Source organism: Klebsiella sp. BIGb0149 (assembly GCF_004362605.1).
In the GTDB taxonomy this organism is placed as follows: Bacteria; Pseudomonadota; Gammaproteobacteria; order Enterobacterales; family Enterobacteriaceae; genus Klebsiella; species Klebsiella terrigena.
The window spans coordinates 1,197,677-1,255,347 of sequence record NZ_SNYG01000001.1 but is presented as its reverse complement, the minus strand read 5'-3'; the positions used below and the strand labels follow the sequence as shown (position 1 = coordinate 1,255,347).

At 59.0% G+C, this 57,671-nt stretch carries 50 protein-coding genes (2 of these 50 running past the window's edge); 26 read left to right on the top strand and 24 right to left on the bottom strand.

Annotated elements, in window-relative coordinates; translation table 11 throughout:
• A protein-coding gene (locus EDF75_RS06005) for an L-cystine transporter (protein ID WP_133597761.1) crosses the window boundary here: on the top strand, positions 1-150 show its 3' end. Its footprint begins 1,242 nt before the window's first position; only the last 150 of its 1,392 coding nucleotides appear in the window; the start codon falls outside the window, past its left edge; its stop codon occupies positions 148-150.
• Positions 151-222: 72 nt separating this feature from the next.
• Here the strand turns inward: EDF75_RS06005 and cedA are convergent, their stop codons facing one another.
• The gene (cedA, locus tag EDF75_RS06000; RefSeq protein WP_041145143.1) at positions 223-462 is read right to left on the bottom strand and encodes a cell division activator CedA; all 240 of its coding nucleotides are present in this window, start codon (positions 460-462) and stop codon (positions 223-225) included.
• Between the two features lie 185 nt (positions 463-647).
• On the opposite strand from cedA, the gene katE reads away from it, so the two are divergent.
• On the top strand, positions 648-2,906 hold the full coding sequence (gene katE / locus EDF75_RS05995) for a catalase HPII (RefSeq protein WP_133597759.1): 2,259 nt from the start codon (positions 648-650) through the stop codon (positions 2,904-2,906).
• A 55-nt stretch (positions 2,907-2,961) separates the two neighbouring features.
• On the opposite strand, the gene chbG is transcribed toward katE, so the two are convergent.
• The 7 genes from chbG to osmE form a co-directional block, all read right to left on the bottom strand.
• Positions 2,962-3,720: a chitin disaccharide deacetylase gene (chbG, locus tag EDF75_RS05990; protein ID WP_133597757.1), complete on the bottom strand. Its 759-nt coding sequence runs from the start codon at positions 3,718-3,720 to the stop codon at positions 2,962-2,964.
• 12 nt (positions 3,721-3,732) lie between these two features.
• Positions 3,733-5,079 carry a 6-phospho-beta-glucosidase gene (locus tag EDF75_RS05985; RefSeq protein ID WP_133597755.1) on the bottom strand — a complete coding sequence of 449 codons (1,347 nt, stop codon included), beginning with the start codon at positions 5,077-5,079 and terminating at the stop codon, positions 3,733-3,735.
• A gap of 102 nt (positions 5,080-5,181) precedes the next feature.
• Positions 5,182-6,021: a transcriptional regulator ChbR gene (gene chbR / locus EDF75_RS05980; protein ID WP_259274773.1), complete on the bottom strand. Its 840-nt coding sequence runs from the start codon at positions 6,019-6,021 to the stop codon at positions 5,182-5,184.
• 12 nt (positions 6,022-6,033) lie between these two features.
• A complete protein-coding gene (chbA, locus tag EDF75_RS05975; RefSeq protein ID WP_041145138.1) occupies positions 6,034-6,381 on the bottom strand; it encodes a PTS N,N'-diacetylchitobiose transporter subunit IIA in 348 nt (115 codons plus the stop codon).
• Positions 6,382-6,433: 52 nt separating this feature from the next.
• Entirely contained in the window at positions 6,434-7,792 is a 1,359-nt protein-coding gene (gene chbC, locus EDF75_RS05970; protein WP_132510810.1) for a PTS N,N'-diacetylchitobiose transporter subunit IIC, read from the bottom strand.
• Positions 7,793-7,959: 167 nt separating this feature from the next.
• The gene (gene chbB, locus EDF75_RS05965; protein ID WP_041145136.1) at positions 7,960-8,280 is read right to left on the bottom strand and encodes a PTS N,N'-diacetylchitobiose transporter subunit IIB; all 321 of its coding nucleotides are present in this window, start codon (positions 8,278-8,280) and stop codon (positions 7,960-7,962) included.
• A gap of 283 nt (positions 8,281-8,563) precedes the next feature.
• Entirely contained in the window at positions 8,564-8,902 is a 339-nt protein-coding gene (gene osmE / locus EDF75_RS05960; RefSeq protein ID WP_041145135.1) for an osmotically-inducible lipoprotein OsmE, read from the bottom strand.
• A 277-nt stretch (positions 8,903-9,179) separates the two neighbouring features.
• Between osmE and nadE the strand changes: the two genes are divergently transcribed.
• Both nadE and cho read left to right on the top strand, forming a co-directional pair.
• On the top strand, positions 9,180-10,004 hold the full coding sequence (gene nadE, locus EDF75_RS05955) for an ammonia-dependent NAD(+) synthetase (RefSeq protein WP_045855467.1): 825 nt from the start codon (positions 9,180-9,182) through the stop codon (positions 10,002-10,004).
• 101 nt (positions 10,005-10,105) lie between these two features.
• Positions 10,106-10,978 carry an excinuclease Cho gene (gene cho / locus EDF75_RS05950; RefSeq protein WP_133597751.1) on the top strand — a complete coding sequence of 291 codons (873 nt, stop codon included), beginning with the start codon at positions 10,106-10,108 and terminating at the stop codon, positions 10,976-10,978.
• 82 nt (positions 10,979-11,060) lie between these two features.
• On the opposite strand, the gene spy is transcribed toward cho, so the two are convergent.
• The 6 genes from spy to astC form a co-directional block, all read right to left on the bottom strand.
• The gene (gene spy, locus EDF75_RS05945) at positions 11,061-11,543 is read right to left on the bottom strand and encodes an ATP-independent periplasmic protein-refolding chaperone Spy (protein ID WP_133597749.1); all 483 of its coding nucleotides are present in this window, start codon (positions 11,541-11,543) and stop codon (positions 11,061-11,063) included.
• A 356-nt stretch (positions 11,544-11,899) separates the two neighbouring features.
• Positions 11,900-12,865 (bottom strand): succinylglutamate desuccinylase, encoded by a 966-nt coding sequence (astE, locus tag EDF75_RS05940; RefSeq protein WP_133597747.1) that lies wholly within the window; start codon positions 12,863-12,865, stop codon positions 11,900-11,902.
• A 10-nt stretch (positions 12,866-12,875) separates the two neighbouring features.
• The gene (gene astB / locus EDF75_RS05935; RefSeq protein WP_133597745.1) at positions 12,876-14,201 is read right to left on the bottom strand and encodes an N-succinylarginine dihydrolase; all 1,326 of its coding nucleotides are present in this window, start codon (positions 14,199-14,201) and stop codon (positions 12,876-12,878) included.
• Entirely contained in the window at positions 14,198-15,676 is a 1,479-nt protein-coding gene (gene astD, locus EDF75_RS05930; protein WP_133597743.1) for a succinylglutamate-semialdehyde dehydrogenase, read from the bottom strand. The genes astB and astD overlap by 4 nt, the downstream gene beginning before the upstream one ends.
• Positions 15,676-16,707: an arginine N-succinyltransferase gene (gene astA / locus EDF75_RS05925; RefSeq protein ID WP_133597741.1), complete on the bottom strand. Its 1,032-nt coding sequence runs from the start codon at positions 16,705-16,707 to the stop codon at positions 15,676-15,678. Before astA ends, astD begins: the two co-directional genes overlap by 1 nt.
• Positions 16,704-17,924 (bottom strand): succinylornithine/acetylornithine transaminase, encoded by a 1,221-nt coding sequence (astC, locus tag EDF75_RS05920; protein ID WP_133597739.1) that lies wholly within the window; start codon positions 17,922-17,924, stop codon positions 16,704-16,706. The genes astA and astC overlap by 4 nt, the downstream gene beginning before the upstream one ends.
• Before the next feature lie 446 nt (positions 17,925-18,370).
• Between astC and xthA the strand changes: the two genes are divergently transcribed.
• The 8 genes from xthA (at position 18,371) to EDF75_RS05880 (ending at position 26,033) form a co-directional block, all read left to right on the top strand.
• Positions 18,371-19,177, top strand: a complete 807-nt coding sequence (gene xthA, locus EDF75_RS05915; RefSeq protein WP_133597737.1) for an exodeoxyribonuclease III — start codon at positions 18,371-18,373, stop codon at positions 19,175-19,177.
• A 225-nt stretch (positions 19,178-19,402) separates the two neighbouring features.
• Positions 19,403-20,062 (top strand): TVP38/TMEM64 family protein, encoded by a 660-nt coding sequence (locus EDF75_RS05910; protein ID WP_133597735.1) that lies wholly within the window; start codon positions 19,403-19,405, stop codon positions 20,060-20,062.
• Positions 20,049-20,759, top strand: a complete 711-nt coding sequence (locus EDF75_RS05905) for a TVP38/TMEM64 family protein (protein WP_133597733.1) — start codon at positions 20,049-20,051, stop codon at positions 20,757-20,759. The genes EDF75_RS05910 and EDF75_RS05905 overlap by 14 nt, the downstream gene beginning before the upstream one ends.
• Complete coding sequence (locus EDF75_RS05900; RefSeq protein WP_133597731.1) at positions 20,756-21,319, top strand: carboxymuconolactone decarboxylase family protein; 564 nt, start codon at positions 20,756-20,758, stop codon at positions 21,317-21,319. The genes EDF75_RS05905 and EDF75_RS05900 overlap by 4 nt, the downstream gene beginning before the upstream one ends.
• Before the next feature lie 9 nt (positions 21,320-21,328).
• Positions 21,329-22,498, top strand: coding sequence for an ABC transporter substrate-binding protein (locus EDF75_RS05895; RefSeq protein ID WP_133597729.1), 1,170 nt, complete (start codon positions 21,329-21,331; stop codon positions 22,496-22,498).
• Positions 22,471-24,006 carry an ABC transporter permease family protein gene (locus tag EDF75_RS05890; RefSeq protein WP_133597727.1) on the top strand — a complete coding sequence of 512 codons (1,536 nt, stop codon included), beginning with the start codon at positions 22,471-22,473 and terminating at the stop codon, positions 24,004-24,006. The genes EDF75_RS05895 and EDF75_RS05890 overlap by 28 nt, the downstream gene beginning before the upstream one ends.
• A complete protein-coding gene (locus tag EDF75_RS05885) occupies positions 24,006-24,638 on the top strand; it encodes an ATP-binding cassette domain-containing protein (RefSeq protein WP_133597725.1) in 633 nt (210 codons plus the stop codon). The genes EDF75_RS05890 and EDF75_RS05885 overlap by 1 nt, the downstream gene beginning before the upstream one ends.
• An 87-nt stretch (positions 24,639-24,725) precedes the next feature.
• Positions 24,726-26,033, top strand: a complete 1,308-nt coding sequence (locus EDF75_RS05880) for a sulfurtransferase (protein ID WP_133597723.1) — start codon at positions 24,726-24,728, stop codon at positions 26,031-26,033.
• A 5-nt stretch (positions 26,034-26,038) separates the two neighbouring features.
• Here the strand turns inward: EDF75_RS05880 and EDF75_RS05875 are convergent, their stop codons facing one another.
• Positions 26,039-26,662: a CDP-alcohol phosphatidyltransferase family protein gene (locus EDF75_RS05875; protein ID WP_133597721.1), complete on the bottom strand. Its 624-nt coding sequence runs from the start codon at positions 26,660-26,662 to the stop codon at positions 26,039-26,041.
• A gap of 87 nt (positions 26,663-26,749) precedes the next feature.
• On the opposite strand from EDF75_RS05875, the gene EDF75_RS05870 reads away from it, so the two are divergent.
• Positions 26,750-27,160 (top strand): pyrimidine (deoxy)nucleoside triphosphate diphosphatase, encoded by a 411-nt coding sequence (locus EDF75_RS05870; protein WP_133597720.1) that lies wholly within the window; start codon positions 26,750-26,752, stop codon positions 27,158-27,160.
• A gap of 296 nt (positions 27,161-27,456) precedes the next feature.
• Complete coding sequence (gdhA, locus tag EDF75_RS05865) at positions 27,457-28,800, top strand: NADP-specific glutamate dehydrogenase (protein ID WP_123551298.1); 1,344 nt, start codon at positions 27,457-27,459, stop codon at positions 28,798-28,800.
• An 85-nt stretch (positions 28,801-28,885) separates the two neighbouring features.
• Here the strand turns inward: gdhA and EDF75_RS05860 are convergent, their stop codons facing one another.
• Positions 28,886-30,838, bottom strand: coding sequence for a DNA topoisomerase III (locus tag EDF75_RS05860; protein WP_133597718.1), 1,953 nt, complete (start codon positions 30,836-30,838; stop codon positions 28,886-28,888).
• 4 nt (positions 30,839-30,842) lie between these two features.
• A complete protein-coding gene (gene selD, locus EDF75_RS05855; RefSeq protein ID WP_132510840.1) occupies positions 30,843-31,886 on the bottom strand; it encodes a selenide, water dikinase SelD in 1,044 nt (347 codons plus the stop codon).
• 227 nt (positions 31,887-32,113) lie between these two features.
• Between selD and phoC the strand changes: the two genes are divergently transcribed.
• Entirely contained in the window at positions 32,114-32,860 is a 747-nt protein-coding gene (gene phoC, locus EDF75_RS05850; protein WP_133597716.1) for an acid phosphatase PhoC, read from the top strand.
• A gap of 44 nt (positions 32,861-32,904) precedes the next feature.
• Here the strand turns inward: phoC and EDF75_RS05845 are convergent, their stop codons facing one another.
• Entirely contained in the window at positions 32,905-33,456 is a 552-nt protein-coding gene (locus EDF75_RS05845) for an NAD(P)H nitroreductase (protein ID WP_133597714.1), read from the bottom strand.
• 165 nt (positions 33,457-33,621) lie between these two features.
• On the opposite strand from EDF75_RS05845, the gene sppA reads away from it, so the two are divergent.
• From sppA to yajD, 5 genes are all read left to right on the top strand, one after another.
• A complete protein-coding gene (gene sppA, locus EDF75_RS05840) occupies positions 33,622-35,475 on the top strand; it encodes a signal peptide peptidase SppA (protein ID WP_133597712.1) in 1,854 nt (617 codons plus the stop codon).
• A gap of 461 nt (positions 35,476-35,936) precedes the next feature.
• Positions 35,937-36,953: an asparaginase gene (gene ansA / locus EDF75_RS05835; protein WP_133597710.1), complete on the top strand. Its 1,017-nt coding sequence runs from the start codon at positions 35,937-35,939 to the stop codon at positions 36,951-36,953.
• Between the two features lie 10 nt (positions 36,954-36,963).
• Positions 36,964-37,605 (top strand): bifunctional nicotinamidase/pyrazinamidase, encoded by a 642-nt coding sequence (gene pncA, locus EDF75_RS05830; RefSeq protein ID WP_133597708.1) that lies wholly within the window; start codon positions 36,964-36,966, stop codon positions 37,603-37,605.
• A gap of 169 nt (positions 37,606-37,774) precedes the next feature.
• Positions 37,775-39,028 (top strand): chitinase ChiD, encoded by a 1,254-nt coding sequence (chiD, locus tag EDF75_RS05825; protein WP_133597706.1) that lies wholly within the window; start codon positions 37,775-37,777, stop codon positions 39,026-39,028.
• A 148-nt stretch (positions 39,029-39,176) separates the two neighbouring features.
• Complete coding sequence (gene yajD / locus EDF75_RS05820) at positions 39,177-39,521, top strand: HNH nuclease YajD (protein WP_133597704.1); 345 nt, start codon at positions 39,177-39,179, stop codon at positions 39,519-39,521.
• A gap of 72 nt (positions 39,522-39,593) precedes the next feature.
• Here yajD and EDF75_RS05815 read toward each other — a convergent pair whose 3' ends face one another.
• Both EDF75_RS05815 and msrB read right to left on the bottom strand, forming a co-directional pair.
• Complete coding sequence (locus tag EDF75_RS05815) at positions 39,594-39,869, bottom strand: YeaC family protein (protein ID WP_133597702.1); 276 nt, start codon at positions 39,867-39,869, stop codon at positions 39,594-39,596.
• A gap of 44 nt (positions 39,870-39,913) precedes the next feature.
• Positions 39,914-40,327: a peptide-methionine (R)-S-oxide reductase MsrB gene (msrB, locus tag EDF75_RS05810; RefSeq protein ID WP_095096848.1), complete on the bottom strand. Its 414-nt coding sequence runs from the start codon at positions 40,325-40,327 to the stop codon at positions 39,914-39,916.
• A gap of 339 nt (positions 40,328-40,666) precedes the next feature.
• Here msrB and gapA point away from each other — a divergent pair, with 339 nt between their 5' ends.
• Together gapA and EDF75_RS05800 are read left to right on the top strand one after the other, a co-directional pair.
• Complete coding sequence (gapA, locus tag EDF75_RS05805; protein ID WP_133597700.1) at positions 40,667-41,662, top strand: glyceraldehyde-3-phosphate dehydrogenase; 996 nt, start codon at positions 40,667-40,669, stop codon at positions 41,660-41,662.
• A gap of 87 nt (positions 41,663-41,749) precedes the next feature.
• Entirely contained in the window at positions 41,750-42,634 is an 885-nt protein-coding gene (locus EDF75_RS05800) for a D-hexose-6-phosphate mutarotase (protein ID WP_133597698.1), read from the top strand.
• A 78-nt stretch (positions 42,635-42,712) separates the two neighbouring features.
• Here EDF75_RS05800 and EDF75_RS05795 read toward each other — a convergent pair whose 3' ends face one another.
• The 3 genes from EDF75_RS05795 to EDF75_RS05785 all read right to left on the bottom strand — a co-directional run bounded on the left by EDF75_RS05795 (position 42,713) and on the right by EDF75_RS05785 (position 45,962).
• Positions 42,713-44,170, bottom strand: coding sequence for a DASS family sodium-coupled anion symporter (locus tag EDF75_RS05795; RefSeq protein ID WP_045855006.1), 1,458 nt, complete (start codon positions 44,168-44,170; stop codon positions 42,713-42,715).
• Between the two features lie 98 nt (positions 44,171-44,268).
• A complete protein-coding gene (locus EDF75_RS05790) occupies positions 44,269-45,123 on the bottom strand; it encodes an aldo/keto reductase (protein ID WP_133597697.1) in 855 nt (284 codons plus the stop codon).
• Between the two features lie 92 nt (positions 45,124-45,215).
• The gene (locus EDF75_RS05785) at positions 45,216-45,962 is read right to left on the bottom strand and encodes a MipA/OmpV family protein (protein WP_133597695.1); all 747 of its coding nucleotides are present in this window, start codon (positions 45,960-45,962) and stop codon (positions 45,216-45,218) included.
• A 429-nt stretch (positions 45,963-46,391) separates the two neighbouring features.
• Between EDF75_RS05785 and yeaG the strand changes: the two genes are divergently transcribed.
• Positions 46,392-48,326 (top strand): protein kinase YeaG, encoded by a 1,935-nt coding sequence (gene yeaG / locus EDF75_RS05780; protein ID WP_045855003.1) that lies wholly within the window; start codon positions 46,392-46,394, stop codon positions 48,324-48,326.
• A gap of 157 nt (positions 48,327-48,483) precedes the next feature.
• A complete protein-coding gene (locus EDF75_RS05775; RefSeq protein ID WP_133597693.1) occupies positions 48,484-49,761 on the top strand; it encodes a YeaH/YhbH family protein in 1,278 nt (425 codons plus the stop codon).
• 213 nt (positions 49,762-49,974) lie between these two features.
• Here the strand turns inward: EDF75_RS05775 and EDF75_RS05770 are convergent, their stop codons facing one another.
• Complete coding sequence (locus EDF75_RS05770; protein WP_133597691.1) at positions 49,975-50,277, bottom strand: putative quinol monooxygenase; 303 nt, start codon at positions 50,275-50,277, stop codon at positions 49,975-49,977.
• A gap of 333 nt (positions 50,278-50,610) precedes the next feature.
• Between EDF75_RS05770 and EDF75_RS27245 the strand changes: the two genes are divergently transcribed.
• Both EDF75_RS27245 and EDF75_RS05765 read left to right on the top strand, forming a co-directional pair.
• Complete coding sequence (locus EDF75_RS27245; RefSeq protein WP_220432773.1) at positions 50,611-50,769, top strand: YnfU family zinc-binding protein; 159 nt, start codon at positions 50,611-50,613, stop codon at positions 50,767-50,769.
• Between the two features lie 155 nt (positions 50,770-50,924).
• Positions 50,925-57,671: the 5' portion of a glycoside hydrolase family 94 protein gene (locus EDF75_RS05765; protein ID WP_133597689.1), read on the top strand. 1,836 nt of this gene lie beyond the right edge of the window; the window shows 6,747 of its 8,583 coding nt (coding positions 1-6,747); the start codon lies at positions 50,925-50,927; its stop codon lies beyond the right edge, outside the window.

Genomic DNA, 57,671 nt, shown 5'->3' with positions numbered 1-57,671 from the left:
ATTTCGGTTGAGCCGCTGATCGATATGGGCCGCACCGCGCTGAACGTCAACGGCTCAATGACCGCCGGTACCCTGACCAGCCAGTGGCTGCGCCAGACGGATAAAACCATTCTTGAGAGCGAAGACGACGCCGAACTGGCGCACCGTTAACCTCAGGTCGGGATAAAAAAAACCGCAGATAGCGTACGCTACCTGCGGTTTTTTTATTGCTCAATTCTGCGCTCAGGGAGCCAGTTCGTTTTCCTGCCGGGTTTGCATCGCCCAGCGCTGCGCCGATTCCGGCACGCTAAACGGCGGAGAACGACGAAAGTGCTCTCCGAGTAAAATAAAGGCAACGTACTTCCCCCGCAGCAGCCACACGTCGCGAAAACCGTCCATTTTGACGGCGTGTTCCGGCGGCGCTGGCTCCGCTCGAGGCACGTAGCTAATGACAGGGCGATTTTGTTGGCGAAGTGTTTTCATAGCTCATGGATTCACTAAACAAAGCGGGAACAGAACCGCCATCATAGCCGAAAATCCCCCTTTGCGTCGCCCCCTGCTTGCCGCTCGTTTTGCTCCGGCAAGGCACGATGGCCGTAATGTTCTATAGTTAGAAGGGTTTTGGTTCAGCAACGACCATTTTCAGTAATGGAAACAGGAGACGAGCAATGTCCGATAAACACCATAACCCACAGTACCACCCGCCGTCGGTAGACGATGACCGCGAAGCGAAGCCCGGTCTTGATTCGCTGGCCCCTGATGACCAGCAGTGGCGCCCAACCCCGCACCCCACCGCCCCTGGCGAAGAGCCAACCGCCCCCGGCAGCCTGAAAGCGCCCGATACGCACAGCGACAAGCTTGACGCCCTGCAGAGCCAGCGTAAAGGCGGGGAAGATTTCCCGCTCACCACCAACCAGGGCGTCCGCATCGCCGACGATCAGAACTCCCTGCGCGCGGGAAACCGCGGCCCGACGCTGCTGGAAGATTTTATCCTGCGCGAAAAAATCACCCACTTTGACCACGAACGTATTCCGGAGAGGATCGTCCACGCCCGCGGGTCGGCCGCACACGGATATTTTCAGGCCTATCGCAGCATGAGCGACGTCACCAAAGCCGATTTTCTCGCCGACCCGGAGAAGAAAACGCCGGTATTTGTCCGCTTCTCTACCGTGCAGGGCGGCGCCGGCTCCGCCGATACGGTGCGCGATATCCGCGGATTCGCCACCAAGTTCTACACCGACGAGGGAATTTTCGACCTCGTGGGCAACAATACGCCCATCTTCTTTATCCAGGACGCGCTGAAATTTCCTGACTTCGTCCACGCCGTGAAGCCCGAGCCGCACTGCGCCATGCCGCAGGGGCAAAGCGCTCACGACACCTTCTGGGACTACGTCTCCCTGCAGCCCGAAACGCTGCATAACGTCATGTGGGCGATGTCCGATCGCGGGCTGCCGCGCAGCTACCGGACGATGGAGGGCTTTGGGATCCATACCTTCCGCCTGATAAACGCTCAGGGTAAGGCCACCTTCGTCCGCTTCCACTGGAAGCCGGTGGCGGGCAAAGCCTCGCTGATTTGGGACGAGTCGCAAAAGCTGACCGGGCGCGATCCCGACTTTCACCGCCGCGATCTGTGGGAAGCCATTGAAGCCGGTGATTTTCCCGAGTATGAGCTCGGCCTGCAGCTGATCCCCGAAGAGGATGAGTTTGCCTTCGACTTCGATCTGCTGGACCCAACCAAGCTGATCCCCGAGGCGCTGGTGCCGGTGCAGCGGGTGGGGAAAATGGTTCTCAACCGCAACCCGGATAACTTCTTTGCCGAAAACGAACAGGCGGCGTTCCATCCCGGACATATCGTGCCGGGGATCGATTTCAGCAACGACCCGCTCCTGCAGGGGCGGCTGTTCTCCTATACCGACACGCAAATCAGCCGCCTCGGCGGGCCCAATTTCCATGAAATTCCGGTCAACAAGCCCACCTGCCCGTACCACAACTTCCAGCGGGACGGCATGCACCGGATGGATATCGACACCAATCCCGCCAACTATGAGCCGAATTCGATCGGCGATAACTGGCCGCGCGAAACGCCGCCCGCTCCCCGGCGCGGCGGCTTTGAATCCTACGCCGAGCGCGTGGATGGCGAAAAGATTCGCCAGCGCAGCCCCTCCTTCGGCGAATACTACTCGCATCCGCTGCTGTTCTGGCGCAGCCAGACTCCGTTTGAGCAGCAGCACATTATCGACGGCTTCAGCTTTGAGCTGAGTAAGGTGGTCAGGACCTGGATCCGCGAGCGGATGGTCGATCAGCTGGCCCATATCGATATCCGGCTGGCCGAGGCGGTAGGGAAAAATCTCGGTATTGCGCTTAGCGACGCCCAGCGCGGCATTACGCCGCCGGCGGACGTCAACGGCCTGAAAAAAGATCCTTCTCTGAGCCTGTACGCCATTCCCGACGGGGAGGTCAAAGGCCGCGTGGTGGCGGTATTGCTCAACGACCGTCCGCTTGCCCAGGAGATGCTCACTCTCCTGCAGGCCCTGCAGGCAAAAGGCGTCCATACGAAGCTGCTTTTCTCGCGAATGGGGGACGTCAGCGCCGATGACGGGACCCTGCTCCCCGTAGCCGGAACCTATGCCGGCTCGCCTTCGCTAACGGTGGATGCGGTGATTGTTCCCGGCGGCAACGCGGCCAGCCTCGGCGCCAGCGGCGACGCGCAGTACTACCTGCTGGAGGCCTACAAGCACCTGAAGCCCATTCTGCTGGCCGGCGATGCGCGACGGTTCAAGTCGCTGCTGCAGGTTGCCAGCCAGGGCGAGGAAGGAATTGTCGAGACCGACGCCGTCGACTCACCGGCGATGGATAATCTGTTAACCCTGATGAAGGCGCATCGGGTGTGGTCCAGAAGCGGGAAAACGGCGACGATCCCGGCATAGTAAAAGGCCCGCCGACGTCACCGCCGCCGGGCCATTATCACCGACGAACCCTTCTTTAGACGTCGCGGTAGGTACCGAGACGATAGCCGCGCTCGGCAACCGCATATTTCAGCGCCTCGGAGGTCAGCACCTCCAGCTCCGCCAGCCGCGGGTGGCAGTAGGCGCTGCTCATAATGGCGTGGTCAATAAACGCCGGATGGCACATCACCTCCAGCGACGCCTCTTCCCGCCGGATTGAATCATCCAGGATCTGCAGCAGCAGCGCTTCAGAAATCGCCTCCCCGTAGAACTCGCTGGCAAAACCCTCGCTGCTGCGCGCCGCATCCTGATCCAGGCCGTCGCGCTGCGCCAGCTGGCGGTCAATACGCAGCGCCACGCCCTTCTCGCGGGCAAACGCCGCCACGATGGGGTAGACAGGCGCGATCATATGCACATGGTGATGGCTGTCGATATGCGTCGGTTCACAGCCAAACAGCGTGATAAACCGGCGATACTGACACTCCAGCTCGTGCGCGATCTCATCCAGCGGCAGGCTACCCTCTTCCGCCATCTGCCAGATCCACTTCCCCAGGCGCCCTTCGCGGGCGAGGCCCGGCATCGGGGAGAGCGGCTCGCCCAGCGTCAGGACAAAGTGCATCCCGACGCCCAGCTCCGGCACGCAGCGGCTGAGCTGGGCCGCGTGGCCGATCGCCGCGCCGTTAACCAGCGCCGTGGTGGAGGTCACCAGCCCGTTTTTGCAGGCTTCAATAATGCCGTAGTTCTGCCCCTTGCTGAGGCCAAAATCGTCGGCATTAACGATTAACACGCGTTCCATCAGCCGCTCCCGTTACTGTTTCAGTTTCGCAATCGTCGCCGCAAAGTTGGGCAGCCACTTTTCATGCGCGAGGATCATTTCACGCGCCAGCATTTCGGCATCGCGGTCGGAGTGAATCAGCGGACTCAGATTAAGCGCCAGCAGAACATCGTTCAGCTCGCCGCTTATCGCCGCCTGGCTCGCCGCCACTTCAAAGCCCTTGATGGTGTAAATCAGCCCCTGGACTTTTTCATCGAAATGGGTGATGCGCGGCGTCGGCTTCGCCCCGTCGCGGCCGAGCGTACAGGTCATCTCCACCGCCCAGTCGGCCGGAATATTATCGATGTGGCCATGGTGCGGGATATTCACGTAGTGCTCGGTCTGCTTGTCGTTGTAGATAGCGTTGATCACTTCGCAGGCCGCGTCGGAGTAATAGGCTCCGCCGCGCAGCTCCAGCTCCTTCGGCTTAACGTTCAGATCCGGGTTTTTATACAGCTCGAAGAGCTGTTTTTCCACCTTCTGCACCACCTGAGCGCGGGCGCCGCCCTTATAGTACTCGCCCATTTCAATCGCCAGCATCTCTTTTGGCTTGAAGTAGTACAGCAGATAGGAGCACGGAATCAGGCGCAGGGAGCGGATCAGCCCTTCGCTGAACGGCAAGTCGAAGATGTTTTTCACCGAGTTGGCGCTCAGGCTGCCGGAGGCGACGCCGTCCAGCAGTTCGTCAAAGCGCGATACGCCGTTCACCAGCACGTCGCGGACAAACACGAGGTGGTTGAGGCCAAACAGGTCGATATTCAGCTCGTCGCTCGGGCTCAGGCGCAGCACGTCGGTGATAAACATTTTCATGCCGATCGGAATGTTGCACACGCCGATAAAGCGCCGGAAGTTCGTGTGGCGATACACGGCTTCGGTCACCATTCCCGCCGGGTTGGTAAAGTTAATCACCCACGCGTCCGGGCAGATCTCCTGCACGTCTTTGACGATATCAAAAATCACCGGAATGGTGCGCAGGCCTTTAAACAGGCCGCCGGCGCCGTTAGTTTCCTGGCCAAGATAGCCGTGGCTAAGCGGGATACGCTCGTCTTTCTCACGCGCCTTCAGCTGGCCAACGCGCAGCTGAGTGGTGACGAAGTCCGCGCCTTCCAGCGCCGCGCGGCGATCCAGGGTTTTGTAGACTTTCAGCGGAACGCCGGCTTTTTCCACCATCCGCTCGCAGAGAGCGTGGATAATATCGAGCTTCTCCTGCCCTTCCGCCACGTCCACCAGCCACAGCTCCGTAACCGGCAGCTCATGATAACGCTTGAGAAATCCTTCGAGGAGTTCAGGGGTATAGCTGCTGCCGCCGCCGATAGTAACGATTTTTAATTTCTGGCTCATCATATTCTCCCTTGTGGCGCCACGAATTGCGCGTAGCCCACTCGCCGTATCAATACGGAGAGTTAACTTGAATATTTTCCAGCGCGGAAGGTTCCGCTCCGGTTAATTAAGGATGGTAAGCTTCTTACGATAATTGCTTGGCGTAAATGAGGTCAGCCTTTTGAATGTTTTAATAAACAAACTGGGGCTGCTGTAGCCTGATTCGTAAGCAATATCGGTTACCGAGTAGTTGGTAATTTCCAGCTGTTTCTTAGCGAAGTTGATGCGAATGTCATTAATAATCTGCATCGGCGTTTTACCATAATAGCGTTGGGTCGCCCGGGTTAAATATTCCTGAGTTTTCCCGGAGAGCTCAACCATCTGTTCCAGCGCCCCTTCGCCAAATTTATGTTTATCGTGCATATCCTCGACGGTATTTTTTAGCCACTGCGGAATAACATCCTGCACCGGCTCCTCGCGGTAGTGCCGTAAACGGTTAATGGTATAAAACGAGACCAGCTCAATAAATTCGTCAAATTCAGTTTCGCGAAAGTTCAGCGAAGCAATCACCGATTCGATGTAGCTGAGAAAGGTGCTTTTGACCGCGTAGACCTGAGAAGCAACCAGACCAAACGGCAGCAGCGGCAGATAGTGTTTCTCAAAGAAACTGCGGCTGATGCCGACGTTAAGAATGCGCGTCGCGCCAAACTCGTAAAAGCTTTGATGGTGCGACCCCATTGGGATGAAGACAAAATCCCCGCGCTCCAGCAGCACCCGTTTGCCGTTAATCTCCTGATAATAGCGCCCGGTCAAAACGATGGTGTATTCGTAATAGTCATGCTGGTGAAGCCCGCTCACGCTCTCGGTCTTGTTGTAGATGACCACATGAAAATTATTCCCGTTGAAGAGCTGCTGTTCGCGGGCGGTACTAATTTCTGCGGTCATCATCTTTGGCTGCCTCATCGTGTAGATGGCCTATTGTACCTTCTCATGGAGCTCAATCAATTCGGCAACCAGTTCGCGGGCCAGCATTGAGGTCATCAGATGATCCTGCGCATGAACCAGAACCAGGCTGACCTTCATTTTGCCTTCGCCCTCATCGCTCTCAATCAGCTGAGTCTGTACGCGGTGGGCTTCGCTCAGCGCCATCCGCGACTGCTCCATCATCGCTTTCGCGGCGGCGAAGTCGCCCTGTTTCGCCTGCTTCAGCGCGGCATAGGCCAGGCTGCGGGCCTGTCCGGAGTTGATAATCAGCCCCATCACCACCTCTTCGAGGTCATTCTCGGGCATCTCTGTTGCTTCAATATGGTCCAGATCAAACATAGCATTCCCTCATTTCTCAGGCGGTACGGGAAGCCTCCCGTACCGCTCGACATCAGAATTTCAGTGCGTTAGCGATATCTTCTTCGCTCTCTTCCTGCTCGATGGTGCTTTGCGCTTTGTTAGAAATCGCGACAAACGGCAGGTAGACCAGGGTCGAGACACCCAGGTTGAACAGCGCCACGAGCAGAGCAGCGACGCTGCCGTTACTGTTAAAGAAGGCGCCGAGGCCGGTCGGCATGGTCCACGGAGCCAGGTTGGTCACCGGCGGAATAATCCCCATGCTGTAGGCCGCCAGGGTGATGGCCGCCAGAATTGGCTGCACCAGTACGAACGGGATAAACATCACCGGGTTCATGATAATCGGCAGGCCGAACAGGATCGGTTCGTTAATCTGGAAGATGCCTGACGGCAGCGCCAGCTTAGCAACCTGACGATGGTCAGCGCGGCGTGAGCCGATAAAGATGGCGATAATCAGGCCCAGAGTCGCGCCGGAGCCGCCCAGCAGGATGTAGGAGTCGAGCATCGGCTTGGCCCAGAAGTGGAACTGTTTGCCCGCTTCGATAGCCGCTTCAACGGAGCCATACTGGTTATACAGCGCAATGTTTTCCAACGCCCACGGGGTCATGATGCCGTTATCCAGCGCGGTCAGCGCCAGCGAACCGTGTACGCCAAAGAACCACAGCAGGGAGTTGAAAATAACGTACGCCCAGCCGACAACGCTGCCCATCGCCGCCAGCGGCGTGGAGATGGAGTCCATAATAATCTGGTGGAAGTTGCTGCCATACGAGGCCAGCAGCCAGGAGACGATGCCGAAGATCGACAGGATCAGAAAGCCCGGGATCAGCGCCGAGAACGAACGCGATACTGATGACGGCACGCTGTCCGGCAGCGTAATGACCCAGTTGCGGCGAATAACGAAGGTGAACAGTTCCGCCACCACCAGACCAATGATCATCCCCGATATAATGTTTTGCCCGCCCAGCCAGTTGGCGCCCACGGCGTAGGCGTCGCCGACGCTATAGGGGGTGACGGTCATAAATGCCGCGACGGCTAACAGCCCGGCGGCCATCGGGTCAACCTTGCGCTCTTCCGCCAGCGCCGCGCCGATGAAGAACGGCGCCATCAGCGACATAATGCCGAGCGTACCGTTATAAACGTTGCCGCCGATGGCCTTAAAGCTGTTTAAGGTTTCAATGGTTGAAGCATCCAGGCGGATCCCCATTGAATAGAAGAAAGAGCCTTCACCAAAGCTAAGAAATACGTTGTTAATTAATACGAACATGGCCCCGGCGAGGGTCAGCGGCATTAATTTAATAAAGCCGTTTTTAATCGCATTAATATGCGGTTGCTTTCCTATTTTAACAGCAAAAGGAAGGAGTACCTTTTCAAGCGAGTCAATCACTTTACTCATAGTCAATACCCTTTAAAAGCCGTAATAGTGCGATTACGGCATAATGATGAAATTACTCTTTGACGGGAAAATAAACTCTTTAATATTCGGGCAGCCGGCAGCGTACATATTTCGTGAAAGCGAAATTGACTTTACCCGTTGCCCGAAAGATGAGTTTTAAAATTAAATTATTGTGCAGCAGCTTTCTTAATGGCCGCAACGGCCGCTTTCAGTACACCTAAACCATCAACCTTGCCGTACAGCGCAGAGTCGATCACTTCCACCGGCTTATTGGACAGCAGCCGCTGAATCTCGGGAAGCATATATGCAATCTGTGGGCCTAACAAAATCACGTCGGCTTCCGGCCCCTTCTCCCCGGCGAGGGTCTCAGGAAATGCTTCAATAATGACCGGCACCTCATATTTTTCAGCCTGGGCACGCATTTTGGATACCAGCAGCGAAGTGGACATTCCAGCCGAGCAGAACAGATAGATATGTTTCTTTTCCATGAACGCTTCCTCAATTTGTAGAACCTGGCGGCCTCCTGGCAGAATATTATGCCGAAGAACCGGGTAAGGCCTGTCACTGTTCAATTGATATTGTTTATGCATTGAGTATACGGCATCCCCCGGCACCTGGATAATTCCTGGTTAAACAAAATTGTCTCTCATTGACCTCGCGTTTTGACTACCTTCACATTTCCCTCAAATAATTCGCGCAATTAAATAAGCATCCGCACGCATAAAAAAGCCCGGCCAGGGGTCGGGCATTCGTAGAGCTCAGTATCACGTACTACTTGCTGTTGCGCGGGTCCGTATCGTACTCCGAGCAGGTCTGGTAGCCGGAGTTCATCACGTGACCGGTCTCGTCAAGAGCGACAAAGTAGGTTTCCATTTTACCATCCCGTTGACCCAGGATGTAGGTCTGGCAGGTGCCGCGGGCGTGGATCATCGTCACTTCAGATGACGGTTTGCCCGCCACCTGCAGTACCTGGGAGCGCGACATCCCTTTTTTGACATCTTTAACAACCGGCTGTGTGAACTGGTCTGCAGTCCGATCGTAGGCTGTACAACCAGCCAGCATGGTCAGTACTGCCGCTGCGCCCATAAGTCCTGCTAAATTCTTATTCATATTCCGTCCTCTTTTATTTGGCGTGTGAATAAGCCTGGAATAAATATCGTTATTTTTCAAGCCGAAGGTCGATTTAAGCGAAATTTCGGTGCGATATGCCGGATTAGCCCGCCGCAGCGTGCCGCCAGCGGGCCGCCGCACATACCATAAAAAAATCGTATGTCATTGATTGCCTTCTTTTGCAGCACTCAAAACGTCGATCCTTGTCGTTTCAACGGCAAAGAGGTAGCTTTAAGCCATGCTGGTTGCCAAACAGATTCACTTTCCGGAGGGCGCGATGACGCTACAACAAGAAATTATTCAGGCTCTGGGTGCCAGTCCCCAGATCGATACAGACGGCGAGATCCGCCGCAGCGTAGATTTTTTGAAGTCCTATTTGCAGACCTATCCCTTTATTAAGGCGCTGGTTCTCGGCATCAGCGGCGGCCAGGATTCAACCCTGACCGGTAAACTGTGCCAGCAGGCTATTAATGAGCTGCGGGCAGAGGGTGACGACAGCCGCCAGTTTATCGCCGTGCGCCTGCCTTACGGCGTGCAGGCGGATGAGCAGGATTGCCAGGATGCCATCGCCTTCATTCAGCCGGATCGCGTGCTGACGGTCAATATTAAGGGCGCGGTGCTGGCCAGCGAACAGGCGCTGCGGGAAGCCGGGATTGAGCTCAGCGACTTTGTTCGCGGCAATGAAAAAGCGCGCGAGCGCATGAAGGCGCAGTACAGCATCGCCGGCATGACCCACGGCGTGGTGGTCGGCACCGACCATGCGGCGGAAGCGATCACCGGATTCTTTACCAAATACGGCGACGGCGGCACCGATATCAACCCGATTTTCCGCCTCAACAAGCGTCAGGGTAAACAGCTGCTGGCGCGGCTGGGCTGTCCGGAGCATCTGTACAAGAAGCTGCCGACCGCCGATCTGGAAGACGATCGCCCATCCCTGCCGGATGAAGCCGCTCTGGGCGTCACCTACGATAATATCGACGACTATCTGGAAGGAAAAACCCTCGACGAGAAGACGGCCAAAATTATCGAAGGCTGGTACCTGAAAACGGAACACAAGCGCCGGACACCGATTACCGTCTTCGACGACTTCTGGAAGAGATAGTCCTTCCCTATCGCCCCGGCGCCGGCCGGGGCTATTTTTTGCACTTTTCGCCCTCTCCCCTGGCTGCTATACTGGTTAAATAAACAGCATCAGGAGCCACTGTGGTCAGAAGGCAATCCGCCCCGCGTCTGGAGTTTGAAGCGGCGGCAATTTATGCATATCCCGAACATCTGCGTCCCTGGCTGGCGTCTCTGCCCAGCCTGCCGGGCGTCTATCTGTTTCACGGCGAAAGCGACACCCTGCCGCTCTATATCGGTAAAAGCGTCAACATTCGCAGCCGGGTGCTGTCGCATCTGCGCACCCCGGACGAAGCCGCCATGCTGCGCCAGGCGCGGCGCATTAGCTGGCATCGTACCGCGGGCGAGCTCGGTGCGCTGCTGCTCGAAGCGCAGCTGATTAAGCAGCAGCAGCCGCTGTTCAACAAGCGGTTACGGCGCACGAAACAGCTCTGCTCGCTGCTGCTGAGCGACGCCCGCCCGCAGGTGGCGTATGCCCGCGAGCTGGACTTTTCCCGCCAGGAGCATCTGTACGGCCTGTTCGCCAACCGCCGCGCGGCCCTGCAGGCGCTGACCAGCCTCGCCGATGAACACCGGCTGTGCTACGGGCTGCTGGGGCTGGAACCGCTCAGCCGCGGCCGGGCCTGCTTTCGTTCCGCGCTCGGGCGATGCGCCGGCGCCTGCTGCGGTAAAGAGAGCGTAGAAGCCCACAACGCGCGGCTGCAAGCCAGTATGGCGCAGATGCGGCTGGTATGCTGGCCCTGGCCGGGCCCGGTTGCGCTGGAAGAGAAAGGGCCCGATATGACCCGCTATCATGTGATTCATAACTGGCTGTGGCTGGGGGCGGTCGAGACGCTAGCGCAGGCGCAAGCGCTGACGCAGCTGCCGGCGGGCTTCGATCATGACGGCTACAAAATTCTCTGCAAGCCGCTGCTGCGCGGCGATTTTACGCTCCACCCGCTTCAGCCGGCGCCCTGACAAACGAAAAAACCGCCGGTCCTGCCCAAAGCCTGACGGCGTATGTTGGGCAGAACCGGCGGTCTTCATTCCGCGGGCTGAATTACTCAGCAGATGGAGGCATTTTACCTTCCGGCGCTTTACGATCTGTCAGATGCTTCTCAAAATTAGCATTGAACTGTTTTTTCTGTTCCGGCGTCAGAATGTTGTAAATCTTGTTCTGGGTTTCGATACGAGAGAGTGCCATATCTTTATGCTGCGCTTCCATCTTGTCGATTTGCGCTTCCGCTTTCGCCTTATCGAAGGTATCGCTGGCAATCAGCTCATGCATCGCGCGGCGCTCGTCGAGAGACGGACGTTTCATATTTTCGCGCTGGCTCTTCATGATGTCGCGGATCTGCTGTTTCTGCGCATCGGTCAGGTTCAGGCCTTTAAACATCATTTCGTGCGGGCCGCCGTGCATTCCCTTATGGTGCATCATGGGTTTGCTGTCGCTCGGGGCGGCGGTGGTATCCGCAGCGTGAGCAAGGTTAGCGGCACCCAGGGCCAGAGTAGAGGCAACAAACAGAGCAGTAATCTTCTTCATATTCAGTCCTTACTTTAAGTTATTCTCACGGCCTGGTGCCGTGTTGACGAGATAAACTTTACGGCGTTTATCGTCAATTAGTCAGAGCAAGCGTAAAACAATGAAAGTGTAAAAAACATTTTCTCACCAATTGTGGAGAAAATAAGGAAAATGAGGAGAGAATTGCAACGAAAAATAATTAAGAAGCTGTTTTATAAAGAAATCATGGAGATTATAAAGCAGCGGAGATTAAAAACAAAGCGGTTAGCCAGGAATAATCTGCAATCAAACGTCAGCGCACGAAAAAATAAGACTATACAAGACGACCGGCAGTGAAAATTTACGCCGCCGCGATCAGGCAGCGGGCGTATTTATGTTCAGGGCAGCCGCTCCAGCATCAGCCCGGCGCGCAGGCCCAGCGCGACCGAAGGGTTCGGGAACAGCACGTACTCCTCGGCCTTTTCCACCACGTAACGGGTCTCACCGTCCTCCGCCAGCAGCGTCCCGGCGCTAAACGGCGTAAAGTTAAGCGTCTGCGCCGGCATATGCAGCTGAAAACGTTCGCTGGCGCGGGTGATCTGCTGTACCACCCGATAGCGCAGCGCTTCGTGCCCCTCTTCTACCGCCAGGTCGCCGACCAGTAAACGCATCAGCGCGCGCTGGGTAACGGCAAATTGCGTCAGATCGTTCGCGCCAAACGGCAGCGCCTTGCCCAGCTCAAGGGTGCAGGCGAGCGCCGCAAAGCGGTCGCTGCTGAAGTGGGTAAAGGTGCCTGCCGGCTGCTGATGAAAGACCAGTGCCTCCAGCCCCGCCGCGCCCAGCCAGCTAAGGAAGGCGTCATCCCACGGCGCCGGTCGCGCCGGAAGCACCCCAAAGCGGAGGTGATGCGATCCGCGGATCGCGGTATGCAGATCGAGATGCCAGCGCGCGCCGCCGGCGTCGGCATAAAACCGAGTCAGCACCGTTTCCAGCCGCCGCGCCCGCCTCGTTTCATCGCTGGCGGGGAAGCTCTGCCAGCGTCCGCTAAACATGCGGTTGATGTCGCTATCGAGATAGCGCCTGTCGGCCCGCAGCGCCGGAGGATTGCCCAACACCACCAGCAGCCGCCAGCGCAGCGGCAGCTCGCCGCTGAACAGCTGCCGCAGCAGGATGTCGGTCATCTCTACCGGCGCGGTTTCATTACCGTGAAGCCCGGAAGAGAGCACCAGCGCGCGCTCGCAGCGCGCGTGCGGCGTGAGCTGAAGCACGCCGTGGTCCAGCCAGTGCCAGCGGAAGTGCGCCGTTTCGCCGTGAAAATGATGGGGCAAACGCCCCGCGAGGGTTAATGTCAGAAAGTCGTCCACTGCGCCACCTCTATTGCTGGAACGGGTAAACGGAACCGAGCTGCATAATCTGCGTCAGCCGGTCAAGGGCCTCGCGTCCTTCGCTCAGCAGCTGCGGGTCCGCCAGATCCGCCTGCGTCAGACGATCGCGGTAGTAACGTTCGACCCAATCGTTGAGCGCGATGAACAGGCGATCGTTCATCAGCACCGCCGGATTAACCGCCCGCAGCTCCTCTTCCGTTAGCACCACCCGCAGGCGCAGGCAGGCCGGGCCGCCGCCGTTGGCCATGCTCTCGCGCAGATCGTAGACCTGCAGCTCATCGATGGGGTTGTCCTGCTCCAGCAGCCGGTTCAGATAGCGCCAGACTCCGGCGTGCTCCTGCGCCTCCTGGGGCAAAATAAGCCGCATCGCGCCGCCGGGTTTGCTCAGCAGCTGGCTGTTAAACAGGTAGGTCGCTACCGCCTCTTCAACCGTCACCGCGCTGGTCGGCACCACCACCGGCGTAAATCCGGCCACCAGTCCGGCCAGCCGGTGCAGCAGCTGCGGCTGATCGACAAACGCTTCCTCATGACAAAACAGCACCTGCTGATTGCTCACCGCAATGACATCGTTATGAAAAACGCCTTTATCGATAACCGCCGGGTTCTGCCGGGCGAAGACGATCTGCCGGGGGTTAACCTGATTGAGCCGCGCGACGGCCTGGCTGGCCTCCAGCGCCTGGCGCGCCGGATAGCGCGCGGGCAGAGCGTCACCTCCCAGCTCGCGACCATAGACAAACAGCTGCAGACCGGGCGCCCCGTACTCGCCGCCGAGGCGGTTATGGTTCGCCGCGCCTTCGTCGCCAAACAGCGCCACCTGCGGAAGCGCCGGATGCACGGCAAACCGCCCTTCGTCCGGGAAAATGGCGCGCAATAGCGCCTCGGTGGTCGGCGCCTCGCTGGCGCGGTGGAATTTGTCGTTCAGGTTGGCGACGGTCAGATGCACTCTGCCATCCAGCGAATCGGCAGAAGGCGACACCGTCGCGGCGTTGGCCACCCACATTGAAGAAGCGGAGCTGGCCGCCGACAGCAGATCCGGCGCCTGCCGCGCGGCACGCTCCACCACCTGCGCATCGCTGCCGGTAAAACCAAGCTGACGCAAAAGCGCGACGTTCGGCCGCTCCTGCGGCGGGATCACCGCCTGCTGATAGCCCGCGTCCGCCAGCGCCTTCATTTTTTTTAGTCCCTGCTTCGCCGCCAGCTGCGGGTTCGATACCCGATAGCGGTGCTTCGTCGAAGCCTCGTTGCCAAAGGAGAGCCCGGCGTAGTGGTGCGTCAGGCCGGGGAGCCCGTCAAAATTCACTTCCCACGCGTTCATCGGGCCGATCCTTGCCGGAAGTCGAGGCCCGGGCTGAGGGTTTCCGGCAGCGTCAGCTCCGGCGACTCCAGGCTTGCCATCGGCCAGGCGCAATAATCCGCCGCGTACCAGGCTCCGGGACGATGGTTGCCCGACGCGCCGATGCCGCCAAAGGGTGCGGTGCTGGCGGCGCCGGTCAGCGGTTTGTTCCAGTTTACGATCCCGGCCCGCGCCTCCAGCAGCAGCTGGTCAAACTTCTCGCGCTCGGCAGAAATCAGCCCGCACGAGAGCCCAAAACGCGTGGCGTTGGCCAGCGCGATCGCCTGCTCAAATTCGTCATAGCGCCAGACGCACAGCAGCGGACCGAAGACCTCTTCGTCTTTCACCCCGGCAACGTCGGTTAGCTCGACGATCCCCGGGGTCAGCAGCGAGGTTCCAGCCTCCAGCAGCCGCGGCTCCAGCAGCGTTTTGCCGCCGCTGGCGACGTGCTGCAGCCAGGCCTGATGGACCTTCTGCGCCGCCTGCGGGGAGATTAAACCGCCGAGGAACGGCTGGGGCTCCGCGTCCCACGCGCCGGGAATAAGCCGCTGCGCGACGGCCACCAATCGCGCCAGGAACGCATCTCCGGCCTCGCCGCGCTTCACCAGCAGACGGCGAGCGCAGGTGCAGCGCTGCCCGGCGGTAATAAAGGCCGACTGGATGGTCAAATGCACGGCGGCATCAATATCCTGCGGCTCGTCAACGATCAGCGGGTTGTTGCCGCCCATTTCGAGCGCGAGGATCTTCTCCGGCTGTCCGGCCAGCTGGCGATGCAGCTGAAAGCCGGTAGCGGAGCTGCCGGTGAACAGCAGCCCGTCAATATCGGACTGGCCGCTCAGCGCCTCGCCGGTTTCGCGCCCGCCCTGCAGCAGGTTCAGCACGCCCGGTGGCAGGCCCGCTTCGGCCCACAGCTTCACCACCGCCTCGCCGCTCTGCGGCGTCAGCTCGCTCGGTTTAAACACTACCGTATTCCCCGCCAGCAGCGCCGGTACGATATGGCCGTTTGGCAGATGGCCGGGGAAATTGTACGGACCGAATACCGCCAGCACGCCGTGCGGCCGATGGCGCAGCGTCGCCGACCCGTCGCCCATGGCGGTGTGCGCCTCGCCGGTACGGCTGTGGTAGGCCTTGAGCGAAATGGCAATTTTATTGATCATCGCGCCAACTTCCGTCGCCGCCTCCCAGCGCGGCTTGCCGGTTTCGGCGGCAATGATGGCCGTCAGCGGCGCTTTGTTGGCCTCCAGCAGGGCGGCAAACTTTTCGACGATCGCCTGGCGCACGCGAAGCGGCGCTTTGGCCCACGCCGGAAACGCGCGCCGGGCGGCCTCAACCGCCTGCGCAACCTGCCCGGCGTCAGCGTCGTTACCCTGCCACAGCGGCTCTGCGCTCACCGGGTTGCTTTTACTGCGGGCCGGGCCGCGCCCGGTTTGCCAGTCGCCGTTAATCCATAGACTCATCACTTTTTCTCCTCGGGGATCAGGCGCACCATGCGGATACGGTCGCCGGGGTGGCATTTGAGGGCATCCAGCTCGCGGGCGCTCAGCAGCAGACGGTCGGTATCGGGGTCGGCCTGCACCAGCATCGCGCGAAACTGCTGATACTGCTCGTTGGCGACCAGGCACAGCGGCCAATCGCCCGGCGCCGGCTGTCCTTCCGCCACGGCGACCAGCCGGCTTTTGCGAATCGCCCGCACCCGGTCGATATCGCACTCCAGGGTTGGGCCGCCGTCGAAAATATCGACATAGTTGCGGTAGCGGAAACCCTCCTTCTCCAGCACCGCCCGCGCAGGGGCGGTTTGCGGATGCACTTCACCAATGACCGCCCGCGCTTCATCGGATAAAAAGTCGATATAGAGCGGATGCTTCGGCATCAGCGCGGCGATAAACGCCTTCTGCCCGGTGCCGCACAGATAGTCAGCGCGGGAAAACTCCATCGCAAAGAAGCGCTTGCCCAGGCTCTCCCAGAACGGCGAGTAGCCGCTGTCGTCGATGACGCCGCGCATCTCGGCCACCACTTTTTCATTAAAGCGCTCGCGGAAGGCGGCCATAAACATAAAGCGCGATTTCGACAGCAGGTAGCCGTTGCCCTCTTTGCGCCACGCCGGGTCGAGAAACAGCGTGCACAGCTCGCTGCTGCCGGTGTGGTCATTGCTGAGAAACAGGGTCGGCAGCGCGTTGTAGACGTTCAGCTCTTTCGAGGCGTGAACCTGGGTGCCGACGCGGTAGTTGTACCAGGGATCGTTCAGCCCCACCGCCACCTCGACCGCGCAGATGCCCACCACCGCGCCGCTGGCCGTATCTTCAAGGACGAAAACGTAGCCCTGCTCGCTTTTCGGCAGCTCGCCGCGCCAGGTCTTTTGCGAGCGATCGATCCGCGCCGCCAGCGTCGCTGCGTCGGCCGGCAGCGAGGTCAGGCCGCCGCCGGTTTCACCCGCCAGCGTCAGCAGCCCCGCCAGATCGCCCTGTTCCACCGGACGGATAACCATCATGATGACGCTCCCGCGAGGAAGTGGCGGCAGGCCAGCTCAAAGCGATCCAGACCGGCGTTCACCTCTTCCTCACTCACTATTAGCGCCGGCGCGAAGCGCACCACGTTCGCGCCGGCAATCAGGATCATCAGCCCATCTTCCGCCGCCTGGGTGCTGATAGCTTTGGCCTTACCGGCGTACTCATCCTTCAGCACGCAGCCAATCAGCAGCCCGAGGCCGCGGGTCTCTTTGAACAGGCCATAGCGGGCGTTAATCGCCTCCAGCCGCTCGCTGAACCACTGGTGGCGCTGCTTAACGCCGTTCAGAACCGCCGGCGTATTGATAATCGACAGCACCTCGCCGGCGACCGCGCAGGCCAGCGGATTGCCGCCGTAGGTCGTGCCGTGAGTACCCACGGTCATCACGCTGGCGCACTCTTCGCTGGCCAGCAGCGCGCCAATCGGGAAGCCGCCGCCCAGCGCCTTGGCGGTCGACAGCACGTCCGGCGTCACGCCGTAGTGCATGTAGGCATAGAGTTCGCCGGTGCGCCCGACGCCGGTTTGCACCTCATCGAAAATCAGCAGCGCATTGTGGGCGTCGCACAGCTCGCGCAGGCCGCGCAGGAATGCCGGGTCCGCCGGCACCACGCCGCCTTCGCCCTGCATCGGCTCGACGATGACCGCGCAGGTATCGTCGTCAATCAGCGCCCGGGCGGAGTCCAGGTCGTTATAGACCGCGTGCTGGATCTGCGGGGGCAGCGGCGCAAAGTCTGCGGAATAGGCCGGCTGGCCGCCGGCAGAAACGGTAAACAGCGTCCGCCCGTGGAACGCATTTTTGAATGCCACGATGCCGCTTTTCTGGCTGCCGTAGCGGTCGTGAGCGTATTTGCGCGCCAGCTTCAGCGCTGCTTCGTTGGCCTCAGCGCCAGAGTTGCAGAAAAAGACCCGATCGGCAAAGGTGGCGTCAATAAGCTGTTTCGCCAGCCGCAGCGCCGGCTCGTTGGTGTAGCCGTTGCCGGTATGCCAGAACTTCCCGGCCTGCTCCGTCAGCGCGTTAACCAGCCGAGGGTGCGCGTGCCCCAGCGCGTTCACCGCGATGCCGCCGGCAAAATCGATATACTCTTTCCCCTGCTGATCCCACAGGCGTGAGCCCTCACCGCGTACCGGAATAAACGCCGCCGGCGCGTAAACCGGCATCATCCATTGATCAAAGTTGCTGCGCGTAATTGACTGAGACATATCGACCTCTTCCGGTAAATAAAAAGTATGAATAATGTTAAATATTATGAGTGATTACGCTGTAAATGTAGATTGCACGCATCGTGCCAGCCAGAGGAAAAAATGCATAAACTGAGGTAGATCGCGGAATATCAATAGCTTACAAAAGTGAAATATTCACATTAAATGCATAAATAGTGAATAACAATCCGATAAAGGCCGATGAACAGTGAATAAAACAGATAGTTTATTCATCAGTAAGATATAATTCTGTATTTGTGATCCTCTACGAAATTTATCGTAGATATTCGCCCTTTTTTGGCGCGGGACGCGCCAGAATGGTGCAGGATTTGGCCATTCACCGCCCTGCGCCCGGCGCGGCGGACAATAAAATGCCTTCCGGCAGCCAGCCCGCCGAATTTCTGCTAACATCCCTGCACTATTCACCTAGCACAGTGGCAGCGACTATGAAATTTGTCTCTTTTAATATCAACGGCCTGCGTGCGCGCCCGCATCAGCTGGCCGCCATCGTCGACAAGCATCAGCCTGACGTCATTGGCCTGCAGGAAACCAAAGTTCACGACGACATGTTCCCTCTCGAAGAGGTGGCAAAGCTCGGCTACAACGTGTTCTACCACGGGCAGAAAGGCCACTACGGCGTCGCCCTGCTGACCAAAGAGACGCCGGTTAGCGTCCGTCGCGGCTTCCCGGGCGACGATGAAGAGGCCCAGCGCCGCATTATCATGGCGGAAATCCCCAGCGCGTCCGGCAACGTGACGGTGATAAACGGCTACTTCCCGCAGGGCGAAAGCCGCGATCATCCGACAAAATTCCCCGCCAAGGCGGCTTTTTACCAGAACCTGCAGGACTACCTCGATAACGAGCTGAAAAAGGACAATCCGGTGCTGATTATGGGCGATATGAACATCAGCCCGACGGACCTCGATATCGGCATCGGCGAAGAGAGCCGCAAGCGCTGGCTGCGCACCGGTAAATGTTCGTTCCTGCCGGAGGAGCGCGAGTGGATGGCGCGCCTGCTGGGCTGGGGCCTGGTCGATACCTGGCGCCACGCCAACCCGGAAAACAACGAGCAGTTCTCATGGTTCGACTACCGCTCTAAAGGCTTCGACGACAATCGCGGCCTGCGTATCGATCTGCTGCTGGCCAGCACCCCGCTGGCGCAGCGCTGCGTCGAAACCGGCATTGATTACGAAATTCGCGCGATGGAAAAACCCTCCGATCACGCGCCGGTGTGGGCCACCTTTAAGCCGTAACCCCGCTGACCTGACTCTCCGCCCTCTGCCGGGCGGAGAGTCAGATTATCCTGAGCAAAATCAACAAAGCGGCGGTAATCCGTTGTTGCGCTGCGCGATTTACTATACTGTCGCGCGCACCGTTATTTCCCGAGAACAGGCTCAAGGGGCGCGGTTTTTACAGGAGACCCCCAATGCAAAAGAAGCCGTTATCCCGCTGAATATAAACTGCTGCTTGCCGCTATTCTGCTGTGTACTGCCGCCGGCGCCGTCTATCACTTCGGCCTCGGCGGGCTGCTGACCCATTTCCGCCATCTGCAGACGCTGATCGCTCAGAGCGGCGCCTACGGCTATCTGCTCTATATCGCGCTATTTATTGTCGCCACGCTGTGCCTGATCCCCGGCACTATTCTGGTGGCGGTGGGCGGTATTGTCTTTGGCCCGCTGACGGGCACGCTTTTATCGCTCTGCGCCGCCACCGTTGGCTCTGCGCTTTCATTCCTGCTCGCCCGCTGGCTGGGCCGCGACGCGCTGCTGAAATACGCCGGCGATACGGCAACGCTGCGGGCAATCGAGCGCGGCATTGCCCGTAACGGCAGCGATTTTTTAATTCTGACGCGGCTGGTTCCGCTGTTTCCGTATAATATCCAAAACTATGCCTATGGCCTGACGGCCATTTCATTCTGGTCATTTACGCTTATTTCCGCGCTCACTACTCTGCCGGGTATCTTTATCTATACCCTGATGGCCAGCGAGCTCGCCAGGGAGGGCATAACCCTCGCGTTTATGCTTAAGCTGAGCCTCGCCGGCATGACGCTGTTTGGCCTGGTTCAGGCGGCGAAAATGTTTGCCCGCCGTCGGCGGATCGCACCCGATAATATCAAGGCTGAGGATGAGACCCGATAAACCGCGCCCGTTTCGCTACTATCGGCTCGTGACCGTCGTCGCGCTGGCCGCCGCGCTGCTCATCGGCTGGCGGGTCCCTGCCGCGAATGAGTTTATTCAGCGCAGCCTGGCGGCGTTCTCGGCGCTGGACCCGCAGGCCGTTGAGCGCTTTATCGACTCGTACGGCCCGCAGGCAGCGCTGGTCTCTTTCGCCCTCATGATCCTGCAGGCCGTGGTCGCCCCGCTGCCCGCCTTTTTAATCACCTTCGCCAACGCCTCGCTGTTTGGCGCGTTCTGGGGCGGCCTTCTCTCCTGGGCCAGCGCGATGGCGGGCGCGGCGCTGTGCTTTTTCATCGCCAGAGTCTTCGGCCGCGAGGCGGTTGAGAAGCTGACCGGAAAAACGATCCTCCGCAGCATGGACGCCTTTTTTGACCGCTACGGCAGGCACACCGTGCTGGTTTGCCGGCTGCTGCCGTTTGTGCCGTTCGATCCCATCAGCTACGCCGCCGGCCTGACCTCCATTCGCTTTCGCCAGTTTGCGATCGCCACCGGCGTCGGCCAGCTACCGGCCACCATCGTCTACTCCTGGGCGGGCAGCCTGTTAACCGGCGGGACCTTCTGGCTGGTCACCGGACTCTCTATTTTGCTGGCGCTGGTGGTGGTTATCGCTGTCGCCAAAGCGCGCTACTCTGAACGTCAAAAGAGGAATTCACCATGAGTTTGCCGCCGCTGGACTCCGTTCCGCCGATCCTCCGCCCGCAGGCCTGGCTGCACCGCCGCCACTACGGGGAGGTGCTCAACCCGATCCGCTGGTGGGGGCGCATTCCGTTTATTTTTTACCTGGTGTCGATGTTTGTCGGCTATCTCGAACGCCGACGCTCGCCGCTCGACCCGGTGCTGCGTTCGCTGGTCAGCGCGCGCATTGCCCAGATGTGCCTGTGCGAATTTTGTATTGATATTACGCAGATGAAGCTGGCGCAACGCAGCGGCGGCCGCGATAAATTACTGGCGGTCGCCGACTGGCGGCACAGCGGGCTGTTCAGCGATAGCGAGCGGCTGGCGCTGGAATATGCCGAGGCCGCCAGCCTGACGCCCCCCACCGTTGACGACGCGCTGCGCAACCGGCTGGCGGCACGCTTTGATGCCCGGGCGCTCACCGAGCTGACGGCGCTGATCGGCCTGCAAAACCTCTCCGCGCGCTTTAATTCCGCCATGGCCATCCCGGCGCAGGGCCTGTGCCGGATCCCGACCTCCGGGCCTGCAGATTCAAAATCATAAGGAGTGAGTATGCGTTGTTGTTGGATTTGGCTGGCGGCGCTGCTGCTTATGCCGCTGGCGGTCAGCGCCGGCGAGAGCTGGCAGCAGACCGAAGCGCAGGCGCGCGGGCAAACGGTGTGGTTTAACGCCTGGGGCGGCGATCCGGCGGTCAACCGCTACCTGGATTGGGTCAGCGAGGCGGTTAAGCGCGACTATGCGATTGACCTGCGGATCGTCCATATTGCCGATGCCGCCGATGCCGTCAGGCGGATCCAGACCGAAGCGCGGGCCGGACGCAGCCGCGGCGGCTCCATTGACCTGCTGTGGGTTAACGGCGAGAACTTTCATACACTGAAAGCCGCCGGGCTGCTGCAAACCGGGTGGGCGCAGGCGCTGCCCAGCTGGCGCTATGTCGATCGGCAGAAGCCGGTCAGCGAGGATTTTTCCATGCCCACCGACGGCGCGGAGTCGCCGTGGGGCAGCGCCCAGCTCACCTTTATCGCCCGCCGCTCGCAAACCCCGGACGGTCCGAAAAACCCGCAGGCGCTGCTGGCGTTTGCCGCCGCCCATCCGGGAAGCGTCACCTATCCCCGCCCGCCGGACTTCATCGGTACCGCTCTGCTGGAGCAGCTGCTTATCGACCTGACCCGGCAGCCCGACGCCCTTCGCCAGCCGCCGCAGGCCGCGAGCTTTGCCGAGGTCACCGCTCCGCTGTGGCGCTATCTCGACGAGCTTCATCCGCTGCTGTGGCGCGAAGGCGGCGATTTCCCGCCCTCCGCGGCGCGCATGGATACCATGCTGGCGAACGGCACCCTGCGCCTCTCGCTCACCTTTAACCCGCTGCATGCGCAGCAAAAGGCCGCCAGCGGCGAGCTGCCGGAGGATAGCTACGGATTTGGCTTCACCAAAGGCACCCTCGGCAACGTGCACTTTGTGACGATCCCGGCCAACGCCCGCGCATCGGCGGGAGCGAAGGTGGTGGCGAATTTTCTGCTGTCGCCGGCGGCGCAGCTGCGCAAGGCCGATCCCGCGGTATGGGGCGATCCGAGCGTTCTGGACCCGCAGGCTCTGCCGCCGGCCGAGGGCGATGCCCTGCGGCGGCTGATGCCGCAGAATATGCCGCCGGTACTGGCGGAACCGCACGCCGCCTGGGTTGACGCGCTGGAGCAGGAATGGCTGCGCCGCTACGGCACACGCTGAGCCTGCTGGCGTGGGGCGCGATGGGGCTGATTTATCTGCCCCTGCTGCCCGCGGCAGGGCTGATGCTTGCCCCCGCGCTGCGCCTCTCCCGCTGGCAGGCGCTGTTTGCCGATCCGCAGCTGTGGCAGGCGCTCAGCGCAACCCTGGTCTCAACCCTGCTGTCGGTCGGCGGCGCGCTGCTGCTCACCCTGGCCGTCACCGGGGCGCTGTGGCCCTCCCGACGCTGGCGGCGGCTGGCCGGGCGTCTGCCGCTGCTGCTGGCGGTGCCGCACGTGGCCTTCGCCACCGCCGCGCTGCTGCTGTTTGCCGAAGGCGGCTGGTGGTATCGGGTCTGTACCTTCTGCACGCCCGCCGTCGATCGCTACGGCCTGGGGCTCGGCCTGACGCTGGCGGTGAAGGAGAGCGGCTTTTTGCTGTGGGCGATCTACGGCCTGATGGGCGAAAAGCGGCTGGCTGAGCAGGTCACGGTGCTGAAGAGCCTCGGCTACGGCCGCTGGCAGTGCCTGCACTGGCTTATTCTGCCGACGCTGATGCCCTCGCTGGCGATTATCCTGCTCGCCACCACCGCCTGGAGCCTGTCGGCGGTAGACGTCGCGCTCATCCTCGGTCCGGGAAATCCGCCAACGCTGGCGGTGCTGGCCTGGCAGTGGCTAAACCAGGGAGACGAGCTGCAGCAGGCAAAAGGGGCGCTCGCCAGCCTGCTGCTGGTGGGTATTCTGGGGCTGCTGGCCGCCGGCGCGTGGGGAGCCTGGCGCCTGTGGCGTCGGCGGATACCGGACCTGCGGGGAGTGCGGCGTCTCCGCTCCGACGCGGGCGTCGGGCGCGTCGTGGCCATCGCCGTACCGCTGAGCGGCCTGCTCTGCGCCCTGTTTCTCGCCGCCGTCGCGCAAACCGCCGTTCCGGCAGGCGCCAGCGTCGCCAATAGCCTGACCCTGGCGCTCCTCTCCTGCGCGCTGGGCGGCATCATTTGCCTGCTGTGGCTGGAGTATGGGCCTTCCCGCGGCGACGGTTGGATCTGGCTGCCGCCGCTTCTCCCGGCGCTGCCGCTGGCGGACGGTCAGTATCAGCTGGCGCTCTACGCGTGGCTGGACGGACGGCTCTTCACCGTCCTGTGGGGCCACCTGCTGTGGGTCGTGCCGTGGATGCTGTTTATATTGCGCCCGGCATGGCGCAACCGCGATCCGCGCATGGAGCTGATCGCCCGCACGCTCGGCTGGCGACGCGGACGGATATTGTGTCTGGTTAAGCTGCCGCTGCTCGTTCGCCCGCTGCTGGCGGCGCTGGCGGTTGGCTTCTCGGTCAGCATTGCCCAGTATCTGCCAACGCTCTGGCTGGGCGCCGGACGCACGCCGACGTTAACCAGCGAAGCCGTGGCGCTGAGCAGCGGCGGGGATACGCAAAGCCTTGCCGCTCAGGCATTATGGCAGCTGCTGCTGCCCGCGCTCTTCTTTACCCTCACCGCCCTGCTGGCCTGGCTGGCGGGCCGCTACCGACGAGGATTACGCTAGTGCTGACCGTGAATAACCTGACCCTGACGCTCAACGGCAGGCCGCTGCTGCGGGACGTTGAATTTTGCGTCGCCCCTGGGGAAGTGCTGACGCTGATGGGCCCCTCCGGGAGCGGGAAATCGACGCTGTTTGCCTGGATGGCCGGCGCGCTTGACGAGAATTTTCACGCCGCAGGCGAACTGTGGCTGGGCGACGAGCGCTGCGACCGACTCCCCACCGAGCGGCGGCGAATCGGCGTTCTTTTTCAGGATGCTCTGCTGTTCGATGGCTTTAGCGTCGGGCAAAACCTGATGCTCGCGGTGGCGCCTGAGGTTCGCGGCGCAGAACGGCGCGCCCTGGTGGAGCAAACCCTGGATCGCGCCGGGCTGACGGGGTTTTACCCTCGCGATCCGGCGACGCTCTCCGGCGGACAGCGCGCGCGCGTCAGCCTGCTGCGGGCGCTGCTGGCCCGGCCGCTGGCGCTGCTGCTGGACGAGCCGTTTAACCGCCTCGATGCCGGACTGCGCGCCGATTTTCGCCGCTGGGTGTTCGACGAGCTTGCCCGGCTGGCGATCCCGGCGGTGCTGGTCACCCACGACGGCCACGATATCCCCGCCGCCGGCCGCTGCCTGCAGATGATCCGCTGGCAATGAAAACCACCCTGACCTGCGTTATCGCAAAGAATTCACCGCCGGGAGCGAGGAGAATAGCCGCTCAATTTTCTACTGTCGGGCATTTCGATGAAACGTGTTTCTCAATTGACCGCGCTCGCCCTGCTGGTTGGGCTTGCTGCTTCCTCTACTTTCGCTGCTGACGCCATGCCGACGCTGACGCTCTCCGCCCTGCAACAACAGCACGGCGTCGCCATCGATACCCGCCTGAGCGCGTTTTATAACGGCTGGCCGCAGGCCAACGGCGGCCCGCAGGGCCACGAGCCGCAGGCGCTAAACCTCTCCGCCAGCTGGCTGGGCGCCATGAACGACCAGCAGCTCGGCGCATGGGCAGCCCAACATCGGCTGCAGGCCGCGACGCCCGTCGCGCTGTACGGTAGCGACGAGGACAATACCCGGGTTGCCGCTCGCCTGAAAGCCGCGGGTTTTAGCCATATCAACACCCTCAGCGACGCCCTCAGCCAGCCCGCGCGCCTGCAAAAGCTGCCGCACGTCGAACAGCTGGTCTACCCCCAGTGGCTGCACGATCTGCAGCAGGGTAAAGCGGTTGCCGCCGCCCCCGCCGGCCAGTGGAAAGTTTTTGAAGCCGCCTGGGGCGCGCCGAAATTTTACCTGCTGAACCATATTCCCGCCGCCGGCTATATCGACACCAACGAGGTGGAGAGCGAACCGCTGTGGAACAAAGTCTCCGACGCACAGCTGCAGGCCCTGCTGGCAAAAAACGGCATTCGTCATGACACCACGGTCATTCTCTACGGCCGCGACGTCTACGCCGCCGCGCGCGTGGCGCAGATCATGCTGTATGCGGGAGTGAAGGACGTTCGCCTGCTCGACGGCGGCTGGAAAACCTGGTCCGACGCCGGGCTGCCGGTCGAACGCGGCATGCCGGCGAAGCAGAAGCCGGAGCCGAACTTTGGCGCCGCTATCCCCGGACAGCCGCAGCTGATGCTGGATATGGAGCAGGCGCGCGGGCTGCTGCATCGTCAGGATGCCTCGCTGGTCAGCATTCGCTCGTGGCCGGAGTTTATCGGCACCACCAGCGGCTATAGCTATATCAAGCCCAAAGGTGAGATTGCCGGCGCGCGCTGGGGCCATGCGGGAAGCGATTCCACCCATATGGAGGATTTCCATAATCCGGATGGCACCATGCGCAGCGCCGACGACATTACCGCCATGTGGCAGCAGTGGAATATTCGCCCCGATCAGCAGGTCTCTTTCTACTGCGGAACCGGCTGGCGCGCCTCCGAGACCTTTATGTACGCCCGCGCGATGGGCTGGAAAAACGTCTCGGTCTACGACGGCGGCTGGTACGAGTGGAGCAGCAATCCTAAAAATCCGGTACAGAGCGGCGAGCGCGGTCCGGATAGCAGTATATAGCTGGCCTACGCCTGACGCTGAACCTGCTTCAGCGTCAGGTAGCCGCTGTAGATGCGGGTCGCCGTCGTCAGCCAGCACAGTCCGCCGAAGATCCACGCCAGCCAGACGAAGTGCGCCGGAAACAGGCAGCACAGCACGAACAGCAGGATCGTTTCCGTCCCCTCCGTCAGGCCGCCAATATAGTAAAACGATTTATGCGCATAGCCCGGGTTATCAATCTGGTGCTTTGCCGCCAGCGCCGCAAAGGCAAGGAAGCTGCTGCCGGTCCCGATAAAGGCAAACAGCAGCCAGCCGCCGGCAACGGCGTTGTGCAGCGGATCGGCGAGGATAAAGCCAAACGGCACCAGCGCATAAAACAGGAAATCGAGCGCAATATCGAGAAAGCCCCCGGCGTCGCTTAGCCCTCTGCGGCGCGCCAGCGCCCCGTCAAGCCCGTCCAGCAGCCGGTTCACGACAATGGCCGCCAGCGCCGCGTAATACCATCCTGCCGCCAGCAACGGCAGCGCCAGTACGCCAACGGCAAAGCCCAGCAGGGTTACGCCATCGGCGGAGGTGCCGGGGCGATCGAGCCGCACGGCGCAGGCGTTGAGCAGTGGCTTCAGGCGGGGGTGCAGATGGCGGTCGAGCACGGCATATCTCCAGCGGGCTAAGGGGTTGTCTGGGCGTCACAAAGGCGGTGATAATAGGCCATTATCCTTCATGGAACGATGATTCAGATGCTAAAAACCATTGATGTTGTGGCCGCCATTATTGAAAGAGACGGCTGCATTCTGCTCGCGCAGCGCCCGCCGCATGCTGACCAGCCGGGAATGTGGGAGTTTGCCGGCGGCAAGGTGGAGTCCGGCGAGAGCCAGGCGCAGGCGCTTGCCCGCGAGCTGCAGGAGGAGCTCGGCATCGTCGCCCTTCCCGCCCGCTATATCGCCAGCCACCGGCGGGAGGTCTCCGGCCGGCTGATTCATCTTCACGCCTGGTGGGTGCCCCACTTTAGCGGTACGCCAACCGCGCACTACCACAGCCAGCTCCGCTGGTGCTCGCCGCAGGAAGCCTTAACCTTCAACCTCGCGCCAGCGGATACCCCCCTGCTGGAAGCCTTTATCGCCCAAAGCGCGTCCCTCATTTCCCGCTAATACCGTCAGGCCGCGGTCATCGCTTTTAGTTATGACAGCCGGCGGATTATAAATTTTGCTTTCAGGGTAACTTTTCCTTGCTTGCCTAACGATTGCTGGTGTTATAGTCGGAAAATCGGCTTTTTCAAGGGCCGAATAATAATAAATATCCATAAAATCATTCAGGTTGCAGCGCGGCAGCATGGGAGCCTTTCTCCGGCGGCTTACGCGAGCAGGCGCACCGGGTAAGCGAGCGCCGCCAGCCTGAAGGATGACATGTATAAACGCAATCACAACCATAAGGGGAACTTATATCTATGGATCAGACGTGCACTCTGGAAGGTTTTCTCGCCCGCGTTCAACAGCGCGATCCTCATCAAACCGAATTTGCTCAGGCCGTCCGCGAGGTGATGACCACCCTGTGGCCTTTCCTTGAGGAAAATCCGCGCTATCGCCAGCTCAATTTGCTGGAACGTTTGGTTGAACCGGAGCGGGCTATCCAGTTCCGCGTCGTATGGGTTGATGACCGTAATCAGGTTCAGGTTAACCGCGCCTGGCGCGTGCAGTTCAACTCCGCCATCGGCCCGTACAAGGGCGGCATGCGCTTCCACCCGTCGGTCAACCTGTCGATCCTCAAATTCCTCGGCTTCGAGCAAACGTTTAAAAACGCCCTGACCACCCTGCCTATGGGCGGCGGTAAAGGCGGCAGCGACTTCGACCCGAAAGGGAAGAGCGACGGCGAAGTGATGCGCTTTTGCCAGTCGCTGATGACCGAACTGTATCGCCACTTAGGCCCGGACACCGACGTACCGGCTGGCGATATCGGGGTTGGCGGTCGCGAAGTGGGCTTTATGGCCGGGATGATGCGTAAGCTCTCCAACAACAGCGCCTGCGTGTTCACGGGCAAAGGGCTCTCCTTTGGCGGCAGCCTGATTCGCCCGGAAGCGACCGGCTATGGTCTGGTCTACTTCACCGAAGCGATGCTTAAACGCCACGGCCTGGGCTTCGAAGGAATGCGCGTGGCGGTTTCCGGCTCCGGCAACGTTGCCCAGTACGCCATCGAAAAGGCCATGGAGCTTGGCGCGCGCGTGATTACCGCCTCTGACTCCAGCGGCACCGTGGTTGACGAAGCGGGCTTTACCCCAGAGAAGCTGGCGCGCCTGTGCGAAATTAAAGCCAGCCGCGACGGTCGCGTTGCCGACTACGCCCGCGAGTTTGGCCTGCAGTACCTCGAAGGCCAGCAGCCATGGTCCGTGCCGGTGGATATTGCGCTGCCGTGCGCCACGCAAAACGAACTGGACGTTGACGCCGCCCGCCTGCTGATCGCCAACGGCGTGAAGGCCGTGGCCGAAGGCGCCAATATGCCGACCACCATCGCGGCAACCGACCTGTTCCTCGAAGCCGACGTGCTGTTCGCGCCGGGTAAAGCGGCTAACGCCGGCGGCGTGGCGACTTCCGGTCTCGAAATGGCGCAGAACGCCGCGCGAATGAGCTGGAAAGCAGAGAAGGTTGACGCTCGCCTGCACCACATCATGCTCGACATTCACCACGCCTGCGTGGAGTACGGCGGCGAAGCGAAGCAGACTAACTACGTGCGCGGCGCCAACATTGCCGGCTTCGTTAAAGTGGCCGACGCGATGCTGGCACAGGGCGTGATTTAATCCGCAGGCTCTCCCGGGTCGCGCGTATCCGGGAGAGCCGCTGACGGAGCCCAACGAAAAAGACCCCGGCCTGCGGGGTCTTTGATTATGGATTGTCGGCAGGCGCATCCGCCGCCGGCTTTTTGCCCTTCGCCCTGGCTCTCGGCTTGCCTTTGCTGAACTCTTTCTTACCGCCTCCCGGCGCAACGATACCGCGGAACTGACGAGCGGGCGTGCTGCGCGCCTGGTCGATAAGCTGATAAAGCGTTCCCACCAGCGGCTGCATAAAGTCCTGATAGCGGCACTGCTTTTCGCTGATTTGCGTCAGTACCGATTCCCAGTGCGCGGTCATATCCGGCCGCGCGGCCATTTCTGGCAGGGAGTGAATCAGCGCCCGTCCCGCGTCCGAGGAGTGGATATAGCGCCCTTTTTTGACTAAAAACCCGCGTTTAAACAGCAGCTCAATAATCCCGGCGCGGGTCGCTTCCGTACCCAGGCCGTCGGTAGCGCGCAGGATCTTCTTCAGATCCTTATCCTGCACGAAGCGGGCAATCCCGGTCATCGCGGAGAGCAGCGTCGCGTCGGTAAAGTAGCGCGGCGGCTGGGTTTGCCGCTCCACCACTTCACCCTTTTCACACAGCAGCTCATCGTCCTTCGCCACCACCGGCAGCGGCGTACCGTCGTTCTCTTCGTCGCGCTCTTTATTGCCCAGCAGCGCCCGCCAGCCGGCCTCGGCGAGGAAGCGCGCCTTGGCAACAAACTTGCCGTTGGCGATCTCAAGGTCAATCTGGCATTTGCGGAACACCGCGTCCGGCCAAAACTGCATCAGGTACTGACGCGCGATCAGGCCGTAGACCTTGATCTCGTTCTCCGTCAGCCGCACCTGGCTGCTGCGCGCGGTGGGAATGATGGCATGGTGCGCATCAACTTTTTTATCGTCCCAGCAGCGGTTGCGGATCTCCGGATTAACCGCCGGCTGGGGCAGTAAATCCGGCGCGTGAACGCCAATGGCGTTGAGTACCGTATGGCGACCGGCGAAATGCTCCTCCGGCAGGTAGCGGCTGTCCGAACGCGGGTAGGTGATAAGCTTGTGGGTCTCGTACAGCTTCTGGCAAATATCCAGCACGTTTTGCGCGCTGAAGCCAAAACGCTTTGCGGCCTCAATCTGCAGCGCAGAGAGCGAAAACGGCAGCGGAGCGGGCTCCGAATCCCGCTTATCGTTGTAGGCGGTGACCAGCGCCGGCTGGCCGGTAATCCGCGCGACGACGTGTTCGGCCAGCGGGCGGTGCAGCAGGCGACCTTCATCATCCTGCCAGGATTCGCAGGCATCGCTCGGCTGCCAGGTCGCGACGAAGCGCTCCTCCTGGGGCGTGACGATATGCGCTTTGACGTCGAAGAAATCCTTCGCCACAAAGTTCTCGATCTCTTCATCGCGACGCACCACCAGCCCGAGCACCGGCGTCTGCACCCGCCCGACCGAGAGCACGCCCTGATAGCCCGCGTTGCGCCCAAGCAGCGTGTAGGCGCGGGTCATGTTGATCCCGTACAGCCAGTCGGCGCGCGCGCGGGCCAGCGCCGATACGCAGAGCGGAATAAATTCGCTGTTGGCGCGCAGGCGAGAGATCGCCCGCTCAACCGCCTGCGGGTTAAGGTCGTTTATCAGGCAGCGCTGCACCTGCTGGCGCTTCTCCGGCGCCAGCTGCAGATAGTCGAGAACTTCATCCACCAGCAGCTGGCCTTCTCTGTCCGGGTCACCGGCGTGGATCACCTCTTCGGCGTCGCCCAGCAGCCGCTTGATAACGTTAAGCTGTTTGCTGACCGAGGGTTTCGGCTGTAGCTGCCACTTCTCCGGGACGATGGGCAGATCGACCAGGTTCCAGCGCGCGTAGCGCCCGTCGTAGACATCCGGCTGCGCCTGCTCCAGCAGATGGCCAATACACCAGGTAACCACCTGCCCGTTGCCGCACTCAATATAGCCGTCACCCTTGCGATGCGGCTTGGGTAACACCTCGGCGATGGCGCGGCCGAGGCTCGGTTTTTCTGCAATAAACAGCCGCATGTAATCAACGGATCTCGATCATGGGGCGTCCACCGCGGGCGGTAACCAGCTCGCCGATAGCGGCCAGCGTCACGCCGGACGCCTCTGCCGCCGCGCGGACCTCGGCTTCAGCTTCCGGCGAGACCGCCAGCAGCAGGCCGCCGGAGGTTTGCGGATCGCACAGCAGATCGCGCCACTCCGCGGGCATTTCGCCCATCAGATGGCCGTAGCTGGCGAAATTGCGTCCGGTGCCGCCGGGAACCGCGCCGGCGAGAATATACTCTTCCACGCCCGGCAGTTTCGGGATATCGGCATAGTTCAGCTGCGCCTGTACGCCCGCCCCGCGGCACACTTCGCTCAGGTGGCCAAGCAGGCCAAAGCCGGTGACGTCGGTCATCGCCTTCACGCCGTCGATATTGGCAAACGCGGCGCCAGCGAGGTTCATCTGACACATGGTTTCGGTAGCCAGCCCCTGATGCTCAGGCTTGAGCAGCGATTTTTTCTCGGCGGTGGTCAGCACGCCGATCCCCAGCGGTTTAGTGAGGAACAGCCGGCATCCCGCCTCGGCGGTGCTGTTTTTCTTGATGCGCTCGGTGGGCACTACGCCGGTCACCGCGAGGCCAAAAATCGGCTCCGGTGCGTCAATGGAGTGGCCGCCGGCCAGAGCGATCCCCGCCTGCTGGCAGGCAAACCGGCCGCCGTCAACCACTTCACGGGCGATTTCCGGCGCCAGGGTGTTAATCGGCCAGCCGAGGATCGCTATCGCCATAATCGGCCTGCCGCCCATGGCGAAAATATCGCTGATGGCGTTAGTCGCGGCAATGCGGCCAAAGTCGAACGGGCTGTCGACAATCGGCATAAAGAAGTCGGTGGTGCTGATGATGGACGTGCCGTTGCCCAGGTCGTAGACCGCCGCATCGTCGCTGGTTTCGTTGCCCACCAGCAGATTAGGGTCAATAAATTTTGCCTGGTCACTTTTAAGGATAGTTTCCAGCACCTTAGGGGAAATTTTACACCCGCAACCGGCTCCGTGGCTGTATTGCGTTAAACGAATAGCTTGCTCGCTCATGGACATCTCCTGTCATTGCAATCCCGCTATGGTAGCGCCCAAACGGCAAGGTGGTAAGTACGACAGTCTGAAATCGCGAATAGTTGCTCATTAAGCAGACAAATATGCGATTTTGCGATAGAGAACAATTTTTTCAGCGTCATTTTAACTTTAACTAAAAGATGACAGAAATGTGACAACCAAACGTTCTGCTCTCTCTGGAGTGATAACAACGAAAGGAAATTTTGATGAAAAAGCGCGTTCTCGCCCTTTGCCTGGCAGGCCTCTTCTCCGTTAACGCTTTTGCCCTGACGGCAACGGGTAACGATGCCACGACTAAACCTGACCTCTACTACCTGAAAAATGCTCAGGCCATCGATAGCCTGGCGCTCCTGCCGCCGCCGCCGGAAGTGGGCAGCATCGCCTTTTTAAACGATCAGGCGATGTATGAGAAAGGACGTCTGCTGCGGGCCACCGAGCGCGGTAAGCTGGCGGCAGAGGACGCAAACCTCAGCGCAGGCGGCGTGGCGAACGCCTTCTCCGGCGCATTCGGCTCGCCGATCACCGAAAAGGACGCGCCGGCGCTGCACAAGCTGCTGACCAATATGATTGAAGATGCGGGCGACCTGGCGACCCGCGGGGCGAAAGAGAAGTACATGCGCATTCGTCCGTTCGCGTTTTACGGCGTCGCCACCTGTAACACCACCGAGCAGGATAAGCTGTCGAAAAACGGCTCCTATCCTTCTGGCCACACCTCTATCGGCTGGGCCACGGCGCTGGTGCTGGCCGAAGTTAACCCGCAGCGGCAGAATGAGATTCTCAGGCGCGGCTACGAGCTCGGCGAGAGCCGGGTCATCTGCGGCTATCACTGGCAAAGCGACGTCGACGCTGCGCGCATTGTCGGCTCGGCGGTCGTCGCGACGCTGCATACCAACCCGGCTTTCCAGCAGCAGCTGCAGAAAGCGAAAGATGAGTTTGCTAAACAGCAGAAGTAGCGCCTGAAGCAGCCCGGCGGCAGGCGCCTCCGGGCAATTCATCCTCAGAAACGCACGACGAACGGCGCGGTGTCGGCCAGAGCGATGCTGGTTGATGCCTTCAGCTGCGGCGTGCCCAGATAGAGGAAGCCGACAATCTTATCCTGCTCGCGGCAGGCAAACCCTTCACGCACGATGGCGCTTTCGGTTAACGCTCCGCTGCGCCAGATACCGTTGAATCCCTGAGCGACCGCGGCCATCTGCATCGCCATGACCGCGCAGCCCGCCGACATCTCCTGCTCCCACTTAGGCACCTTGGGGTGATCCTCACAGCGGGCAACCACGGTGATAATCAGAGGCGCCCGGAACGGCGCGCTGCGCGCTTTCTCTACGCCCTTTTCATCCTGTCCGGCGGCCAGCGCGCCTTTTTCCAACAGCTGGCTGAAGCGCTCGCGCCCTTCATCGGCAATAATAAAGAACCGCCACGGCTGTAATGTCCCGTGATCCGGGGCACGCAGGCCGGCGCGAAGAATATTTTCCAGCTGTTCGCCGGCCGGAGCCGGTTCAGCCAGGCGCGAGGCGCTGCGGCGGTTAACCAGTAGGTCGAGAGCATCCATCTATGTGACTCCTGTGAGGTTATTTTTCATAAAATTAACATGCTCACGAATTTTGTTACAGCCCGACGGGTGATTCCTGCTGACAAGCGCCGATGGTCTCTTTAGGATAGCCAGACGCGGCAGCCCCTGCGGTTAGCCCACTTTTGATAATGTTAGGGAGAATACATGCGAACCCTTTGGCGACTGATTGCCGGATTTTTTAAATGGACGTGGCGAGTACTTAATTTTATTCGTCAGCTCGCACTGAACCTGGTTTTCCTGCTGCTGGTGCTGGTTTGCTTCGGCATCTGGGCGCAGTTCAGCAGCACCACTACGGAGCATGCCGCCCGCGGCGCGCTGCTAATGAATATCACCGGCGTGGTGGTCGACAAACCTTCGGCCAGCAGCAAGCTCGGGGTGATTGGCCGCCAGCTGTTTGGCGCCAGCTCCGATCGCCTGCAGGAAAACTCGCTGTTTGATATCGTACAAACCATCCGTCAGGCCAAAGACGACCGTAATATCACCGGTATCGTGCTGGATCTGAAAAATTTTGCCGGCGGTGACCAGCCGTCGATGCAGTACATCGGTAAAGCGCTGCGCGAATTCCGCGATAGCGGCAAGCCGGTCTACGCCGTCGGCAGCAGCTACAGCCAGGGGCAGTACTATCTGGCAAGCTTCGCCAATAAAATTTGGCTCTCGCCGCAGGGCGAAGTTGACCTGCACGGTTTTGCCACTAACGGCCTGTACTACAAATCGCTGCTCGATAAGCTGAAGGTCTCAACCCACGTTTTCCGCGTCGGCACCTATAAGTCAGCGGTCGAGCCGTTTATCCGCGACGATATGTCTCCGGCCGCCCGTGAAGCCGACGGCCGCTGGATAGGCGAACTGTGGCAGAACTATCTCAATACCATCGCCGCCAACCGGCAGATCACCGCCCAGCAGCTGTTCCCCGGCGCCCAGGGCGTGCTCGACGGCCTGCGTAAGGTCGATGGCGATACGGCGAAATATGCCCTGGACAGCAAGCTGGTTGACGAGCTGGCTACCTCCACCGACATCGAAAAGGCGCTGACCAAACAGTTTGGCTGGAGCAAGGCGGATAACAACTATCGCGCCATCAGCTATTACGATTACAGCGTTAAGACGCCTTCCGACCAGGGCGCCTCGATTGCGGTTATCTTCGCGAACGGCGCGATCATGGACGGTGAAGAAACGCCGGGCAACGTCGGCGGCGATACCACCGCGGCACAGATCCGCGATGCGCGCCTCGATCCGAAGGTGAAAGCCATCGTGCTGCGCGTTAACAGCCCCGGCGGCAGCGTCAGCGCTTCGGAAGTGATTCGCGAAGAGCTGGCGGCGGCGAAAGCGGCGGGTAAACCGGTAGTCGTGTCCATGGGCGGCATGGCGGCCTCCGGCGGCTACTGGATCTCCACCCCGGCGGATTACATCGTGGCGAACCCGAGCACCCTCACCGGCTCCATCGGCATCTTTGGCGTGATCAACACCGTTGAAAACACTCTCGGCTCTATCGGCGTGCATACCGACGGCGTATCAACGTCGCCGCTGGCGGATGTCTCCACCACCAAATCATTGCCGCCAGAAGTGCAGCAAATGATGCAGCTGAGCATTGAGAACGGCTATAAGCGCTTTATTACCCTGGTGGCTAATGCGCGTAAGAGTACTCCGGAGAAGGTTGACCAGATTGCCCAGGGACACGTCTGGACCGGTGAAGATGCGAAAGCCAACGGCCTGGTGGATAGCCTCGGCGACTTCGATGACGCGGTGGCGAAAGCCGCTGAGCTGGCGAAGCTGAAGCAGTGGCACATCGACTACTACCAGGAAGATCCGACCTTCTTCTCAATGGTGGTTGATAGCCTGACCGGTTCCGTGCGCGCCTCTCTCCCGGCGGCGCTGCAGGCCTGGCTGCCCGCACCCGTTGCGGCAGCCGCCAATGCGGTGAAGGCCGAAAGCGACAAGCTGGCGGCGTTTAACGATCCGCAGAACCGCTATGCCTTCTGCTTAACCTGCGCCAATATCCGCTAACCCCCCCGTTCGACAGTAAACCCCGGCTATCGGCCGGGGTTTTATTTTTCCCCCGCAATAGCAGGTATACCCTAAATAATTCGTTGCGCTGGCCCAGAAGGGGTGAGGCCGGAGGCCGAATCACGCGGCAAGCGAGCGAATCCCCGGGAGCGCAGGTCACTATGTGACCGGGGTGAACATACACAGCCAGCACATCTGTAAGCCGAATAACGGGTATACCCTAAATAATTCGAGTTGCAGAAAGGCGGCAAGCGAGCGAATCCCCGGGAGCATAGGCCACTATGTGACCGGGGTGAGCACACGCCGCCAACGCATCTGCAGCTCGAAGTATGACGGGTATAGGCCGGGGTGAGCACGCGCCGCCAACGCATCTGCAGCTCGAAGTATGACGGGTATAGACGCTGTATTTTTTTCGCGACCACCTTATACTGCGCCTGTCTACGTACAACCTAAGCGATGTTATGCAAAAGAAATCGATTTACGTTGCCTACACCGGTGGGACCATCGGTATGCAGCGCTCCGAACACGGCTATATCCCCGTTTCCGGCCACCTGCAGCGTCAGCTCGCGCTGATGCCTGAGTTCCACCGTCCGGAGATGCCGGACTTTACCATTCACGAATATGCCCCGCTGATGGATTCGTCCGACATGACGCCGGAAGACTGGCAGCATATCGCGGAAGATATTCGCACCCACTATCATGAGTATGATGGTTTCGTGATCCTCCACGGCACCGACACCATGGCGTTTACCGCCTCGGCGCTGTCGTTCATGCTGGAGAATCTGGGCAAGCCGGTAATTGTGACAGGGTCACAAATTCCGCTGGCCGAGCTACGCTCCGACGGGCAGATCAATCTGCTGAACGCGCTGTACGTTGCCGCGAACTATCCGATTAACGAAGTGGCGCTGTTTTTCAACAACTGCCTGTATCGCGGCAACCGCACCACCAAAGCCCATGCCGACGGCTTCAACGCCTTTGCTTCGCCGAATCTGGCGCCGCTGCTGGAGGCCGGGATCCATATCCGCCGCCTCGGGACGCCGCCGGCACCGCACGGCGTGGGCGAACTGATCGTGCACCCGATTACGCCGCAGCCGATCGGCGTGGTGATGATTTACCCGGGGATCTCCGCCGACGTGGTGCGCAATTTTCTCCGCCAGCCGGTGAAGGCGCTGATCCTGCGCTCTTATGGCGTCGGTAACGCCCCGCAGAACGGCGAGTTTATTCGGGTTCTGACCGAAGCCAGCCAGCGCGGGATTGTGGTGATTAACCTGACGCAGTGTATGTCCGGCAAAGTTAACATGGACGGCTATGCCACCGGCAACGCCCTCGCCCAGGCGGGCGTGATCGGTGGTTTCGACATGACCGTCGAGGCGACGCTGACCAAGCTACACTACCTGCTGAGCCAGAATCTGGACGTTGAGGCCATTCGCCGCCTGATGCAGGAAAACCTGCGCGGCGAGCTGACTCCCGATGAGTAAGGAGCTGATGATGACCAATCGAGCACTGCTGCTTGTTGATTTACAAAATGATTTTTGCGCGGGCGGCGCGCTCGCCGTTCCGCAGGGCGATAGCACCGTTGATGTCGCCAACCGGCTGATCGACTGGAGCCTGGCGCGCGGCGAAATCGTGGTCGCCAGCCAGGACTGGCATCCGGCAAACCACGGCAGCTTCGCCAGCCAGCACCAGGCCGAGCCCTACTCGCAGGGTGAGCTCGACGGGCTGGCGCAGACCTTCTGGCCGGATCACTGCGTGCAGCATAGCGCCGGCGCGGAGCTGCATCCGCTGCTTAAGCAGCAGGATATTGCCGCCGTGTTCCACAAGGGTGAAAACCCGGCGATCGATAGCTATAGCGCCTTTTTCGACAACGGCCATCGCCACAAAACCCAGCTTGACGACTGGCTGCGCGCGCGCGGGATCGTCGAGCTTATCGTGCTGGGTCTGGCGACCGACTACTGCGTCCAGTTTACGGTGCTCGATGCGCTCAACCTCGGATATCGCGTTAACGTGATTACCGACGGCTGTCGCGGCGTCAATATCCAGCCCCAGGACAGCGCCCACGCCTTTATGGCCATGGCCGCCGCCGGCGCAACGCTCTATACCCTCAGCGACTGGCTGGAAACCCAGGCCTGACCCCTCGCCCGAAGCCGCCGCTTCGGGCCACTCCCTTGCGCTTCCTCTGCGCGATTCATTGAGCTAACTCGCAGATTCAACAGGCTATTGCTGATAGTGTGGGCGGGCTATTTTTTCGCCACGCCATTCCGTGGCGTGTTTGCTTTTTTAATGTCAAAGAGGATCGTCCATGAAACTTTTGCCTTTGCTGGCAGTATTACCCCTGCTTTGCGCTTCTGCAGTCTCAGCTCAAGCCCTGATGTCCGTCGGCTACTTTAACGGCGGCGGCGACGTGACCGCCGGGCCGGGCGGCGACATCGATAAGCTGGACGTGCGCCAGATTACCCACCTCAACTACTCCTTTGGCCTGGTCTACAACGACGAAAAGGATGAAACCAACGCGGCGTTAAAAGACCCTGCCCGCCTGCATCAGATTTGGCTGTCGCCAAAAGTACAGGCTGATTTACGCAAAATCCCCGCACTGCGCCAGCAGAACCAGGAGCTGAAGGTTCTGCTCTCCGTTGGCGGCTGGGGAGCGCGCGGCTTTTCCAGCGCGGCGGCCAGCGCGGAGAGCCGCGCGACGTTTATCCGCTCGGCGCAGGAGATCGTCGCGCAGTATGGCCTCGACGGTATCGACCTCGACTGGGAGTATCCGGTCAACGGCGCGTGGGGACTGGTCGCCAGCCAGCCTGCCGATCGCGACAACTTCACCGCCCTGCTGAAGGAGCTGCGTGGCGCATTTGGTCATAAAAAGCTGGTGACCATCGCCGTGGGCGCCAACGCCGAAAGCCCAAAAAGCTGGGTCGACGTCAAAGCTATCGCCCCGCTGCTGGATTACATCAACCTGATGACCTACGACATGGCCTACGGCACCCAGTACTTCAACTCGAATCTGTACGATTCAACGCGCTGGCCGACGGTGGCGGCAGCGGATAAGTACAGCGCCGATTTTGTGGTGAATAACTATCTTGCCGCCGGTTTAAAGCCGAGCCAGATGAACCTCGGCATTGGTTTCTATGGCCGGGTGCCAAAACGGGCGGTTGAGCCGGGTATCGACTGGAGCAAACCCGATGCGCAGAAAAATCCCGTCACCCAGCCGTACTTCGGCCCCGAGCAGATCGCGCTGTTCAAATCCCTGGGCTTCGATCTGAGCAAAGATACCTACGTGAAGTACAACGATATCGTCGCGAAGCTGCTTAACGATCCGCAAAAGCGCTTTAGCGAGCACTGGGATGACCAGGCGAAGGTGCCGTGGCTGTCGGTGCAGTCGGCGGACGGCAAGGCGCTGTTTGCGCTCTCCTACGAAAACCCGCGCTCCGTGGCCCTCAAGGCCGACTATATCAAGAGTAAGGGGCTGGCAGGGGCGATGTTCTGGGAGTACGGCGCCGATGAGCAAAATCAGCTGGCTAAGCAGCTGGCAGAGTCGTTAGGGATTAAGCACTAACCTCAGGATCGTTACCGTCCGCAGAGCGGGACGCAGCGCCCTGGAGGAGATGAGGTGTGTCCCGTCCGGGGATAGGTTATGATTGTCGCAATCGGCTGCGCCAGGCTTTGGCGCAGCTTTTCATTTGCTACAGGAGGCATGGGGCTTTATGGCTTTTATCCCCAAAAACTACGCCCGTCTGGAAGTCGGCTATCGCGAAAAGGCGCTAAAGCTCTTCCCGTGGGTCTGCGGACGCTGTTCCCGTGAATTTGTCTATTCGAATCTGCGCGAGCTGACGGTGCACCATATCGATCACGATCACAGCAATAACCCGGAAGATGGCAGCAACTGGGAGATGCTGTGCCTGTACTGCCACGACCACGAGCACTCCAAGTACACGGAAGCCGATCTGTATGGCTCAACGGTAGTGGCGGGCGAAGACGCGCAGAAGAGCGTCGGTGAGGCGAAATATAATCCGTTTGCCGATCTTAAAGCGATGATGAACAAGAAGTAACCGGCTCGTAAAGCGTCAGCGCCCGGCGGCGAAACCCGCCGGGCCTGCGTAAGCTTCCCCCGCGCGAGCCGCTCAGGATTTAAACGTCGCAATAGGTTCTGGCGTAATGCCGAACTCTACCTTCAGCTGCTGCTTGCTCTTCATCACCATCTGCCCGCTGGTATCAATCGTCATGTGCTGGGCCTGGACGTTGTGTCGCGCCTGCCACAGCATCACCAGCTGCAGGCTATTCTCTTTCTGTTCCGGGGTAAGCGCCACCCCATCCGGCCATTTTCCCAGCTCCACCGCCGTGGCCAGACGCTGATAAACTTCCGGGGTCATACTGTCGATAATTTGCTCGATATCCATCGTCCGCTCAACTCCGCATTGGAATAATTTGCTGAATCGTTTCTCTAACCCTTGATCTGCTCGCCGTTATCATCGTCGCTGAAGCTTAACGACGCCGAATTTACGCAAAAACGCTCGCCGGTCGGCTGCGGACCATCCGGGAAGACGTGCCCAAGGTGAGCATCGCATTTGCCGCAGCGAATTTCCGTGCGCTGCATACCGTGGGAGTAATCATTCAGGTAGCGAATGGCCTCGTCGCTCACCGGCTCAAAAAAGCTCGGCCAGCCGCAGCCTGAATCGTACTTGGTTTGCGAGTGAAACAGCGCCGCGTCGCACACCAGGCAGTGGTAGACGCCGTCTCGCTTGTTGTGGAGCAGTCGGCCGGTGAACGGCGGCTCGGTGCCGTGATTCTGCGTCACGTAAAACTGCATCTCGCTCAACTCTTTTTTGAGCTCGTCCGAGGAGGGTTTATTCGACATGTGCATGCTTCTCGCTGTGAAAGGACAACTTTAACCGCTCGATTCTAACAAAACATTAACAATGAAGCGTGGACTTTTGTTCTAAACTTATTCGATGCCGATGGGCAGCTAGATAATTGTGATGCAAATCACATTTTTATCTTTAATGACCTTTAAAATTCCGCGCGCAGTCCCCATATGGAATTGGGCTCAAAGGGAGAGTGAGGCAAATCGATCGCGCAAAGGTGTGCTCAGGATTGATTTGTCGCAATGATTGACACGATTCCGCTTGACGCTGCGTAAGGTTTTTGTAATTTTACAGGCAACCTTTTATTCACTAACAAATAGCTGGTGGAATATATGACTATCAAAGTAGGTATCAACGGTTTTGGCCGTATCGGTCGCATTGTTTTCCGTGCTGCTCAAGAACGTTCTGACATCGAGATCGTTGCAATCAACGACCTGTTAGACGCTGACTACATGGCTTACATGCTGAAGTATGACTCCACTCACGGCCGTTTCAACGGTACCGTTGAAGTGAAAGACGGTCATCTGGTCGTTAACGGTAAAAAAATCCGTGTTACCGCTGAACGCGATCCGGCTAACCTGAAGTGGGACGAAGTAGGCGTTGACATCGTTGCTGAAGCAACTGGTCTGTTCCTGACTGACGAAACCGCTCGTAAACACATCACTGCTGGCGCGAAAAAAGTCGTTCTGACTGGCCCGTCCAAAGACAACACTCCGATGTTTGTTAAAGGCGCTAACTTTGACAAATACGAAGGCCAGGACATCGTTTCTAACGCATCCTGCACCACTAACTGCCTGGCACCGCTGGCTAAAGTTATCAACGACAACTTCGGCATCGTCGAAGCGCTGATGACCACCGTTCACGCGACCACCGCAACTCAGAAAACCGTTGATGGCCCGTCTCACAAAGACTGGCGCGGCGGCCGCGGCGCATCCCAGAACATCATCCCGTCCTCTACCGGTGCTGCTAAAGCAGTAGGTAAAGTACTGCCAGAACTGAATGGCAAACTGACCGGTATGGCGTTCCGCGTTCCTACTCCGAACGTATCCGTTGTTGACCTGACCGTTCGTCTGGAAAAAGCTGCTTCTTATGAAGACATTAAGAAAGCAATCAAAGCTGCTTCCGAAGGCGCAATGAAAGGCGTTCTGGGCTACACCGAAGACGACGTTGTATCTACCGATTTCAACGGCGAAGTTTGCACTTCCGTGTTCGATGCTAAAGCGGGTATCGCCCTGAACGACAACTTCGTGAAACTGGTTTCCTGGTACGACAACGAAACCGGCTACTCCAACAAAGTTCTGGACCTGATCGCTCACATCTCCAAATAAGTTGAGATGAGAACCTGATCCAAAAAGGCGACTTCGGTCGCCTTTTTTTATGGCTTAACTCAGTACCTGCACACCAAGGATTGCACCATGATTAACAAAATTTTTGCTCTCCCGGTTATTGAACAAGTTACCCCTGTCCTCTCCCGCCGCCAGCTTGACGACCTCGAGCTGATTGTCGTTGACCATCCGCAGGTGAAAGCCTCCGTCGCCTACCAGGGCGCGCACCTGCTCTCCTGGAAACCCGCCGGAGAAGAAGAGGTGCTGTGGCTGAGCGGCAACACGCCGTTTAAAACCGGCGTCGCGCTGCGCGGCGGCGTGCCGATCTGCTGGCCGTGGTTTGGTCCATCGGCACAGCAGGGCCTTCCCTCCCACGGTTTCGCCCGCAATCTGCCGTGGACGCTGAAGGGCCATGATGAAGATGAGAGCGGCGTGATGCTGACCTTCGAACTGAAAAGCAGCGATAAGACCCGTCAGTACTGGCCGCACGAATTTACGCTCTACGCGCGCTTCAAGCTGGGTAAAACCTGCGAAATCGAACTGGAAGCGCACGGCGAATTTGAAACCACCTCCGCCCTGCACAGCTACTTCAACGTTGGGGATATCGCGGCGGTGAAGGTCAGCGGCCTCGGCGATCGCTATATCGATAAGGTGAACAACGCCCAGGAAGGCGTGCTGAGCAACGGCGAAGAGACCTTCCCGGATCGCACCGACCGCGTCTACCTCAACGCGGATGCCTGCAGCGTTATCCACGACGGCGCGCTGAACCGCGGCATTGACGTTATTCATCACCATAACAGCAACGTGGTGGGCTGGAACCCCGGCCCGGCACTTTCCGTGAGCATGGGCGATATGCCGGACGACGGCTACAAAACCTTCGTTTGCGTCGAAACCTGCTGCGTTACCGAGCCGCAGAAAGCCAGCGAAGAGAAGCCGTCTCGCCTGGCGCAGACTATTCGCGTCACGCGGCGCTAAGCCCGCGCGCTGCCTGAACCACAGGCGCAGGATCAAAAACAGGGCGATTGCGCCCTGTTTTTTTGAGGCGCTGTCGCGTTACCAGAACCCCACCAGCTTCATCCACGCGCCCCCCAGCACCAGCCAGATGAGAATAGACGCCACCGACACCACGAAACTAACGCCCCACCACTGACCCGCGGTGTTATAGCCGGAGCCAAACAGAGCGGGCCCCGGGCCGCCAGAGTACTGCGTCAGGCCCATCGACAGGTTAGAGGTATAGCCCAGCACCAGGGCGGCAAACAGCGGCGGTACGCCGACGGAAACGGCAACGGCCAGAAATGCCAGATACATCGCGGAAATATGCGCCATCGCCGAGGCGAAGAAGTAGCGGGTATAGAAATAGACCAGCACCAGCAGTAAAAACACCGTTATCCATGCAAAGTGGCCGACGTAGCCGACAATACGCTCAGATATCCAGCTAATCATGCCGTATTTATTGAGCGCGTTGGCCATCATCACCAGCACGGCAAACCAGAACATCGTATCCCAGGCCGTTTTTTCTTCGATGATATTTTTCCACGACATGATATTGCTGACCAGCAGCACCATCAGACCAATAAACGCGGAAAGGGTGGCGGGAATGGCAAAGAAAATGTCGCCCACCGTCCAGAGCAGGATCAGCAGGACAAAATCAAGCGCGAGGATTTTTTCCGCCAGCGACATCGGCCCCATTTTGCGCAGCTCTTCTCTGGCGATCGCCGGGATTTCCGGCGTTTTCTTCAGCTGCGGCGGATAAATAGCGTACAGCACCAGCGGCAGCAGGATCAGCGAGGCGATCCCCGGCACGATCGCGCCGACAAACCAGGTCGTCCAGGTGATTTCAATGCCCTGGCTTCTCGCCAGTTCGGCGATCAGCGGGTTACCCGCCATCGCCGTTAAAAACATCGTACAGACAATGGCGTCAATCTGAGAAACGCAGAGCATTAAAAAGGCGCCGGCTTTTCTGGCCGTCGCGCCGGGCTCCGACTGGTAGGCGGTGGCAATGGACTGCGTAATCGGATACATAATGCCGCCGCCCCTCGCCGACGCCGAGGGAATGCCCGGCCCGAGGACCACGTCAGAGAGGGCCAGACCATAGGCAACCCCCAGCATGCTTGAACCGCATTTGGAAATAAACCACAGCGCCACCCGCTTGCCCAGCCCGGTCTTAATCACCGCCCGGGAGATAAACATCGCGATACCAATCAACCAGATCGTACCGTTGGCAAAGCCGGACAGCGCCGCGACTTTGTCGCTTTTACCCGGCGAGAGAGGCGTGACGCCCAAAAATGCGGAGACGATCAGCGCGATCATCGTCACCGCCCCCATCGGCATCACCTTCAGAATGATGGCAAAGATCGTTGCGGTAAAAATAGCAAACATTTGCCATGCGTGAATGGCCAACCCATCGGGCGGAGGGGTAAACCAGATAAGTGCGCCGAACAGGATTGTCAGGGCGGCCTTCCAGAGGGGAAAAGCCAGCTTCACGTCCAGGGGTTTGTTAGGTTCAGTCATGTGATTCTCCTTTTTCTTTTATCTTTAGGAGGAGAAGCACGGCCGAGCATTGATATCCATCAACGAATCACGTAGATACCGTTACAAAATCAGCCCCCTTACACCATATCTAAGGGCGTTTTGCGACCCGGCGCCGGAAAGGCCTTTTCCATCACCGCGATATCGTTCTCATCGAGCACCACCTCGAGCGCGGCAGCGTTCTCTTTGACGTGGGCAATGCTCCCGGCTTTTGGGATCGCCATCACCCCTTTGTGGCTGATGATCCACGCCAGCAGGAGCTGCGCGACCGTGACGCCCTTTTCCCGCGCCAGGCCGTTGAGTGCGGGATGACTGATTAGACCATCGCGCAGGCGACCGGCCTGGGCCAGCGGGCTGTAGGCCATCACCGGCAGCTGCTGCTGCTGACACCACGGCAGCAGATCGTATTCAATGCCGCGCGATGCCAGATGGTACAGCACCTGGTTGGTCGCACAGCGTCTGCCGCCGGGCACCTGCCACAGCGCCTGCATATCGTCGGTATCGAAGTTGGAGACGCCCCAGCGGCGAATTTTGCCCTGATCAACCAGCGCCTCCATCGCCTCGACGGTTTCGGCCAGCGGGAACTCCCCCGGCCAGTGCAGCAGATAGAGATCGAGATAATCACTCTTCAGGCGACGCAGGCTGGCTTCACAGGCCTCGCGCATTTTGTGCCCGCCGGCGTGCCACGGATAGACTTTGGACACCAGCGTCACGCGGTCACGCAGGCCGCGAATCGCCTCGCCTACCACCTCTTCCGCCCCGCCGTCGGCATACATTTCGGCGGTATCGATAACCGTCAGCCCGAACTCAACGCCCGCTCGCAGTGCAGCCGCTTCCTGTGAACGATGCTCGCTGCTTTGCCCCATATACCAGGTTCCCTGCCCGATGGCGGGAACCGCCTGCTGGTCGCCGAAACGGCTCATTTTTACGCTCATCGCTACCTCTCGTCAGCTATTGCACCACCGTAATGCAAAACAGGGCGTGACGCCCTGTTTTGATGCACAGATATCTCTATAAAGATGCACAATCAGAAAGTGTAGGTGATCCCGGTAGAAATCAGGCCGCTCCAGGATTTGTCCACCATCGGGCTGTCGGTGATTTCGTCGGACAGGCGGGTGTAGCGCGCCACGCCATAAACGCTCCAGTCGCCGAGGAAGCGATAGTTGGCCGACAGTTCGAGATACGGGTTCCAGCTGCTGTCCGGGTCGTAGCTGCGCAGGCCGCTGCGCTCGGATTCGCGCTTCGAGACGCCGTAGTAGTATTCGTTCTGGTTGTCGCTGCTCCACTCCACGCCGATACCCGGCGTTAAGGTCAGGTTGCCGTTGGTATAGCGGTAGAGCCAGGCCATGTCCCAGGTAATGCCGTTGCTTTTGTCCAGCGTGTCGCCGGCCAGCACCGTACGCAGGAAGCCATACTGGGTATTGTGCACGTAGGAGAGCCCGGCCATCATCGTCGATTTACGCCGATCCAGCTTACGCAGCTGTTCGCTGTCGCTGTCGCCCGGCTTAAAGTACATCGGCGACCAGTAGGCGGTAACCGACAGCTTATCGCTCTCGTCATTCCATAAATAGTAACCACCGCCTAAGCCACGGAACCAAAAATTATCGCTCTCGTAGCTGATAGCCGGCACCGGGTAAACGTCGACGTCATATTGCTTATACGGGCTTTCGACGATACCCACGCCGGCCCCCAGCGTTAATTTCCCGTCGGCGTGTGCTGCTGAGACACAGGCCAAAAGACACACGCCTGGTGCCAGAGATTTGATCTTCTTCACAATCCATATTCCCGTTTGTCAAATAATCCGCGCAGGCAGTTTAGCGTCGTAGGCCTCACGCCTCAAATTCTTTACCCGTCATTACAAAAAATGACTCACTCTCTCGTCAATACGCAAGCCCGGACCCGCAGCTTCATGACAACAGGATGAAGGCCCCCGGCAAGACGTGCGAAATCGCGACCTTTTTTGGGATGAGTTATTGATATGTCATTGAAATTGATTTTTCGCTGCATGCAAGTTTTCTAAATGCATCTACGCTTTAATTTAGAAGGCGTCATTGCAGGGCGCGTTATCTTAATCTCGTCGACAACCTGGCATAAGGGTTGCTGGAGAATCAGTAGACGTCGCGCTCTGCTTACCTCTTCCGGGAGCACCCACTATTCATATGAACGCTCTCAACTTGTGCTAAATACGAAAGGACGGCATGCCATGAATATATTCGATCACTATCGCCAGCGTTATGAAGCTGCCAAGGACGAAGAGTTCACACTGCAGGAGTTTCTTACCATCTGCCGGCAAGATCGCAGTGCTTATGCCAACGCGGCAGAAAGGCTACTGATGGCCATTGGTGAACCCGTCATGGTCGATACGGCCCTGGAGCCAAGGCTGTCCCGTCTCTTTTCAAACCGGGTTGTCGCACGCTATCCGGCATTTGAAGAGTTCTACGGTATGGAAGATGCCATCGAGCAGATCGTTTCTTACCTGAAGCATGCCGCGCAGGGTCTGGAAGAGAAGAAACAGATTCTGTATCTGCTGGGGCCGGTGGGCGGCGGTAAATCATCCCTTGCCGAGCGCCTGAAATCATTAATGCAGCGCGTACCGATTTACGTGCTGAGCGCCAACGGCGAGCGCAGCCCGGTGAACGACCATCCGCTGTGCCTGTTTAATCCGCAGGAAGATGCGCAGATCCTCGACAAGGAATATGGCGTACCGACCCGCTATCTCGGCACCATCATGTCGCCGTGGGCGGCCAAACGCCTGCATGAGTTTGGCGGCGATATCACCAAATTCCGCGTTATCAAGGTGTGGCCGTCGATTCTGGAGCAGGTCGCCATCGCCAAAACCGAACCCGGCGATGAGAACAACCAGGATATCTCGGCCCTGGTCGGTAAGGTTGATATTCGCAAGCTCGAGCACTACGCGCAGAACGATCCGGATGCCTACGGCTACTCCGGCGCCCTGTGCCGCGCCAACCAGGGGATCATGGAATTCGTCGAGATGTTCAAAGCGCCGATTAAGGTGCTGCATCCGCTGCTGACCGCAACCCAGGAAGGCAACTATAACGGCACCGAAGGGATCTCCGCCCTGCCGTTTAACGGGATTATCCTCGCGCACTCGAACGAATCCGAGTGGGTGACCTTCCGTAATAACAAAAACAACGAGGCCTTCCTTGACCGCGTCTATATCGTCAAGGTGCCTTACTGCCTGCGCATTTCCGAAGAGATGCGCATCTATGAAAAACTGCTCAACAACAGCGAGCTGACCCATGCGCCATGCGCCCCGGGCACCCTTGAAACGCTGTCGCGCTTCTCGATTCTGTCGCGCCTGAAAGAGCCGGAAAACTCGAGCATTTACTCCAAAATGCGCGTCTATGACGGTGAGAGCCTGAAAGATACCGACCCGAAAGCGAAATCCTACCAGGAGTATCGCGACTATGCCGGCGTCGACGAAGGCATGAACGGTCTCTCCACCCGCTTCGCTTTTAAAATACTGTCGCGGGTATTTAACTTCGATCACGCCGAGGTTGCCGCTAACCCGGTGCATCTGTTCTACGTCCTTGAGCAGCAGATCGAGCGCGAGCAGTTCCCGCAGGAGCAGTCGGAGCGCTACCTCGAGTTCCTCAAAGGCTACCTGATCCCGAAATACGCCGAGTTTATCGGCAAAGAGATCCAGACCGCCTATCTCGAATCCTACTCCGAATACGGGCAGAACATTTTTGACCGTTACGTCACCTACGCGGATTTCTGGATTCAGGATCAGGAGTACCGCGATCCGGATACCGGGCAGCTGTTTGACCGCGAATCGCTGAACGCGGAGCTGGAAAAAATTGAAAAACCGGCGGGGATCAGCAACCCGAAAGACTTCCGTAACGAGATAGTCAACTTCGTGCTGCGCGCCAGAGCCAATAACAGCGGACGCAACCCGAACTGGACCAGCTACGAAAAACTGCGCACGGTTATTGAGAAGAAAATGTTCTCCAATACCGAAGAGCTGCTGCCGGTCATTTCGTTCAACGCCAAAACCTCTACCGACGAGCAGAAAAAGCACGACGACTTCGTCGACCGGATGATGGAGAAAGGCTATACCCGTAAGCAGGTACGTCTGCTGTGCGAATGGTATTTGCGGGTACGCAAATCGTCCTGACGTACGGCAAGCCCGCTCGCGGCGGGCTAAGAGAGAGACCAGCAATTCGAGTTGCAGGGAGCCCCGGGGGTTTACTCAGGTAAGCGTCCGGGGTAAGCAACGCAAATGCGGCTTGAAGTATGACGTGTATGGTTGGCAAATGCAGTACGGGGGGCATATGACCTGGTTTATAGACCGGCGCCTGAACGGAAAGAATAAAAGCGCGGTGAATCGCCAGCGCTTTTTGCGTCGCTACAAGGCGCAGATAAAACAGTCGATCTCCGAGGCTATCAACAAGCGCTCGGTGACCGATATTGAGAGCGGGGAATCCGTCTCTATTCCGACGGATGATATCAACGAACCGATGTTTCATCAGGGTCGCGGCGGCCTGCGCAATCGCGTGCATCCCGGCAACGACCATTTTGTGCAAAACGACCGTATTGAACGCCCGCAGGGCGGCGGAGGCGGCGGTAGCGGCCAGGGGCAAGCCAGCGCCGACGGCGAAGGCGAAGATGGGTTCGTCTTTCAGATATCCAAAGACGAGTATCTCGACCTGCTGTTTGAGGATCTCGCCCTGCCGAATCTGAAGAAAAACCAGCAGCGGCAGCTTACCGAGTTCAAGACGCATCGGGCGGGCTTTACCGCTAACGGCGTCCCGGCGAACATCAGCGTGGTGCGTTCGCTGCAAAACTCGCTGGCGCGACGTACCGCCATGACCGCCGGCAAGCGCCGCGAACTGCGCGCGCTGGAAGCGGATCTGGACGTCATTAGCAAAAGCGAGCCCGCGCAGCTGCTGGAAGAGGAGCGGCTGCGCCAGGAGATAGCCGAGCTGCGGGCGAAGATTGACCGCGTGCCGTTTATCGATACCTTCGATCTGCGCTATAAGAATTACGAAAAACGGCCCGAACCCTCCAGCCAGGCGGTGATGTTCTGCCTGATGGACGTTTCCGGCTCCATGGATCAGGTCACCAAAGATATGGCCAAACGTTTTTACATCCTGCTGTATCTGTTCCTCAGCCGGACCTATAAAAACGTCGAGGTGGTCTATATCCGCCACCATACCCAGGCAAAAGAGGTGGATGAGCACGAGTTTTTCTATTCGCAGGAAACCGGCGGCACTATCGTCTCCAGCGCGCTGAAGCTGATGGATGAAGTGGTTAAAGCGCGCTACGACCCGGCGCAGTGGAATATCTACGCCGCGCAGGCGTCGGACGGCGATAACTGGGCGGACGACTCGCCGCTGTGTCACGAGCTGCTGGCGAAGAACATCCTGCCGGTGGTGCGCTACTACAGCTACATTGAGATAACCCGCCGCGCCCACCAGACGCTATGGCGTGAATATGAACATCTGCAGACGACCTTTGAAAACTTCGCCATGCAGCATATACGCGACCAGGAAGATATCTACCCGGTGTTCCGCGAGCTGTTCCACAAGCAGGGCACCACCACCAGCTAACCCTAAAAAAAATCAGCCAGTGAATGCTATTTTCTGGCTGATTTTCCCACCACTGCCGGAGAGTTATTCCCCCCTTGCCGCTGCGCTTCTTCCCGTTTCGCCATGCCGCTGCGCCTAAAGCCGCCTCAGGCCATCCGTCGCCGGGAAGGCTAGTACCAACGCCACTGCGGGCCGCCTGAGCAATCACAGGACCGGTGAATGGCGACGCCGGCCTTACTCGCCCGCCGGGTTCACCTGACCGTTCATCAGGATATATCGGGCATCTTCCCGCTGGTGCCGGTCGATCAACGGGACCAGCCGTCTGAAATGTTCGCTGGCACAGTGGGCGTCGAGGGCCGCATGGTCCGGCCACTCCTCGATAAAAATGAAATGTCCGGGATCCTTTTCATCAATATAGAGATCATAGGCGATGCACAGCGGCTCCAGCCTGGTTGCCGCGACCAGCTCCCGGTATAACGGCAGAACGGCTGCAACGCATTCGGGCTTGATAAAATCTTCGGCAATGACTTTTAGCATAGGGTCCTCTCGGTGAAAACGGATACGTAATCGTCCCGGGGATCGCCGGGACCTCGGCCGCACCTGGCCCGTTCTCCGTTGGAATAGCGCTGATGCTGGTCATTTTTTGCTGGTGGCATCATAGCCTTTGCTCTCGGGAAGTGCACGACGACCCGCCCTTCACTCGTGAAAATTAAAGGAGGGTCACGGGCAGTTTTGTGGCATAGGTGAACATACGACCGTGGCCTTAGATGAAAGAGAGAAGCAGCAAATATAAATGGGAGGTTTTTTAAATAGGTTAATTTTTACCCAGACGTGATAGACTGAAACACATTCATTGAAAGGTTAATCATCATGTCATTTCTCGATTACGCAATGAAGCTCATCGGTGGAACGTCCACCGCCACCTGCCCCATCTGCGGCTTAAAATCCCCCCAGTCTGCATCAAAGATCCGATTAAAGCAGGCAATGCTATGCCCGGGATGTAAGGCCCTTTTTGTCTCGCCACGCTAACCCCTTACGCCGGCTCACGTACAAACCGGTGTTCTATACTGAAATAAAGACCGGCAGCTGTTAAATCCCTGATGCCTTACGCCCATCCTGAGAGAACGTTTCTGAACTGATTTCGCAACTGCTCCTGCGCGTTAATGTCGCATCAGAGCAACGCTATGAAAATGAATCCCCGAGCATGGTTTAGCCGCTCCCGTATGTCTACGAAATCTCCTGAACTGGTGCCGTTTCCTGCCAACGACTCAACAAGCGAAAATAGCTTGCGCTCAGAGCTGTTTTCGACGCCTCAGATGGAACGTTACGGCCAGAAACTGGCGCACACTCATAAGTTGTCACCGGACAAGCTGCCTTACTATCTTCTTAAACGTCTGGGAGATAATGAGGCTGCGATCACGCAAAACTGTTATGCGCTCAATGCCGGGAAAAAATCGAGCATCATGCCCGCGGGTGAGTGGCTGCTTGATAATTACTACCTGATTGAGGAACAAATCCGCATTGTCCGCCAGCATCTGCCAAAAAGCTTTGGCAAAGGCCTCCCGTCCCTGGCATCGCCTCACCACTGCCCGCGTATTTACGATATCGCATCTGAAGCTATTGCTCACGGTGACGGGCGCTGGGACGTGGCCAGCCTGACCAGCTATATTGCGGCCTATCAGCAGGTGACGCCGCTGACGTTAGGCGAGGTCTGGGCGCTACCGGGCATGCTGCGTCTGTCTCTAATCGAAAATCTACGTCGCGTCAGTATGGAAGTAGTAAAAGCCCAACAAGAACGCAGTCTGGCAGATACATGGATTACGCGGATTTTCGAATGTGCCGAGAATACTCCGGCAGACTTAATCATGGTGGTCGCCGACATGGCGCGCGCACGGCCGCCGCTGAGCAGTGCGTTTGTCGCAGAACTGGTACGCCGCCTGCAGGGGCGCGGCAATGCGCTGGCACTGCCGCTGACCTGGGTGGACCAGCGTCTTGCTGAACAAGGCGTGACAACCGAGGTTCTCATTCACCGCTTCAATCAACAGCTTGCGGCCAGCCAGCTTTCCGTCAGCAACAGCATCGCGGGCTTGCGTTTGCTGAGCGAAACGAACTGGGCTGATTTCGCCGAGGCAATCAGCGTCGTAGAACAGACATTGCGTCTCGATCCTGCCGGCACCTATTCCCGTATGCACTTTGATACCCGGGATCATTACCGCCACGTCATCGAGATCCTGGCCAGAGACAGTCGCTTTAGCGAGTCAGAGGTAGCCAGCCGGGTACTGGCGCTTTCTGTGGAAAATGCGCCCGGCACGCCGGGGCATCATATTGGTTATTATCTGGCCGGTGGAGGCCGCGAGCTGCTGGAAGTGCAGCTTTCCGCCGATACCTCAGGGCTGATACGCCTGCGGCATAGTTTCAACAAAATCCCCTTGTTGTCATGGCTTGGCAGCCTGAGCCTGCTGACGACAGCGGTGACGGCCGGAATTTTGCACGAAACCGCGCAGCAGGGAATGGGCTGGATGCTGATACTTTTGGCGTTGCCGCTTATTTTGGCGGTCAGTCAGTTAATGAACGATTTGTTGAGCGAAGCGACCACCCGCTTTCGAATACCCCGACCGCTGCCGCGAATGGATTTTTCCGCTGGAATTCCGGCTGATTGCGCGACCCTGGTAGTGGTCCCTTGTATGCTGACAAGTCACGAAAGCATCAGCAAGCTCCTCACCAGCCTGGAAGTGTGCTGGCTGGGTAATCAGAACGAAAACCTCCGCTTCGCCCTTCTCACCGATTTTGCCGATTCCGCCGTTGAAAAACCGCCAGAAAACAGCGGGCTGCTCAGACAGGCCATCGCGGAAACAGAGGATCTTAACCGCCGCTATCCAGCCAGCCGCCCACGCTTTTATCTTCTGCACCGACAGCCAGAATGGGCCCCCACGCAGGAAAAATGGATGGGTTATGAACGCAAACGGGGAAAGCTGGCGTTGCTGAACAACTGGCTGCGCCATCCCGCGGCGCAATTTTCCAGCGTCGCAGATGCGCCAGCGCATCTGTTGCCGGGTCATATTAAATATGTCATCACCCTGGACAGCGATACGGTGTTACCGCGCGACACGGCGCATAAGCTGGTCGCGACAATGGCGCATCCGCTCAACCTGCCAGAGTATGATCCGCTACGGCAGAGGGTCGTCAAAGGGTACGGCATTTTACAGCCCGGGCTGGCGGAGGAAATGCCGCGCAACGGACAGGGACGCTATGCCGCCATGCGCAGCAGCGTGCCGGGTAATAATCCCTATTCGATGATGTCTTCAGATATCTATCAGGATCTCTTCGGCGAAGGATCGTTCGTTGGTAAGGGCATTTATGACGTCGATATCTTTGCCCTGGCTACCGCCAACGCCTGCCCGGAAAATCTGGTCCTCAGCCACGATTTACTCGAAGGGTGCTACGCTCGCTCCGGGCTACTCAGTGAAGTTTTACTCTACGAGCAGTACCCAAACAACTATCTGTCAGACGTTGCCCGCCGCACCCGCTGGATCCGTGGCGACTGGCAGCTGCTTAACTGGCTCAGCCCGTACGTCAGAAAAGCGGATGGAACCCGGGATAAAAACCCGCTATCGGCGCTTTCCTGCTGGAAGTTATTCGACAATTTACGCCGCAGCCTGGTCAGCCCGTCTTTGCTGGCGCTTCTTTTTTGCTCCCTGCTGCTGGTCCCCAACCCGCTTTATTGGCTTGGCGCGCTGGCGCTGGTGTGGTTATTGCCTTCAGCGCTGAGCATCAGCCACGACCTTCTGCATAAACCTCTTCGTCGCCCTTTGCGGCTGCATATTCCACTCGTCGCGGCCGGGGCGCTGAAACGGTTTTCCCGTATCGGGCTCAATTTTGCGATACTGCCGCATGAGGCCGGATACTCATTGTACGCCATTGCCGTGACGCTCTGGCGCCTTGGCGTCAGTCAGCGCAATCTCATCCAGTGGACCAGCCACAGCCCCGACGGCCATCAGCCCGGCGTTTCGGTGATTCGTTTTTATCGGGCGATGTGGCTGAATGTTGTCGCCGGGGCGGCATTGACGATGATGACTTTTCATTTTTCCCCACGGCTTCTGACTATCGCTCTGCCCGTCGGCATTCTATGGTGTCTTGCCCCCCTGCTGCTGAGCTGGCTAAGCCGCCAGCCTGAACGTAAGGCGGTTTCGCTGAACCAGGAACAGAAGCAGCTGCTGCGTCAGACGAGTCGCGAAATCTGGGCCTTCTTTGAAACCTTTGCCACGGCAAAAGAGAACTGGCTTCCACCGGATAATTACCAGGAAATACCGCAGCCAACCATCGCACATCGCACCTCCCCCACCAATATCGGACTTTCCCTGATGGCCAACCTGACCGCCTGGGATTTTGGCTACCTGCCCGGGGGAGAGGTTTTACAGCGCGTGACGATGACTCTCGACTCAATGGATAAAATGGAACACTTCCGGGGCCATCTCTTTAACTGGTATGACACCCGCACGCTTGCGCCCCTCAGCCCACGCTATGTTTCGAGCGTTGACAGCGGCAATATGGCCGGCCATTTACTGACATTGCGCGAAGGCCTGTCCGCCATGCGTCATCAGCCGGTTTTGAACAGCGAGCAGATCCTGGCCGGGCTGAACGATACGATAATCATTCTGGAAAAACACTGGGGTCAGAACGCGCCAACCGGCCTGCGACTGCTGCGCAAGCACTGCCTGAACGCAGCGTCGCTGCCTCCGGCGCAGCTGTTCAGCGAACTTAAAAAAATGCGCGCCCAGTGTAACCATCTGACGACGCAGTGCGCTCAGGAGAGCAGCCTTGTGGTGCGCTGGACAGGACACCTTGAGCATCAGCTGGTGCAGCTTTGCCATGAATGGTCGCATTTGCTTGGCTGGATACCTCAGACGTATAGCGAACAGATGCTGCCGACATTGAGCTGGCTTGCCGGCGCGAGCTATTGCGGCGAAGGAACGCCTCCGGCATCGGCTACGGCGCTGGCCCGCATGCGGCTGAAGATTATCACTGAACTTGAACAGCGGCTGAACGATCATGCGAGAATGGATTTTGCTTTTCTGTACAGCGAGGCGACCAGCCTGCTCAGCGTCGGCTACAACTGTGATACGAACACACCCGATAAAAGCCATTACGATCTTCTGCCGTCTGAAATCCGTCTGACCAGTTTTCTCGCCATCGCGACTAACCAGCTGCCGTTAAAAAGCTGGTATGCCCTGGGACGGTTGTTCACCGCCATTGACCATGAAACCGCGCTGATGTCGTGGAGCGGTTCGATGTTTGAATACCTGATGCCGAACCTGGTGATGCCCACCTGGCCCGGTAGCCTTCTCGATGAAATGAGCCAGTCCGCGGTTAAGCGTCAGATACGCTGGGGCAAAGAGCGTGGGGTGCCGTGGGGGGTATCGGAGTCCGGTTATCATGCTTTTGATGTTCAGCACAATTATCAGTATCAGGCATTTGGCGTACCGGGCCTCGGTCTGCGGCGAGGACTTGCTGACGATATGGTCATCGCCCCGTATGCGACACTGCTGGCGCTAACGATCTCTCCGCAGAAAGCCTGCGAGAATCTGCTCAGCCTGGAAAAAAACGGCGCGCGCGGCGAATACGGTTTTTATGAAGCGCTGGACTATACCCCATCCCGCCTCGCAACCGGGCAGCTGTATGCCGTCGTGCAGTCCTGGATGGCGCACCATCAGGGGATGGCATTTCAGGCGCTGGCTCACGTGCTGCTTAACGCCCCGATGACGGAGCGATTCATGTCCAGTACCGTCTTCCGCTCGGCGAGCCTGCTGTTACAGGAGCGCGTGCCGGATGCGGTCGATCTCTACAGCCCGCGCCGTCATTTCGAATCCCATGAAGGAAGGGTCAAACCCGTTCGCTACGAACCGCGTATTTTCACCGGAGCAGATACGCCGGTGCCTGAAGTTCAGCTGTTGTCCAACAGCCATTACCATCTGATGTTGACCCCCGGTGGCGGTGGCTATAGCCGCTGGAACAATATTGCCCTCACGCGCTGGCGCAGCGATACGACCCGGGATAACTGGGGAGCATTCTGCTATATCCGCGATTCGCAAACGGGCGAAGTCTGGAGCAATACCTGGCATCCCACCGGCAAAGACGCCGATAACGGCGACGAGGCGATCTTTACCGATGCCGGCGCTGAATACAGGCGTACTTTCGGATCGCTGAGTGTCAGAACCCAGATCGTGGTCTCCCCGGAAGATGATATTGAACTACGGCGGCTCACGCTGGTACACAGGGGGCGAATGCCGCACGACCTTGAGCTGACAACCTATTCCGAAGTGGTGCTGGCGTCCGACGCCAGCGATCGGGCCCATCCGGCATTCAGCAATTTATTCATCCAGACCGAGATTAACCCCGATCGTGACGCGATCCTGTGCCATCGCCGCCCGCGTTCGCTGGACGAACAGAACCCGTGCATGTTTCACATGGTGGTCGTGCATGGCAATAACAGTAAGAGCATCTCGTTTGAAACCGACAGGGCAGCATTTATTGGCCGCGGCAGAACCCCTTCAAATGCGCTGACAAGCGTAAAAAAAGGACCGCTCAGCAATACCTCGGGGGCCGTTCTTGATCCGATACTGGCGATTCGCCACGCTATCACGCTACTGCCGGGACAGCCCGTCACTATCGATATCGTTTACGGTATCAGCGAAAGCCGCCAGCACAGCCTGGCGTTGCTTGAAAAATACAGAGATCACCCCATCGCTGACCGCATCTTTGAACTGGCCTGGTCCCACAGTCTGGTGGTGTTACGCCAGATGAACGCCAGTGAAGATGATGCCACGCTGTTTAACCGTCTCGCCAGCGCGGTGCTTTACCCCTGTCACGAGCTGCGCGCCGACGGCCAGATTATCAGCCGTAACCGACGAGGTCAGTCCGGCCTGTGGGGCTGGGCGATTTCAGGCGATCTGCCGATAGTGCTGTTCAGTATCACCAGCGAAGAGGGTATCGCCTCGGTAACAACACTTATTCAGGCGCACCGATACTGGCGCCAGAAAGGGCTGGAGGTCGATTTGGTGATCCTCAATGAGAGCCCCGGCGGCTACCAGCAGGCGCTGCAAAACCAGATTATGGATTTGATTTACGCCAGGTCAGGAGCCAGCATGCTGGATAAATCAGGCGGGATTTTTGTCCGTAATGGCGAACATCTCTCCGCCGAGGATAAGCAGCTTCTGATGAGCGTCGCCTGCCTGTATCTTGATGATCGAGCCGGCGGGCTAAGTGAACAGCTTAACCAGCGCATTCATACCCTAAAACCCCAGCCCAGGTTGCTAATTCCGCACCCTGCAGCAGAGGGCAATCGACATACCGACTGGACGCCTGATACCCATCAGCTGCGCCATTTCAATGGTCTCGGCGGCTTTTCTCAGGATGGTCGGGAGTATCAGATTGTCCTCAGGGAAAACGAGCCGACGCCAGCCCCGTGGTCAAATGTGCTGGCAAACGCCGATTTTGGCAGCGTTATTTCAGAGGCGGGACAGGCCTACAGCTGGTATGAAAATGCCCATGAATACCGCTTAACGCCCTGGGAAAACGATCCGGTAAGCGACCGCAGTGGTGAAGCCTTCTATCTGCGTGATGAAGAGAGCGGTGCGTGCTGGTCGCCGACGATACTGCCGGTGCGCGGCCACGGCGACTATCTGACCCGTCATGGTTTTGGCTACAGCGTGTTTGCCCACCGGGAGAGCGGGATAGACAGTGAGTTGACGATACTGGTCGCCGAACGGGCGCCGGTTAAACTGGCGATCCTGACGCTCAGTAATAATTCGGGACGAACGCGTAAACTGTCCGTCACCGGCTATGCGGAGTGGACGCTTGGGGATTTACGAACCCGTTCGGCCTCCCATATCGTTACGTATCCAGTCAACATTGCTGGCGGTTGCGGGGTGATG

Coding starts and splice junctions, on each gene's coding strand:
- cedA (WP_041145143.1), bottom strand. CDS start 462: ATGAAAACACTTCGCCAACAAAATCGCCCTGTCATTAGCTACGTGCCT.
- katE (WP_133597759.1), top strand. CDS start 648: ATGTCCGATAAACACCATAACCCACAGTACCACCCGCCGTCGGTAGAC.
- chbG (WP_133597757.1), bottom strand. CDS start 3,720: ATGGAACGCGTGTTAATCGTTAATGCCGACGATTTTGGCCTCAGCAAG.
- EDF75_RS05985 (WP_133597755.1), bottom strand. CDS start 5,079: ATGAGCCAGAAATTAAAAATCGTTACTATCGGCGGCGGCAGCAGCTAT.
- chbR (WP_259274773.1), bottom strand. CDS start 6,021: ATGAGGCAGCCAAAGATGATGACCGCAGAAATTAGTACCGCCCGCGAA.
- chbA (WP_041145138.1), bottom strand. CDS start 6,381: ATGTTTGATCTGGACCATATTGAAGCAACAGAGATGCCCGAGAATGAC.
- chbC (WP_132510810.1), bottom strand. CDS start 7,792: ATGAGTAAAGTGATTGACTCGCTTGAAAAGGTACTCCTTCCTTTTGCT.
- chbB (WP_041145136.1), bottom strand. CDS start 8,280: ATGGAAAAGAAACATATCTATCTGTTCTGCTCGGCTGGAATGTCCACT.
- osmE (WP_041145135.1), bottom strand. CDS start 8,902: ATGAATAAGAATTTAGCAGGACTTATGGGCGCAGCGGCAGTACTGACC.
- nadE (WP_045855467.1), top strand. CDS start 9,180: ATGACGCTACAACAAGAAATTATTCAGGCTCTGGGTGCCAGTCCCCAG.
- spy (WP_133597749.1), bottom strand. CDS start 11,543: ATGAAGAAGATTACTGCTCTGTTTGTTGCCTCTACTCTGGCCCTGGGT.
- astB (WP_133597745.1), bottom strand. CDS start 14,201: ATGAACGCGTGGGAAGTGAATTTTGACGGGCTCCCCGGCCTGACGCAC.
- astD (WP_133597743.1), bottom strand. CDS start 15,676: ATGAGTCTATGGATTAACGGCGACTGGCAAACCGGGCGCGGCCCGGCC.
- astA (WP_133597741.1), bottom strand. CDS start 16,707: ATGATGGTTATCCGTCCGGTGGAACAGGGCGATCTGGCGGGGCTGCTG.
- astC (WP_133597739.1), bottom strand. CDS start 17,924: ATGTCTCAGTCAATTACGCGCAGCAACTTTGATCAATGGATGATGCCG.
- xthA (WP_133597737.1), top strand. CDS start 18,371: ATGAAATTTGTCTCTTTTAATATCAACGGCCTGCGTGCGCGCCCGCAT.
- EDF75_RS05905 (WP_133597733.1), top strand. CDS start 20,049: ATGAGACCCGATAAACCGCGCCCGTTTCGCTACTATCGGCTCGTGACC.
- EDF75_RS05900 (WP_133597731.1), top strand. CDS start 20,756: ATGAGTTTGCCGCCGCTGGACTCCGTTCCGCCGATCCTCCGCCCGCAG.
- EDF75_RS05895 (WP_133597729.1), top strand. CDS start 21,329: ATGCGTTGTTGTTGGATTTGGCTGGCGGCGCTGCTGCTTATGCCGCTG.
- EDF75_RS05890 (WP_133597727.1), top strand. CDS start 22,471: ATGGCTGCGCCGCTACGGCACACGCTGAGCCTGCTGGCGTGGGGCGCG.
- EDF75_RS05880 (WP_133597723.1), top strand. CDS start 24,726: ATGAAACGTGTTTCTCAATTGACCGCGCTCGCCCTGCTGGTTGGGCTT.
- EDF75_RS05870 (WP_133597720.1), top strand. CDS start 26,750: ATGCTAAAAACCATTGATGTTGTGGCCGCCATTATTGAAAGAGACGGC.
- gdhA (WP_123551298.1), top strand. CDS start 27,457: ATGGATCAGACGTGCACTCTGGAAGGTTTTCTCGCCCGCGTTCAACAG.
- EDF75_RS05860 (WP_133597718.1), bottom strand. CDS start 30,838: ATGCGGCTGTTTATTGCAGAAAAACCGAGCCTCGGCCGCGCCATCGCC.
- selD (WP_132510840.1), bottom strand. CDS start 31,886: ATGAGCGAGCAAGCTATTCGTTTAACGCAATACAGCCACGGAGCCGGT.
- phoC (WP_133597716.1), top strand. CDS start 32,114: ATGAAAAAGCGCGTTCTCGCCCTTTGCCTGGCAGGCCTCTTCTCCGTT.
- EDF75_RS05845 (WP_133597714.1), bottom strand. CDS start 33,456: ATGGATGCTCTCGACCTACTGGTTAACCGCCGCAGCGCCTCGCGCCTG.
- sppA (WP_133597712.1), top strand. CDS start 33,622: ATGCGAACCCTTTGGCGACTGATTGCCGGATTTTTTAAATGGACGTGG.
- ansA (WP_133597710.1), top strand. CDS start 35,937: ATGCAAAAGAAATCGATTTACGTTGCCTACACCGGTGGGACCATCGGT.
- pncA (WP_133597708.1), top strand. CDS start 36,964: ATGACCAATCGAGCACTGCTGCTTGTTGATTTACAAAATGATTTTTGC.
- chiD (WP_133597706.1), top strand. CDS start 37,775: ATGAAACTTTTGCCTTTGCTGGCAGTATTACCCCTGCTTTGCGCTTCT.
- yajD (WP_133597704.1), top strand. CDS start 39,177: ATGGCTTTTATCCCCAAAAACTACGCCCGTCTGGAAGTCGGCTATCGC.
- EDF75_RS05815 (WP_133597702.1), bottom strand. CDS start 39,869: ATGGATATCGAGCAAATTATCGACAGTATGACCCCGGAAGTTTATCAG.
- msrB (WP_095096848.1), bottom strand. CDS start 40,327: ATGTCGAATAAACCCTCCTCGGACGAGCTCAAAAAAGAGTTGAGCGAG.
- gapA (WP_133597700.1), top strand. CDS start 40,667: ATGACTATCAAAGTAGGTATCAACGGTTTTGGCCGTATCGGTCGCATT.
- EDF75_RS05800 (WP_133597698.1), top strand. CDS start 41,750: ATGATTAACAAAATTTTTGCTCTCCCGGTTATTGAACAAGTTACCCCT.
- EDF75_RS05795 (WP_045855006.1), bottom strand. CDS start 44,170: ATGACTGAACCTAACAAACCCCTGGACGTGAAGCTGGCTTTTCCCCTC.
- EDF75_RS05790 (WP_133597697.1), bottom strand. CDS start 45,123: ATGAGCGTAAAAATGAGCCGTTTCGGCGACCAGCAGGCGGTTCCCGCC.
- yeaG (WP_045855003.1), top strand. CDS start 46,392: ATGAATATATTCGATCACTATCGCCAGCGTTATGAAGCTGCCAAGGAC.
- EDF75_RS05775 (WP_133597693.1), top strand. CDS start 48,484: ATGACCTGGTTTATAGACCGGCGCCTGAACGGAAAGAATAAAAGCGCG.
- EDF75_RS05770 (WP_133597691.1), bottom strand. CDS start 50,277: ATGCTAAAAGTCATTGCCGAAGATTTTATCAAGCCCGAATGCGTTGCA.
- EDF75_RS27245 (WP_220432773.1), top strand. CDS start 50,611: ATGTCATTTCTCGATTACGCAATGAAGCTCATCGGTGGAACGTCCACC.